Source organism: Gordonia gummivorans, assembly GCF_022513585.1.
Taxonomy (GTDB): Bacteria; Actinomycetota; Actinomycetes; order Mycobacteriales; family Mycobacteriaceae; genus Gordonia.
Window position 1 is genome coordinate 114,667 of sequence record NZ_JAKWBF010000003.1, and the last position, 57,048, is coordinate 171,714.

Below are 57,048 nucleotides of genomic sequence, written 5' to 3' on the forward strand. Positions count from 1 at the left end.
CTGCCGCCGATCCCCCACCGCCGGCGGATGTTCGCGGGCTCGCGCATGTCCGTGACCACGCCGTTGCGTCTCGACGTGCCGACGGAGAAGCACTCGAGTCTCGCGTCGGTCAAGGAGAAGCACGGCCGCTCGGGTGCAATGCTTTTCGTCACCGTGCGCAGCGAGTACCGGCAGGACGGGGCGACGGCGCTCATCGAGGAACAAGATCTCGTCTACCGCAGCGACAACTCCACGGCCCGCCCCGTGGAACGCCTCGTCGAAGATCTGACACCCAGCGGGACCGTGTGGAGCGCGGAGCCGACTCCGACTGCACCGCTGCTGTTCCGGTACTCCGCCCTGACCTCGAACGCCCATCGGATTCACTACGACCTCCCCTACACCACCGACGTCGAGGGCTACCCCGACCTCGTCGTCCACGGTCCGCTCCTTGCCAACTACATGGCCGATCTCGCTCGCCTATACGCCGATGGAAAGACGATGAGCTCCTTCGACTTCCGTCTGAAGCGACCTCTGTTTCTTGGTGATCGTTTCCGCGTCGAGGGCAATCCGTCCGACGGCAATACCGTTGCCGTGCGGGTTGTCTCGGGAGCCGAAACAGTCCATGCCGAGGGCACGGTGACGCTGTCATGACCTTGGCCATCGCCGACGCACGCAGCTTCCTGTTCGTGCCCGGTAACCGACCCGAACGCTTCGACAAGGCGGCCGCTGCCGGAGCCGACGTCGTCGTCATCGACCTCGAGGACGCGGTGTCGCCGGCCGACAAGGAAGCCGCCCGCGAGCATGCTGCAGCGTGGCTGGCCGCCGGGAACGAGGCAGTGGTGCGCATCAATGCTTCCGATACCGACTGGCACACAGACGATGTGGCCATGATCATCGAGCGGGGCGCTGCCGTCATGCCCGCCAAGGCGTCCGATCCCGCCCGGCTCGCCTCGATCGCCACGCAATCGAAGGCGCCGGTCATCCCGTTGATCGAAACGGCGCGCGGAGTCCTTGCGGCGCAGGAGATCAGCGCGGTGGACAGAGTGGTCCGGGTCGCCGTCGGGGCGATCGACCTCGCCGCCGAGTTGTCGGTATCGCCCGACGACCGCGCGGCCCTGCTCGCCGCCCGTTCTGCGCTCGTCCTCGCAGCGGCCGCCGCCGGGATCGCCGCGCCGATCGACGGCGTCACCACCGCACTGCGTGATCCGTCGGTCCTCATCGACGACGTGACCTACGCCCGCCGCATCGGTCTCACCGGCAAGCTGTGCATTCATCCGGCGCAGATCAATGACGTACATCGGGCGTGTGCGCCGCCCGAGGCCGACGTGGCCTGGGCCCGTGCGGTTCTCGACGCCGACGACGGTTCGGGCTCGGCTGTTGCCCTGGACGGTCACATGATCGATGCACCCGTGCTGACGCGGGCCCGACGTATACTGGCCCTCGCGGACCGGGGCTGAACCGATGGGATTGCTCGCCGGCATGTGTGCCATGGAGTACCACCAGATCACGCGGACCGCCGACCGCACGCGGCTCGCGGTTCAGGTCCGGGGCACCGGGCCCGCTCTGTTGATACTCCCCGGGCAGGCGAACAATCACCACTGGTGGGATCGCATTCGTGCCGACTTCGCCGAGCATCACACCACCATCACCTTCGACTACCGTGGAACGGGCGGAAGCGATCTCGGCGCCGCGCCGTACACCACCCAACTCTTCGCCGACGACGCTCTCGCCGTACTCGACTCACTCGACATCGACCGATTCGACGCCTACGGCACATCGATGGGTGGCCGCACCGCGCAGTGGGTCGCCGCCCGCGCCCAGCGCCGCGTCGGACGTCTCGTCCTCGGCTGCACGACACCGGGTGGAACCCATGCGGTGGAACGCGATCAGGCAGTGCGCCGAGCCCTCGCGTCGGCCAATGCGACCGCGTTCATGACCGACCTCATGTACACGCCGGAATGGCAGGAACTCAACCCCGGACCGTATGCCACACTGGGAGATCCACGCATCACGCCCGAGGCGCGGCGTCGGCATCTGGCGGCCAGCAACGGGCACGACGCCTGGGCCGTCCTCCCCGACATCGCTGCGCCGACGTTCATCCTGCACGGCTCGGACGATCGCTTCGCGCCCGTGGTCAATGCCGAGATTCTCGCCGGCCGCATCCCGAAGGCGAACACGCGGATCTTCGACGGCGCGCGACACGCATACTTCGACGAATGCCATCCCGAAGCAGGACCGGCCGTTCTCGACTTCCTGGCCCGCTGAGCCCGAGGCCGCTACTCCTCCACCGCCGCACGAGAATCGGCGAGCAGATCACCCGCGTTGCGAATGTGGCGGGCCATCGCTGCCCGAGCTCCGTCCGCATCTCCCGCGCGCAGGCTGTCGAGTATCGCCCGGTGATCGTGCGCCGACGCCTGCGGCCAGCCCTCCACCGATGCGAAGAACTTGCGCGGCGCATAGCCCAGCGATCCCTTGATCATCCACGACAGCTTCGGTGATCCAGCCGCGGCATAGATTCGTCGGTGGAAATCGTGGTTCAGCCGTTCCACACCGTCGAAATCCTCTGCATCCGCCGCAGATTCGATGTCTCGCTGAATATCTGCCAGCTCGTCCACCGCGGCCGACGACATCGAGCGCGCAGCACGCGCGGCGAGTTCACCGGCCAGCAACGATTGCGCCACAAAGACATCCCGAATGTCGTCGCTGCTCAGCGGCGTGACCACAAATCCGCGGCGGGGTTCCGTACGCAGAAATCCCTCGGACAACAGCGTCAGCATGCCCTCGCGGGCCGGTGTCGCCGAGATCCCCAGGTCCTCGGCGACCACCTCGGGCCGGACGAAGTCACCGGAACGCAGTCCACCCGACACGATGAGTTCGCGGACATGTTCTGCCGCCTCGTCACTCAGTCGCGGACGGCGTCGAACAGACCGACGGGGTTCGGGTGCTGCCATACAAACAATATAGTCTATTTTTCTTCTGGATCGATAACAGTTCCCGAGAGCTCGCTCTGCAGCGACTTCAGCAGGGCGGCACCTTGAGTGACGACGCCGGTCATGACCTCGTTGTAACCCTCCGCGCCGTTGTACACGGTGAGATTCGAACTGGACAGTCCCTTCGCCACTTCACCGACCAGTGCGGGTAACTGCTCGATGAGTTGCTGGTCGAGGGCGATGCGGTTGTTCTTGGCCGCCGCCGCCGACGAGATCTCCACAGCCTTCGCGTCGGCCTCGGCGATGATCTGGGTGCGCTTGGCCTCCGCTTCGGCCGGCTTCACGACCTCCGAGATCAGCTGCTGCTCACGCAGATCCGCCTGCGCCTGGGCGAGCAGGGACTGCTCGCGGACGATCTCCTGGTTCACCCGCGCCTCGGCGAGCGGACCCGCCTGCGACGCCTCGGCATTGGCCTTGTCGGTCTCACCCTTGATCGACGCGCGTTTGATCGCCGTCTCGCGCTCGTAGTCGGCCTGGTTGCGCAGGGATTCCTGCTGCGCCTTCGACGCCTCCTGATCGGCGCGAGCACGCTCGACGGCCGCCTCACGCTGCACCTTGGCGATGTTCGGCGCCGCGAGCGCGCTGATGTAGCCGGAGTCCATGTCGTCGATGGACTGGATCTGGAACGAGTCCACCACGAGCCCGATCGAACCCATCTCCCGCTTCGACGCCTCGAGCACCTGACGGGCCAGGGTGTCACGTTCGCGGATGATCTGCTCGACGGTCATCGACCCGACGATCGACCGGAGATGGCCCGAAAAGATCTGTCCGGTGAGCTGATTCATCTCGTTCTCCTGCTCGGAGATGAAACGCTGGCCGGCGTTGACGATGGACGCCACGTCGCTGCCCACCTTGTGCGCGATCACGGCACGCACGTCGAGTTGGATGCCCTGGGTGGTCACGCACACCTCGCGGATCTGCGCCTCGTGCATCGCCATCGACAGATACCGCACCTTGCGGAAGAACGGCATCACCCACTTGCCATGGCCCACAACGACATCGAATGGAATGCCGCCGTCCTTGGACTTCTTGCCCGAGATCACCATCGCCTCGTCGGGCTCGGGAACGTTATAACCCAGCATGTACTTCTCCCCACGTCCAACAGCCCACTGCGGCCAATCGGGATCACTCTATTCCACGGTGAACGCTGCAGCGTCGCGGTGTCATTCGGTCAGTGGGGCAGGCTCACCCACGGCTCGACCACGACGATCCGTCCGGCCTCCACGTCCACCACGAGCACCGGGACGTCCTCGGTGATGGATTCCGATGCGCGAGCGAGGAATCGCTCGGTGCCGGCTGCCATCGTGAGTTCGACCTCGCCGAGCACGTCCGGACCCCCGATGGCCAGCGTGACGACACCGGTTCGGCCGATCAGCTCGGATGCCACCTGCCCAGACCCCCATCCATCGGTCGGCTCACTCGTGGGATGAGACGACCTTAACCCGAGCACCCGCCGCATCCACGACGACGTAGATCGCAGTCACCACCGCGATCACACCCGCGCCCAACACGAGCGTGGGGTAACCGAACGCGCCGACCACGACACCCGCCAGCGCGCCGGCCACCGCACCGCCCAGACTCATGGTGGTGTCGGCAACGCCTTGTGCCGGCGGACGAACCGCGACGTCGACGCTGTCGGTCAGCAGCGTCGAGGCGGCGACGGTCGACGCCGACCATCCCAGGCCCAGAATGACCAGCGCCACAACCAGACCGGTCTGCGAATGCGCGAACACGAACCCGAGGACACAACTGGCGACCAGCAGTCCTTGCCCCAGCAGGATGATCGGCACCCGCCCCACCCGGTCGGCGAGCATTCCCATCACCGGCGCCAGCACGTACATACCTGCGACGTGGGCGCTGATCGAGAATCCGACGATGGTCAGGCTTGCTCCGCCGTGGTGCATGTGCACCGGCGTCAGCGCCATCACCGCCACCATCACCGCGTGGGCCGACACCACCGCCCCGACCGCGGCCCGGGCCGCGGGCGTACGGCGGATCACCGCGAATCCCTCGCCCAGCGACGGGCGCACCGGCATCGCCGACGACCCTCCGAGCACGTGCAGGGGGTCGGGCCGCAGACCCGCCCACAGCACGGTCGCCGCTGCTGCGCTGCCGATCGCACCGAGGACGAACGGGCCGGCGAGATCGGCCAGACCCAACCAGCCCGCCAGCCGCTCACCCGCGGGAACCAACGCAGGACCGGCCACCGCACCGACCATCGTCATCCACACCACCAGCGAGAGGTCACGACCACGGGTCTGCGGCGACGACAGATCGGTCGCCGCGAACCGCGCCTGCAAGCCCACCGCGGTACCTGCTCCGACGCCGACCATGCCGACCAGCATCAACGCAAACCATCCGAGGTCCACCGCGGTGGCCACCACCGCCGCACCGAGAGCCGCAATCAGGAGTCCGGTGCTCAGGGCAGGCCGCCGGCCACGACGCGAGGCGAAGGCCGCCAGCGGCAATCCGGCCGCCGCCGCGCCGAGCGTGAGCACGGTCGTCGGCAGGCCGGCCAGCGATTCCGACCCCGACAACTCCTCGCCCAGGATCGCGCCGAGCGCCAGCGACGCACCCATCGACAGGCCACCCAGGATCTGTGCGGCACAGAGGAGTACGACGGTTCGTCGGGCGATGGCCCGAATGTCGTCGTAAACGGCCGGCTGCTTCATGTGTGCATCAACAATGGTCTCATCGGTCACCCACCCAGAATCGGATGTTGCACACGACGGGGCCAGTGGCATTCATGCCCATATACCCTTGATTCATGCCAGCGCCTGTACCGCACCGCGTCGTCGTCCTGATCACCGAGGGACTCGTCCTCATGGACATGGCCGCGCCCGTGCAGTTGTTCGGCCACGTCGGCCCGCCCCGCTACGAATTGAGCACCTGCACCGAGCATCCCGGCCTCGTGCCCACCTGCGCCGGCGTCTCCGTGCACACCGAACACGGACTCGAGGCCCTCGAGAACGCCGACACCATCGTCATCCCCGGCTACCACGACGCCGCGCGTCGAACACCGTCGCGCGCGGTGACCGACGCCTTGCGCTCGGCACATCGACGTGGGGTGCGGATCGCGTCGATCTGCGTCGGCGCCTTCACTCTCGCCGAAGCGGGACTGCTCGACGGCCGGCCCGCCACCACCCACTGGCTCGACGCCGCGGCACTGGCCGCCCGATACCCGACGATCAGCGTCGACCCCGCGGTTCTCTACGTCGACGACGGTGACATCCTCACCAGCGCGGGCCTCGCCGCCGGCATCGACCTGTGCCTGCACCTCGTGGAACTCGACCACGGCGCCGACGTCGCGCGCGACTTCGCCCGACGCACCGTCGTGGCCTTCCATCGCCCCGGCGGTCAGGCGCAGTTCATGCCGCCCGCGGACAGCATGCACGACGCCGCGGTCGCCGAAATCGAGCATCAGGCAACGTTTTCCACCGCAGATCCGCTCACCGAGACCACCCGCTGGGCGGTCGGCAACCTCGGACGTTCGCTCGGTAACGCCGAACTCGCGACCCACGCCGGAATGTCGTTGCGCACGTTCAACCGTCGCTTCACCGACACCTACGGCATGAGCCCCGGCCAGTGGCTCACCGGACAGCGAATCCGGGTTGCCGCACAGCTTCTCGAACGCACCGACCTGTCCGTCGACCAGGTCGCGAGCGCGGTCGGGCTGGGCACCGAGAGCCTGCGCGTCCAGTTCCGCAATCGAATGTCGTTGTCGCCCAGCGCTTATCGGAGCAACTTCCGGGTCACCACGCCGTGAGGGGTCCCAGGCGCGTTCCTCGGGAGCACCGCGCTCTCAGGCAACCTCGACGATCAGTTCCACCTCGACCGAGGCGCCGAGCGGCAGTTCCGTCACCCCGACCGCCGAGCGCGCGTGCACACCGGCCTCGCCGAAGATCTCGCCGAGCACGTCCGACGCGCCGTTGATCACCTGCGGCTGATCGCAGAACCCGGGCGAGGAGGCCACGAAGCCGACGACCTTGACGACGCGCACCACCGAGTCGATGCCGACCAGGGCGTTGACCGCGGCCAGCGCGTTGATCGCACAGATCCGGGCGGCGGCGCGCGCCTGCTCGGGCTTCACGACACCTTCAGCGCCGTGCGACACCTTGCCGCGCACACTCAGCTCACCGTCGACCATCGGCAGCTGTCCCGAGGTATAGACGAGATTGCCGGTGCGAACGGCCGGCGTGTAGCTCGCCAGCGGGGCCACAGCCGCAGGCAGGGTGAGGCCGAGTTCGGCGAGTCGTTCGGTCCAGGTCGCCACGGATCAGCCCTTCGGGCGCTTCAGATATGCGACGTGCTGCTCGCCGGTCGGGCCGGGCAGCACCGACACCAATTCCCAACCGTCGGAGCCCCACTGGTCGAGGATTTGCTTGGTGGCGTGGGTCAGCAGCGGCACGGTCACGTACTCCCAGGCGGTCACTTCACTCATGGACCCACCCTAACCGGTCCACACGTGTGGTTAAGGTGTTGCCGTGGCCATTGGAAAAGGTGCAGCATCCGGGGCGGGCCAGGCGTCCGACTCCGTCGTGTCCCCTCCCCCGAAGAACGACGCTGAGCTCGACAGCCTCGCCGCCGACAGTTCCTTCGCCGGCAACGAGTGGCCGTCGGCCGCCAACCGCGCCCGGCTGCACTTCGTGTCGGGCAAGGGTGGCACCGGCAAGACGACCGTCGCGGCCGCACTTGCGCTGGCTCTCGCCGCCGACGGCAAGCGGGTTCTGCTGGTCGAATGCGAGGGGCGCCAGGGGATCGCGCAGCTCTTCGACCTCCCGCCGCTGCCTCCCACCGACACCCGGATCGCGACTGCCGAGGGTGGCGGCGAGGTGTCGGCACTGGCCATCGACATCGAGCACGCGCTGTTGGAATACCTCGACATGTTCTACAACCTCGGATTCGCCGGCCGCGCGATGAAGCGGATCGGCGCCATCGACTTCGTCACCACCGTTGCTCCGGGCCTACGAGACGTCCTGCTCACCGGCAAGATCAAGGAACGGATCATCCACACCGACAAGAAGGGCAATCGGGTGTACGACGCCGTGGTCGTCGACGCGCCGCCCACGGGTCGGATCGGGAACTTCCTCGACGTGACCAAGGCGATGGCCGATCTCGCCAAGACCGGACCGATCCGCAATCAGAGCGACGGTGTGGTGCGGCTCCTGCATTCGGAAGAGACCATCGTTCACCTCGTCACCCTGCTGGAGGCGATGCCGATCCAGGAGACCGTCGAGGCGGTCGAGGAGTTGCGCGGCAAGAACCTCAACATCGGCAGCCTGATCATCAACCGGGTGAGCCCGGCGCATCTGCCGATCTCCGAGGTCGACCAGATCGCCGAGGGCGAGGTGGACTCCGAACGCATCCGTCAGGGTCTCGCCGACGCCGGACTCCCGGTGTCCGACGCCGACTTCTCGGGTCTGCTCACCGAGACCATCGAGCACGCCATCCGGCTGCAGGCCCAGCAGGTGGCCAAGGCGCAGCTCGACGAGGTGGAGTTGCCGACCCTCGAATTGCCGAGTCTCGGGGACCGCGGCATCGACCTCGGTTCGATCTACGAGTTGGCCAACCTTCTGCAGAAAGCGGGTGCGTGATGCCACTCGACCTCAAGATGGGCGCGATCCTCACCGACCCGGAGACCCGGGTCGTGATCTGCTGCGGCGCCGGTGGTGTCGGCAAGACCACCACCGCCGCGGCCATGGCGATGTACGCGGCCGAGCAGGGCCGGACGGTCGCGGTGCTGACCATCGACCCGGCACGCAGGCTCGCCCAGTCGCTCGGGATGTCGGAGCTGACCAACGATCCGCAGCCCGTCGACATAGACGGCGCCAAGGGCACCCTCGACGCGATGATGCTCGACATGCGCCGCACCTTCGACGAGATGGTCCTCGAGTACTCCACGCCCGACCGCGCCGCGGCGATCATGGAGAACTCCTTCTATCAGACGATGGCGTCGTCGTTCTCCGGGACGCAGGAGTACATGGCGATGGAGAAGCTCGGCAAGTTGATCGAGCAGGATCACTGGGACCTCATCGTCGTCGACACCCCGCCGTCGCGAAACGCGCTGGACTTCCTCGACGCCCCGCAGCGGATGAGTTCGTTCCTCTCCGGGCGTCTGATGAAGGTGCTGGTCGGCGGCGGACGCGGAGTCGGACGCATGGTCACCGGCGCGATGAGCCTGGCGATGCGCGGCGTGTCCACGATCATCGGCGGCGACATGCTGCGCGACGTGGCCACGTTTGTTCAGTCACTCGACTCGATGTTCGGCGGCTTCCAGGACCGGGCCGCCAAGACCTATGCACTGCTCAAGCAGCCCGGCACCCAGTTCGCGGTGGTCGCGGCCGCCGAGGCCGACGCCCTGCGCGAGGCCGCCTTCTTCGTCGACCGGTTGTCTGAGGAGAAGATGCCGTTGGCCGGCCTGATCCTCAACCGCACGCATCCGAACCTGACGTCCATCTCGGAGGAGTCGGCCCACGTCGCGCTGGATTCCGTCACCGACGAACTGACTCGCGGAGTGCTGCAGATCCACGCCGATCGCGCCGCGACCGGCAAGCGCGAACTGCATCTGCTCCAACGCTTCACGGCGTCGCACCCGCGGGTGCCACTCGTCGGGGTGCCATCGCTGCCGTTCGAGGTCGCCGACGCCGTGGCCCTGCGCGCAGTCGCCGAGCAGATCACCGGACGCGGCTGAACCCGACAGCAGTTCAGACCGCGTCGGCGGTCTGGCGTCGTTTCTGTGCGGCGAAGAACGCCGACCACGAGGTCACCTCGGGATGCTGGCGCAGCAGCGCACGGCGCTGACGTTCGGTCATGCCACCCCAGACGCCGAATTCGACGCGATTGTCGAGGGCGTCGGCGCCGCATTCGAGCTGGACCGGACAGTGACGGCAGATCGTTGCGGCCTTGCGTTGCGCGGCTCCCCGAACGAAAAGTTCATCGGGGTCTCCCCCTCTGCAGCGGGCTTGCGCCACCCAGGTCAAGCGTTCTTCTCCGGTGGAAACTGCCGCTGTCGCCATCCGCCGACCCCTGTCTGTCGTTGTCCAGAACACTCAGAGAATGCAGACCGTCAATCGCGCTGCTCAGACCACTATTCGATGCGATTGTTAGGTGAGTCACATTCTGCACTCAATCTAGGGATCTGTGCATGGGTGCGCAACCCCTGGGCGAAAGAAAATGGCACATACGTGCAAGCCACGATTGTTTTCGCAGGTCGCGCCGTGAGCTCACCTCTCTAAGGCGATCGATGGGCGTGCTGCGGCAATGTCTCAGAAATCACACGTACTCTGTCGTGTGTGATCTCGAAGAAGCTGTGGTCGCTCGTATGGGCGTGCCTTCTCTCCGGCGTGCTCGTCGCCGGTCTTCTGTACCCCGTGGCGAGCAGTGTCGGCGTCATGTCCAACCGCGCCGCGGCCGCCGTGGAGAACGTCTCGTCGGAGTTGCTCAACGGGACGCTGCCCGAGGTGACCACCATGACCGACGTCACCGGCAAACCGATCGCGGTGCTCTACGACCAGTACCGCTACCAGGTCGGCTACAACGACATCTCGCCCGACATGATCCGCGCGATCATCTCCATCGAGGACCGACGCTTCCTCGAACACGACGGCGTCGACTGGAAGGGCACCATCCGCGCCGCGCTGAAGAACTCGTCGTCGGGTGAGGTGCAGCAGGGCGCGTCGACCCTCGACCAGCAGTACATCAAGAACTTCCAGCTACTCGTGCTCGCGCGCACCGAGGCCGAACGTCAGACGGCCATCGAGACCACACCGGCGCGCAAGCTGCGCGAGGTGCGCATGGCTCTCACGATGGAGCAGTCGCTGATCGATCAGGCCAAGCGCGACAAAGGACTCGACGACGCTGCGGCCAAGCAGGAGGCCAAGAAGCAGATCGTCACGCGTTACCTCAACGTCGTCCCGTTCGGCAACAACGCCTACGGCATCGAGGCCGCCGCGCAGACGTACTTCGGCATCCCCGCCAAGGACCTCAACCTGCAGCAGGCCGCGTTGCTCGCCGGCATGGTGCAGTCGAGTTCGGCACTGAACCCCTACACCAATCCCGACGCCGCAATGGAACGTCGAAACACCGTGCTGGACACCATGATCCAGAACTTCCCGGAACGCTCCGCGGAACTCGCCGCGGCCAAGGCGTCCCCGCTGGGAGTCCTGCGACGCCCCCGGACTCCGTCGCAAGGGTGCATCGCGGCGGGCAACAACGGCTTCTTCTGCGATTACGCCATGCAGTTCCTCGCCGAGAACGGGCTGTCCCGGGATTCGGTGATGCGCGGGGGTTACATCATCCGGACCACCCTCGATCCGGAGATCCAGCGATCCACCACCCGCGCGGTGAAGACGCAGGCCAGCCCCGACGCAGACGGCGTCGCCGACGTGATGAGCACGATACGGCCGGGTAAGCGTTCCCACGACGTGCTGTCGATGGCGTCGAGCCGCGACTACGGACTCAATCTCCGGGCCGGTCAGACAGTCCAGCCACAACCCTTCTCGATGGTCGGCGACGGCGCCGGCTCGGTCTTCAAGATCTTCACCGTCGCCGCGGCGATGGAGAAGGGGCTCGGTGCCGGCTCCAACATCCAGGTTCCGGGGTCGATCGCCGTCTACGGCATGGGCAACAGCGGCGGCAGCTATGGCTGCCCGGTCAACGCCTACTGCGTGAAGAACGACGGCAAGTACCCGGCGTCGATGTCGGTCACGCAGGCTCTCGCACAGTCGCCGAACACCGCGTTCGTGAAGCTGCTGCAGGAGGTCGGGGTCAAGCCCGCCGTCGACATGGCGGTGCGCCTGGGTCTGCGTTCGTACACCATTCCGGGGTCGTCGGGCTTCGGCGAGAAGAGCATGGCGCAGTACGTCAAGGATGGGAACTTCGGTTCCTTCACGCTCGGACCGCTGCCGCTGAACGCGCTCGAACTGTCCAACGTCGCCGCGACGCTGGCGTCGGGCGGCACCTGGTGCCCGCCTAATCCGATCAAGTCGATCAGCAAGATCAAACGCGACCAGTACGGCAACCCGGTGATGGGCCCCAACGGCCAGCCGGCGCTCACCGCGGTCCCGTTCACCACGCCTGCTTGCGAGCAGGTGGTGGAGCCGGGTCTGGCCAACACCCTCGCCAACGCGATGAGCCAGGACGACCGCGGCGGCACGTCGGCCGCGGCCGCCGGCACCATCGGCTGGACACTGCCGAGTTCCGGTAAGACCGGCACCACCGAAGCGCACCGCAGTTCGGCGTTCGTCGGGTTCACCAACCAGATCGCCGGTGCCGCCTACGTCTACAGCGACGGCCCCAACCCGCAGGGTGTGTGCACCAGCCCGCTGCGTTCCTGCTACGACGGCAACGTGTACGGCGGCTACGAACCCGCGCGCACCTGGTATCAGGCGATGCTCCCGGTCGCGACCAAGTTCGGTCCCGTCCGGCTGCCACCGAATGATCCCGCGTATCTGAACGGCACGAGTCGTGGTCGCATCCCGCAGGTCAGCGGGCTCACCGCGAGCGCGGCGACCTCGCGTCTGCAGGCTGCCGGGTTCAAGGTCAACCAGCTCGACGTCGACAGCTCCCGCCCGCAGGGCACGGTGGTGTTCACTGCCCCCTCGGACTCGGCGATGCCCGGGAGCGTGATCACGATCTACGTGAGCAACGGCCGACGCGGAGCCCGCGACAACAACGGCCCCACCGAGACCACCGTTCAGGTACCCGGCGTCGGACCGGTGGTGATCCAGCTCCCCGGCTGACCGCGTATCCGGGTGCCCCATCAACTCCCGGCTGCGTATCCTGAGCAGATGGTCCAACTCGACAGCCGCGTGGACGCGCTCCGGTCCGCGCTCACACCGAAAGCCTCCGGCCGCGTCCTTGCCGCGGGTGCGGGTCTCGCGGCGGCGGGCCTGTTCTACTCGACGGTGATCGAGCGCAACGCATTCACGCTGCGTCACACCACGCTCTCCGTCCTGGAACCGGGCGCCACGCCGCTGCGGGTGCTGCACATCAGCGACCTGCACATGATGCCCAACCAGCGCCTCAAGCAGGCGTGGGTGTCGGAGCTGGAGTCTCTCGAACCCGACTTGGTGGTCAACACCGGCGACAACCTCGCCCACCCGCAGGCCGTGCCCGCGGTGATCCAGTCGCTCGGCGGTCTGCTGTCGCGCCCGGGCCTGTTCGTCTTCGGCTCCAACGACTACTTCGGTCCGCGCGCGAAGAACCCGCTCAAGTACTTCAAGAAGGATCACCAGCGCACCCACGGCGATCCGTTGCCCTGGCAAGACCTACGCGCCGCGTTCACCGAGCGCGGATGGCTCGATGCCACCCACACCGTGCGCGAACTCGAAGTCGGTGGCGTGCGCGTCGTGGCGGCCGGTGTCGACGACCCGCACATCGAACGCGACCGCTACGAGACCATCGAAGGTCGGCCCAACCCTCTCGCCCACCTGCGGCTCGGCCTCACCCACTCGCCCGAACCCCGCGTGCTCGACCGGTTTGCCGCCGACGGATACGACCTGATCATGGCGGGCCACACCCATGGTGGACAGTTGTGCCTGCCGTTCTTCGGTGCGCTGGTCACCAACTGCAACCTCGACCGATCGCGGGTGAAGGGGCCGTCGAATTGGGGTGCGACCACGAAGCTGCACGTCAGCGCGGGCCTGGGCACCTCACCGTATGCACCGGCACGATTCTGCTGCCGCCCCGAGGCGAGCCTGCTCACGCTGACCCCGGTGTCCCACGGCGACGCCGAGTACGACGCCGACCATTCCCTTCCGCAGCTGGCCACCGAGACCACCTGATCCCGGCATGTCTCCCAAGTGAGCGCCGCCGACGTCCGCGTCCTGGCCTTCGACACCTTCGGCACCGTCACCGACTGGTTCAGCGGTATCTCCGACGCGGTCCGCAACGCCGTGCCTGACGTCGACGCCGCCGAGTTCGCCCGCGAATGGCGTCGGCGCTACGCCCCGATCCTGGCTCGCGTCGAATCCGGCGAGCTACCGTGGCGCGGCCTCGACGACCTGCAGCGGGAGACCCTCGCCGACGTCACGCGCGCCTTCGGCATCAGCCTCGACGACACAGGGGCCGAGTACCTCCTCGGCGCCTGGCGCACCATTCCCGGCTGGCCCGACTCCGCCCCCGGACTCCAGCGGCTCAAGAGTGGATACACCGTGTGCGCACTCAGCAACGGCAGTGTCGCGCTGTTGACGGCCATGGCCAAACACAACGGCTTCGGATGGGACTTCATCGGCGGCTCCGACCTCTGGCATCACTACAAACCGGCCCGCGAAGTCTATTGCGGGCTGGTCGAACTCATGGAGTGCTCGCCGGCCGAAGTGATGATGGTGGCCACCCATCAGCACGACCTCGACGCCGCCCGCTCCCACGGCCTCCGCTCCGCATTCATCGAACGACCCGACGAATGGGGTGGCGCACCCAAGGACGATTCCGGCTCACCGCACAACGACTTTCACGCCTCGAGCCTGCTCGATCTCGCCGATCAGCTCGGTGTGTGAAGCTCTCTACACTCATCTATCGAAAAAATCCGCGGATCATTCACCGTGGCGGCCGGCCCCGTCCGCAAAGCGTGTCGCACCCGATACCGCCCCGGCGGCAAGGGATTCCAGGCCGTGGGCGAATTCGTTGCGCATGGCGTCGGCCGTGTCGAAGCCACCCTGCTCCAGCATCGACATCCGGTCGTGCCGGAGGCAGGTCTGCGGCAGGGTGGCCAGCTCATGCGCCAATTGCACCGCCCGATCCAGCGATTCTCCGTGTGGAACAACACGATTCACCAGACCAAAGCTCAACGCCTCGCCGGCCGACACCGCACGCCCGGTGAGGACCAGATCCATGGCGCGGCTGTGACCGATGAGTCGCGGCAACCGCACCGTCCCACCGTCGATCAGTGGCACGCCCCAGCGTCGACAGAAGACGCCCAGTACGGCGTCGTCGTCGGCGACGCGCAAGTCGGCCCAGCAGGCGAGTTCCAGTCCACCGGCCACGGCATGGCCGGAGATCGCGGCAATCACCGGCTTGGACAATCGCATTCGCGAGACCCCCATCGGCGCGTCGCCTTCCGGGTCGACGCGGTTCGGATCACCCGCCGCGATCGCTTTCAGATCGGCTCCCGCGCAGAACGTCCCGCCCTCGCCGTAGAGCACCGCGACAGATTGGCCGGGGTCAGCGTCGAACGCACGGAACGCGTCGGCGAGATCGTGCGCGGTCCGACGATCGACGGCGTTGCGGACCTCTGGGCGATTGATCCCGACGATGGTCACCTCGCCGTCGGTGCGGACGACGACCGGCGAACGCCCGCTACTCGCCGCCACAGCCGGCCGCCTTCACCTCGGCCATCGTCAGGAGCACCGTGACCCGACTCTGGTCGAGCTCGTCGGTGTCGGCGTCGTGATCGTCGAGCGCGAACTGCCTGAGATTTGCCAGGTTGACCACGTAGGCCTTGCTGTCTCCGCCGGTCAGCAGCGTGAGCGGACTGCGGTCAGAGATCACCTCCCGAACGAACGCCACCACCTCCGGCAGCGATTCGGTGAACAGAATCTGGATCTCGAGCTCGTCTGATGTGAGTAGAGTTGCCATGTGGCCATCGTCACACACCCGCGCGCGGGCAATACGCAAGATGATGGGACCCGACGCACCGCTACGTTTCCGGGTATCGCGACGTCGCGGCTCTGCCCGGCATATCCACACCCACATCCGAACGCCAACGGTCCTGATCACCGCCGCGGAGAGGCCAAATTCCCGTGACATCCAGCAGTTCTGTCGACCCACTCGATTCGCCGTTGGTCGGAGACCACCATCTCTACGTCGGCGACCACCATCTCTATATCGACGGCCGCTGGCGCGCAGCCGGAGATGGCGGCACCCGGGACATCATCAACCCCGCGACCGGATCGGTGTTCGCCGTCGTCGACGAAGCCACACCCGCCGACGCCACGGACGCAATCGCCGCCGCCCGCGCGGCCTTCGACGCCGGCGAATGGCCGGCCACCCCGATCGCCGAACGCGCCGATCTCCTCCGCCGGATCGCCGACCTGCTCGTCCGGGACAAGGCCGAGCTCGCACGCATCGAAACCCTCGACACAGGAAAGACCCTGGCGGAGAGCGAGATCGACATCGACGACGTGATCTCCGTGTTCCGCTACTACGCGAGTCTGGCCGAAACGGAATCCGATCGGCTCGTCGACGTCGGGGTCGCGGGCGTCATCAGCCGGGTGGTCCACGAGCCGATCGGCGTCTGCGTCCTGATCGCCCCCTGGAACTACCCGCTGCTTCAGATCTCCTGGAAGATCGCGCCGGCACTGGTCGCCGGATGCACCATGATCGCGAAGCCCAGCGAGGTCACGCCGCTGAGCACCATCGCCTTCGTCAGGTTGTGCGAGGAGGCGGGCGTGCCACCCGGCGTACTCAATCTCGTCCAGGGAGCCGGCTCGCGTCTCGGCACCGCACTGACCGACACCGACGACGTCGACTTCATCTCGTTCACCGGCGGATTGTCGACCGGCCGGATCATCTCGGAGACCGCGGCCAAGCATGTCACCAAGGTCGCGGTGGAACTCGGCGGCAAGAATCCGCACATCGTGTTCGCCGACGCCGACTGGGACTCCTCCGTCGAACAGGTCCTGGCCGGCGTCTTCCTGCACTCCGGCCAGGTCTGCTCGTCGGGCACACGGCTGATCGTGGACAGTGCGATCGCCGACCGCTTCGTCGACGCCCTGGTGGAGCGGGCCGGGCAGATCCGCATGGGCGACGGCCTGGACCCCGCATCGAAGACCGGTCCGCTCGTGTCGCAGGCGCAACTGGACAAGATGAACAGCTACGTCGCAACCGCAACCGAGGAGGGCGCTGTCTTACGTTGTGGCGGTGGACCTCCCGAGCGCGATGACCTCGACCCCGGCGGATACTGGTTCGCGCCCACCATCTTCGACCGCTGCGACCGGTCGATGGCGATCGTGCGCGACGAGACCTTCGGTCCCATCCTCACCGTCGAGCGCTTCGACACCGCAGCGGAGGCCCTCGCGCTCGGCAACGACACCGACTACGGTCTCGCCGCGGGAGTTCGGACATCCGACGACGCGGTCGGCGAACACATGGTCCGCGGCCTTCGACACGGCACCGTGTGGCTCAACGACTTCGGCTATTACACCCCTGCCGCCGAATGGGGAGGATTCGGCAAGTCCGGCAACGGACGGGAGCTCGGACCCACCGGGCTGGCCGAATATCAAGAAACCAAACATATCTGGCACAACACCGCGCCGTCGGCGTCGCAGTGGTTCACCCACGAGAAGGACGACTGATAAGCACAGATCCCGCACCACTGTCCGCCGGCGACGCGGACGAATCCCACGGCCTCTCCGACTTCGGCTACAAGGAGTCCCTCGACCGGAGCATCGGGAAGTTCGCCAGCTTCGCCGCCGGAGTCAGCTACATCTCTATTCTGACCGGGACGTTCCAGCTCTTCTGGTTCGGTTTCGGGACTGCCGGGCCCGCGTATCTGTGGTCGTGGCCGATGGTGTTCGTCGGACAGCTCTGTGTCGCACTGTGTTTCATGGAACTCGCCGCCAAGTACCCGGTGGCCGGGTCGGTGTACAACTGGGCCAAACGCCTCGGCAGCCAGATCGTGGGCTGGTCGGCCGGTTGGCTGATGTTCACCGCGTCGGTCGTCACGCTCTCCGCCGTCGTCCTTGCCCTGCAACTCAACCTGCCCCGACTCTGGAGCGGCTTCCAGTTCTACGGGAGTGCGGACAACACCACCGACGCCGCGGTCAACGCGGTGATCCTCGGCGCCATCATGATCGCCTTCACCACCACCATCAATGCGTGGAGTGTCAAACTGATGGCCCTGATCAACTCGGTGGGAGTGTTCGTCGAACTCATCGCCGCCGTCCTCATCGCCATCATCTTGGCCTGCAACATCACCCGCGGTCCGCAGGTCTTCCTCTCCACCAACGGTTACGGCGCGGGCGAGAGCGGCGGCTACCTGGGCGCCTTCCTCGTTGCCTCCCTTGCGTCGGGCTATGTCATGTACGGATTCGACACGGCCAGTTCGCTGGGCGAGGAGACCGTGGAACCGCGACGCACCGCACCCAAGGCCATCCTGCGGGCCATTCTTGCGTCCTTCGTGATCGGCGGTGCGATCCTGGTGTTCGCGATCATGGCCGCCCCCAACCTCGACGATCCGCAACTCGGCGAATCCTCCGGTAGCTTGCAGTACATCGTGGAGTCCGTGATGTGGGGCCCGATGGGCGACATCTTCCTGGTGGCGATCGTCGTCGCGGTGACCGTGTGTTCGCTCGCCGTGCACACCGCCGCCATCCGGCTGATGTTCGCCATGGCCCGCGACAACGCCCTGCCCTTCGGCGAGAAACTCGCCAGGGTGCATCCCATTCGTCAGACCCCGGTCATCCCGTCGCTCGTCATCGGGATCGTCGCCGTGCTCATCCTGGTCATCAACATCAACCAGCCCAACATCTTCACGGTGCTCACCTCGATCGCCATCATCATGATCTATCTGGCCTACCTGCTGGTGACGGGTCCGATGCTGGTGAAGCGTTTCCGTGGTGAGTGGCCACCGAAGGATCTGGCCCCGGGCGGGTATTTCACGATGGGCCGCTGGGGCATCGTGATCAACATCGCCGCCGTGGTGTGGGGCGTCGGGATGTCCCTCAACCTCGCCTGGCCGCGCGAGGCGGTGTACGGCACCCCCTGGTACAACACGTGGGGCGCCTTCGTCTACATCGGCATCATCTTCGGTGCCGGGTTCATCTGGTACCTCGTCAAGGGCCGTCGCCACATCGGCGTTCTCGCCTCACATTCCAGCGCGTCGGTGGCCGATCGGATCGGCGGCGGACTGTGAATCCGTCGATGATCTGCACCAGCGTCGAGAAAGGGTGAATTGTCCATGACCACCTACGACTACGTGATCGCCGGCGGCGGAACGGCGGGTTGCCTTCTCGCCGCCCGACTTTCGGAAGATCCGGACACGACGGTGTGTCTGATCGAAGCCGGCCCCAGCGACGTCGACGACCCGAACATCCTGGTGCTCAAGGAGTGGATGCACCTGCTCGACTCCGGATATGACTGGGACTATCCCGTCGAGCCACAGGAGAAGGGCAACAGCTTCATGCGGCACGCACGGGCAAAGGTGCTCGGCGGCTGCTCATCGCACAACTCGTGTATCGCCTTCTGGCCGTTGGCTCAAGGCCTGCGTGACTGGGAGGCGGCAGGTGCCACCGGTTGGGGTCCCGACGGGGTGCTCCCGTTTGTGTCCCGAGTGGAGAACAACGTCGCAGACGGTGACTACCAAGGCTTTCCGCACGGCCACGACGGTCCGGTGCGGCTGCGCGACGTGCCACCGAATGACCCGTGCGGTCAGGCCGTCCTCGACGCCGCAGCACTGGTCGACCTGCCGACCGTGCAGTTCAATCGCGACGACTGGCATCTCAACGGCGCGGGCTGGTTGCAGATCAATGCGAATGAGGCGGGCGAACGGATGTCCTCGTCGCACGCCTACCTGCACCCGATCCTCGGGAAGCGGCCCAACCTGACCGTCCTCACGGACAGTTGGATCAGCACCATCCTGATCGACGACGCGTTGCGTGCCACCGGTGTTCGATTCCAGCGGCCAGACCTCACCGGTTACGACGAGGTGACCGCACGCCGCGAGATCATCGTCACCGCCGGGGCCATCGACACACCGAAGCTGCTGATGCTCAGCGGGATCGGACCGGCAGATCATCTGCGCGACATGGGTATCGATGTCCGCGTCGACGCGCCCGGAGTCGGCGAGAACCTCGACGACCACGTCGAGGGTCTGGTGTTCTGGGAAGCCGCCCAACCCATGGTCACCGATTCGACCCAGTGGTGGGAGATCGGCCTGTTCGCGACCACCGAGGAGGGTCTCGACCACTCGGACCTGATGATGCACTACGGCAGCGTCCCGTTCGACATGAACACGCTGCGGTGGGGATACCCGACCACCGACAACGGTTTCTGCCTGACCCCCAACGTAACTCAGGGCCGCTCACGCGGCACCGTGCGGCTGCGCTCCCGCGACTTCCGGGATCGCCCGAAGGTCGATCCGCGCTACTTCACCGACCCCGACGGCCACGACGAGAAGGTGATGCTGGCCGGCGTCCGGATGGCCCGGACCATCGCCGAGCAGAGCCCCCTGCGGGAGTGGATCGGCCGCGAACTCGCACCCGGACCCGACGCGGTCACCGACGCGGACCTGATCGACTACATCCACAAGACCCACAACACCGTCTACCACCCGGCCGGTACCGCCAGAATGGGTTCGGCCGACGACCCCCTCGCGGTCCTCGACCCTACCCTGAAAGTCAAGGGAGTCCGCGGTTTACGGGTTGTCGATGCGTCGGCGATGCCCAAACTCCCGGTGGTGAACCCCAACATCACCGTCATGACCATGGCCGAGAAGTGTGCCGACCTGATCGGATCGGCGCACCGCAGCGGTGAGTGAACCCGGCGTCGCTCTTGCCGAGTTCCTCGGCGCCCGGATGCCGTTCCAAGAACTCGGCGACGACGAACTGGCAAGCGTCGCAGACCAATCTGAGGTACGGCGAATACCGGCAGGCGGGGTTGTCGCCGAGTACGGTGACGGCGCACCGGATGCCGTGTCCATGCTGTACAGCGGCCGGGTTGCCCTGACCGCACCCGGCGACGACATCACGGATGCGTTCGAGATGATCGGTCCCGGTGAGCTCTTCGGATACCTGCCGTTGATCATCGGTGCGGCCGCGCGATTCTCGGCCTGGGCGATCGAACCCTCCGTCGTGATCGCACTGCCGGCCGACACGATGCGCGAACTCTTCGGCCGTCGCTGCGGCCTGACCTTCGTCGCCAGCAACGCCTGGCGCTCGATCGAGGCACGCCAGCCCGCGTCGAACAGCTGGACGTCGTCGACCCGCGTCGCGGAATTGGTCAAGCGCCCACCGATCGTGGTGGACGCGGACACGCCGGTTGCCGACGCCGTGCGCGCCATGGGTTCGGCGGGCGAATCCGCTGTGCTGATCCCACACCCGGACGGCAGTCTCGGCATCGTCACCGAGAGCGATGTCACCCACCGAGTTGGCGGGGCCGGATTGCCCTCGTCGGTTCCGGTGTCGCAGATCATGACTCATCCGGCGCGCACCGTCGACGCCGACCGCTACGCCATCACCACCTGGCTGGAGATGCTCGAAGCGCAGGTTCGGCACATGCCGGTCTGCGACCCGCGTGGCAAGGCGGTGGGGGTGCTCGACGAGACCGACCTGCTGGTCGCCGCCAGCCGTGGCGGGTCCTTGCAGCGAACGATCGCCGAGGCCCGCGACGCGAAGGGTCTCGCCCGGCAAACCCAGTCCATCCGCCGACTTGCCGACGAACTGTTCGGCTCCGGACTGGATGCCGAATCCACCAGCGGTGTCTTGTCTTTGGTCATCGACACCGCAGCACGACGCGCCGTTGAGTTGTCGCTCGCCGATCGTCCCGAAGTGAACGGCTTCGCCTGGATCACGCTCGGGAGCATCGCCCGTCGCGAGGCGATGCCGTCCTCGGACATCGACTCCGCGCTGAGCTGGTCGGACGAGAACGACGGTCGTGCACACCAATTCCGCGACATGGCGCGTCGCACACACGAGATCCTGGCCGTCGGCGATCTGCCCGAGGACTCCAACGGCGCCGTGGCCTACCTTCCGCGGTTCTCGAGATCTGCCACCGCCTGGACCGAGGCCGCACGAGGGTGGCTCGACGAGCCGTTGTCCGATCGCGGACTCATCATGTCGTCACTGCTGATCGACGGGCGGGTCATCGTCGGCCCGGCCGCCCTGCACACCGCACCGTCGGCCTACGCGTCGATGCCGACCGACCACCCGGAAGCCCTGCGCCTACAGCTTCTCGACGCGTTGTCCCTCAAGCCGAGAGTCCGCGCCGGCCGGCCCTCGCTGTTGCGTCGCAGCGACACCGTGGACCTCAAGACCCACGTGGTCTCCCCCGTCGTGAACCCGGCACGCTGGGCCGGTCTCACCGCCGGCGTCACGTGCGCTCCCACACCCGCACGGCTCCACAGCGCCGTCGATGCCGGGTCACTCGCCGGCGCCGACGCGTCGGTCCTGCACGAGGTGTTTTCCCTGACTCAGCGCATCCGCATGCGACGCCAGATCGAACAGATCCGGGCGGGCCACACCCCAGGCGACCTGGTCGTGATGAGTGAACTCACGCCGCTGGAACGCAGCATGCTCGCCGAGGGCGTCCGCGAGATCGCCGACATCCAGCGCCGGGTGCGCAACCGGGCTGCGCTCACGGGATCGTGACGGCGCGTCGCCGCCGACACTCTGTGTCCTCTGTGACAACCTGTGTGCTGCAGCACCCGGCTTGTCCGACTCGACACAGTGTGTGGTGCGGAAACGAGGAAGCCCTGACCGGATTTCTCCAGGCCAGGGCCTCTTCTGCAATCTCAACCTTGCGTCGGGGTGGCGGGATTCGAACCCACGACCTCTTCGTCCCGAACGAAGCGCGCTACCAAGCTGCGCCACACCCCGTGTGTAGCCTGCGATAGCTTACCCCGACCCGTCGCGACAACTAAATCCGCAGTTCAGAGCGTCAATTTCGCAGGTCGACGCCCGGGCATTGAGTTCAGCCGGGTTGGAATCATCCATTTTGGGCGATACAGACCCGTCGAACATGCAGGATCATCTCGACCGAACCTTCCGTGTTCGCACCCTTCGGGAAAGGACCCATCACCATGAGCAACGTGGATCAGCAGGCGCAAGGCGGTGCCAAGCAAGGCTTTGCATTCGGCATCTCCATCGTGGCCGCCGCTCTGCTGTTCGTCGCCGGGCTTGTTGCCGTATTCCAGGGCATCTCGGCCCTCGCCAACGACGACATCTTCGTCCGGACACCCAACTACGTCTTCCAGTTCGACCTCACCTCGTGGGGCTGGATCCACCTGATCCTCGGCATCCTCGCCGTCCTCATCGCGGGTGGTCTCGCGGTGGGCGCGGACTGGGCCCGAGTCTCGGCGATCATCATCGCGTCGCTGTCGATCATCGCCCAGTTCCTGTGGCTGCCCTACTACCCGGCCTGGGCGATCCTGATCATCGTCCTCGACATCATCGTCATCTGGGCGGTCTCCACCTGGAAGCCGAACGACGTCTACAACGGCTGAACGCAGCTGAACACCGCCGACGGCGGGCGAGGCACATGCCTCGCCCGCCGTTTGCATCTGAGCACCACCCATCCACACCCCGGCCCGCACCGAATCGCTCGCACATCAACCACGAGAAGGGAACTTCACCGATGCGAGCAATGCGCAACACGAGTCGAGCAGTCACCGCGCTCGTCACCTGTGTCCTTGTTTCGGCCGGGCTGTTGCTGACGTCGGCCACCGCCTCGGCGGCCCCGCTGAAGCCGATCGCCAAACTCGACACGACGCGCTACCTCGGGTCCTGGTGGCAGCTGGCCGCGATCCCGGCTTTCTTCAACCTCGTTTGCGCGCGAGACACCAAGGCGACCTACACCCCCATCAACGCGACGACCATCGGCGTGAAGAACACCTGTACGACCTTCACCGGTCAGACCAATGGCGTCCAAGGACGGGCAACAGTGGTCGATCCGGTGACCAAAGCGCAGCTGTCGGTCAAGTTCCCCCAGGTCCCGGTCAGCGTCGATCCCGGCAACGCGCCCAACTACATCGTCGCCTGGATTTCCGACGGCGCAAAGGCGACCGACCCCTATCGCTTTGCCTTGGTCGGCGATCCGACGCGCCTGTCCGGATTTGTCCTCTCGCGTGACAAGGTGGTCTCCACGTCGACCCTGCGGATGCTCCGGGGGCGGGTGGAGAATGCCGGCTTCAACTCGTGCACGTTCCTCATCTCCCCGACGACCGGTGGGCGCAGCGACTATTCGCCGCTTTGCACCGTCTGATCGTCGGGTTCGGAAGCAGACGAATCCGTGTCGAATACATCTCCGAAAACCGCGCGACCCGTAGGTGACTCGCGATCCGGCCGTCGCGACCGGAACTCGGCCGGTGTCATCCCGAAGGCGAGCCGGAACCGATTGCGCATCGCCGACGTCGAGGCGAAGCCGGCGGCCCGCGCTACCTCGTCGAGCCGCTTCCGCGGCTGCGCGAGGAGCACCGAACGGACCTCTTGGAGCCGACGATTCGCGATCAGATCCGCGAGCGATTCGCCGGCAGCCGAGAAATGTCGGTACATCTGACGACGACTGACGTGCAGCTCACGGGATAGCTGTGGCGCCGCGAACTCGGGGTCGCGGAAACGCTGCTCGATCAGCGCCTGGGCGCGGGCACGAACGGTACGGTTCGTGTCGTCCAAGCGGTGGGTTTGGTAGAGCTCTTGTGCGAGAACGGCCTTCACCAGATTGACGGCGGCACCCTGGGCGGCCGACGTGGCCGCGGCGCCGGCGTTGCCGGTCGAATCCGCCTGCGCGAGCCGGCGCAAGAAGGTTGTGACCGCACGCACCAATGCCGTGTCGGGCGAGACATGCTGGAAGCGTGAGAGATTGGCAGCCACCTCCTCTCCGAGCTCCACCATCGGTATGCGGAGCTGGATCGTCTCACACACGTCATCGAGGGTGACGGTGCCGAGCATGAGACTGCTCAGAACCACCAATTGGCCTGCCCGGAAATCCATCCGGTCACGTCCCGACGGGGAGGTGACACTGCCCGACGCCGAATTGATGAGCAGAACCAGTGCCGCCTCGTCCGCCGGGGCCGGCGCGATGCGACGCACCGAACATGCTGTCGACAGTCCGTTGATCACTTCGATCGCGCCGATCCGCTCCGCGTACATCAGTGCTTCAAAGCCATCCGGATCGGTTGAACTGATGCGAAGCGGTCCGTGTAGCTCGTTCATACCGCGCCGCCCGCGATACCGTTGCACGGCATCCGAATCGCCGGCGAATCGGGCGATCCATCGATCCACGCGATCGCGGTCGAGCACGGACGGGGAAACCTGCGGCCGGTTCGAGAGGTACGGCGGAACAACGTGGGATGCGACCGTTTGCGCGCGCGGACCACCATAGACCTCGGTCATGCCTCACTCCCCACATGTCGGTCCTCCGGCACGTCGTCCTCTTCGGCGACGCGCCGATAGTCGTCGGGCGTGACTCCGTACCGCGCCCGGAATCGGTTGCGCAGGGTGGCCACGGACGGGAACCCGGCCGATCGCGCAATACCTTCGAGGCGCACCCGCTCCGGTCCGGCCAGCAGTGTCCGCGCCAGTTCCAGTCGCCGCTCGTTGAGCATCTCCGACAAGGACATGTCCAATTCCTCGAGGTTCCGGTAGAGCTGCCGCTTGCTGACGTGAAGGTGCCGGGCGAGTGTTGTCGCACCGAAAGCCGGGTCGCGGAAGTTGCGGTCGACGAGGTCGACGATGACTGCGCGCAAGACGTCCGGATCATCTCCCGGGCGGCGATCGGGCTCCTCACTCTGGTCCAGTACTGCACGAACCACCTCGATCGCGGCGAGTTCGGTGTCGAGATCGACGTCGGCGCCTCCGACCGCGACGTCACGGGCCAGGCACGACACGAGACTGGCGCACGACCGTGTCAGCGGGGTGTCGGGCACCGTCGGGGGAACCGTCGCGCCGGCAGCGATGTCTCCACCCAGCACCTCGGTGGGCACCCAGATACCTGCGGAGTCGGACACTCCGTGGGTCGTCAGGTCGTAGGGCAGTCGGCTGTCGGTGATCGTGAGCCGGCCCGGACCCGATCGGAACTCATGCCCATTGGCTCGTCCCGTCGTTCCGCCGAGCGTCTGCACGGCGACGATGAGGAAATCGGAGGGATGGTCGCGGATTTGATCACTCGTGCGGCGCGTCCGTACTGCTGTCTGCAACAAGCTGTAAGCGACGATCTTCGAAAGTGGCCGCCAATACAGGAGCTGTTCGAAATCATCTGGATTCTCGGCTTCGAGTATCACGAACTCCGCATAAGGGGCGGTGCCTCCGCGACCACCGGAACGCGCAAGACGAGAACGATTCGGGCCCAAGCCACCGTCGGGTCCGTTCACTCGGTGCCAATGCTCGATGACAGCGGGGTCAAGCCCGTAACGCGGCGCGTTCACGTCCATCCCTTCGTGTGGCTAAGCGGCCCCCATAGGCCCATCATTTCATTGTTGCGCTCGATCCAGCACAGGGACTTTGGTCCCGAAAATTCGATTTCACCACCCGATGCCCGCAAGCGGTCACGACCAAAAGCGAAATCACACACTGAAGAAGCCACACCTGCGACACAAATCCAGATCGGCCCGAACTGTCACGTGCGTGGCGCGTGTTGTGACAATTCGAGTCGTCATTTGTGCCATGTACCGGGTATTCCGGTGCAGGCGGGACGCAGCGGTCGCTCGTGCCGTTTAGCTTGGCTGTGGAGGATCTCTTGACCTCGGTCGGGGCGTCGTCCCGGCCGTCGACCTCCGTTCGCCTCAAGGAAAGTGACGCTGAAAGAAATGTGCACCCGTGTCATGTGGCCCGACGCCAACGGTTCGGTGATCGTCGGCCGGAACATGGACTTCCATCAGGACCTCCACACCAACCTCTGGAAGCTTCCGCGCGGGATCAAGCGCGACGACCGGGTCTCGGGCAAGCTCAAATGGACCGCGAAGTACGGAAGCGTCATCGCAGGCGTCTACGACGTCCTGTCCACGGATGGTCTCAACGAACGGGGTCTGGCGGGGCACATTCTGTGGCTGGCCGAGTCGGAGTACGGCACCCCCGACGACTCGAAGCCACAACTGGCCATGTCGGTCTGGCTGCAGTTCTACCTGGACAACTTCGAGACCGTCGCCGAGGCCGTGGCGTGGACCGAGAAGAACCAGCCGCAGATCGTTCCCATGGCCGATCCAACCGGGCACAGCAAGCCCGCACTACATCTGGCGCTCGATGATGCCAGTGGCGATTCCGCGATCCTGGAATACATCGACGGCAAGATCGAGATCCACCACAGCCAAGACTACCTCGTGATGACCAATTCGCCGACCTACGATCAGCAGCTCGAACTGGTCAAGAAATACGAAGGCCTCGGTGGCGACGACCCACTACCGGGAACGTGCCTGGCCTCCGACCGCTTCGCCCGCGCCCTCTACTACGTCGGCGTCCAGCCGAAGCCGGAGTCGCAACTACAGGCGATGGCGGCGATGCTGAGCATCATCCGCAACTGCGCTCAGCCATTCCGGAACCCCGAGCCTGGCAAGCCCGACGCATCGCAGACCCTGTGGCAGGTCGTCATCGACCTGACCAACCTGCGCTACGCATTCGAGTCGACGACACGGCCGAACACGGTGTGGGTGGATCTCGCGGACCTCGACTTCTCCGAGGGCTCCGGCGAGGCGAAGCTGGATCTGCTCAGCAAGCTTGCGCTCGAAGGCGGTATCGCCGGCGAGGTGCACAAGCACTTCAAGAAGCACCGCAAGTTCCACATCGTCTCCATCGAACAGGCCAAGCTCATCGGAGAGGTCGTGGAGAAGGCGACGTCGGAGCTCGCACACGTCAAGGGGTCCGTCGAGGAGCACCAGAATAAGATCCAGGACATCGTCCAGGAGAAGCTCGTGTCCTTCGTGGCGGCCGAATAGGGTCGGCCGAGCGCCGCACGGGGAGCCCGAGTCCCCACCGGGGATTCGGGACCGCGCTTTCGTGCATCATTGCCACCGCAACTAATGGTTCATCAGCGATAATGGCAGGGTGGACAACACATTCCGCAAGAGTATGGATGGCGATGACATGCTCGCCTTCGCGCTGCGATGGCTGCCCTTTGGTGGAGGCGATCCCGAAGACATCTGGATTGCTTTTGGGCTGTCGGAGCGAGTGTATTTCCACCGACTCCAAATGCTGCTGGATGGCGAGCCACCCCCCGGGATCGACGACTCGACGTGGTTGCGGATGAAACGTAGCTGCAGTGAACGGCTGATCGCGTCGACGAGACCTCCGGCGACCGACCTCCATCAACCCTGAGTTGTGCTGTTCACGAGTTCGTCGAGGGGGGCCTCATCGGTCTTCAGGTTCCGGCCGTTCCGCCGCGCCCGACGTCCGGCAGAGCGTGACGATACTCGTCCGGAGTCATCCCGTAGCGCGCCCGAAAGCGGTTGCGCAGGGTCGCCACCGAACGAAAACCTGCTGCGTGAGCAATGCCCTCCAGGCGGACTTGGCCCGGTTGAGTAAGCAGGCTGCGTGCCCACTCCAGGCGCCGGGTGACGATCATCTCGGCGGGCGAGAAATCTTCGCCCTGAAGACTTCGGTACAACTGCCGCCGACTCATGTGCAGAAGCGCGGCCACGGACGCCGCGTTGAAGGTGGGGTCGCGGAAGTTGCGTTCGATGAGATCGCTGACAGCCGCACGAACGAGAAGCGGGTCGCCGGACACAGCATCATCGGCCGACTTGGTTTGTTCGATCATTGCCCGGATCACCTCGATCGCAGCGAACTCGGTGTCGAGGTCCACATCAGCTCCTCCGATGACCGCGTCGCGAGCCAACCGGACGACGAGGCTCGCGCAGGCTCGGGTGAGGACGGTGTCGGGTGTGAGTGGTTCCGTTGTTGCGCCGGCAGCGATGTCACTCCCCAACAGTTCGGTGGGTACCCAGAGTCCGATCGCGTCGGTGGTGCCGCGTGTGGTCAGGTCGTACGGCAGACGGCTGTCGATGACGGTGATTTGCCCAGCGCCCGCGGCGAACTCGCGGCCGTTGGCAGTTCCGGTTGTCGACCCCAGGGTCTGTACGCCGCAGATGAAAAAGTCCGAGGGATAGTCGCGAATGCGGCTCGCGGTTCGACGAGTACGCACCGGCGTTTGCAACAGGCAGAACGCGAACAGCTTGGACAACGGCCGCCAGTACACCAACTGCTCGAAGTCGTCTGGTTCGGCTGCATCGAGTTCGACAAGAACCGCGTATTGCTCGATGCCGCTGCGACCTCGAGTGCGCACACGGCGCGAACAATGCTCACCGAGTTCCCCTTCACGCCCGTTGTCGCGCTGCCACCGGTCGAGAACTGTTGGGTCCAAACCCGACCCAGACTGGTCTCCCGGCGTCACGACGTCGGTGCACGCAAAGCCGGCAACACGATGAGAGACGCGACGAAGAAGCAGATCGCCCCGATGAAGGTGCCGAGGGTGGCCAGTACCGCATCGACGGTCACTCCGTCGGTGGTGATGTATGCGCCAACCGCCGACACACCGAAGGCGAGGCAGCCGATCATGTTGATCTGGCCCGACCACCAGTCCCGACTTCCCGGTGCCCACATGCGGTCGGTGCGCGCGTAGGCCACCAGCACGAAGAACCCGCTGAAGAGGAAGGCAACTGACCCTTCGGCGTTCGGTGTCCACACGAGGTGCTTCTGCGCGGCGATCGTGTGGGCCTGCAACGCCGCGCCGGTACTCACATTGAACAGCAGGGTGCCGAAGAATTGCGTTGCGGCCGCGAGCCATTCGGCCCGCACCATCGTTCCCGGCGCATAGGAGACCGGAACGGTCACCGGGCCGGCGGTGATCAACTGGATGAAGGCGGCGGTGGTGAAGAACCACGCACCGACGAAGAAGCACAGATTGGCGTTGGCCGCCCCCATCAGCGACCCTAGTCCGGGCGCCGAACCCACGGCAAACAACGCAGACCCGACCATGAAGCTGCTGCACTGCTTGGTGAGGGTCGGAGTGAGAATTCGCTGTGTCCACGACGGTGGTGGATCGAAGACCAGATCCGCGGTGGTATCCGTCATCGCGGCCCGCCGATCCGGTCACCGTCGTTGTGCGTACGCATTCGATCTCCTCGTCGGACACCGCTGTTCGCGCTCGAGCCCAACGGACTCGAGCGCGACCACGCGGTGCTCAGTGATGGAAGTGTGAACCGGCCTTCTCACGCGGCAGTGGCGCTTCGAGGTTGTCGAGGAAGACGACCTCACCCTCGATGTCGCGCAGCAGGGCGTCGGCCAGATCACGACTCAGTCCGGCGCGAACAACGATGCGCTGCAACGTCATATCGGCCAGGTCGTCGGCCATCGGGTATGCCGGGACCAGCCAGCCCTTCATGCGCAGCCGGTCGGACAGATCGAAGAGGGTCCACTTCTCGGTGTACCCCTTCTTCAGTTTCCACGCGAAGACCGGGATCGTGTCGCCCTTGCTGACGAGTTCGAACGGACCGATCTCGGCGATCGCCGACGAAAGGTATTGCGCGACATCGAGCGACCCCTGCTGAACCTGGCGATAGCCTTCCCGGCCCAAGCGCAGGAAGTTGTAGTACTGCAAAAGGACCTGCGCGCCAGGACGCGAGAAATTCAGTGCGAGCGTAGGCATGTCACCGCCGAGGTAGCTGCAGTGGAAGACCATGCTGTCGGGCAGCGCGGCGGTGTCGCGCCAGATGATCCACCCCAGACCCGGATACACCAGGCCGTACTTGTGGCCGGAGGTGTTGATGGACACCACCCGGTCCACCCGGAAGTCCCATTCCAGATCGGGCTGGCAGAACGGTGCGATCATCGCACCCGATGCGCCGTCGACATGGATCTTGATGTCGAGGCCGGTCGATGCCTGGATCTCATCGAGCTTCGCGGAGATCTCCTTCACCGGCTCATAGAGGCCGTTGTAGGTGACGCCGAGGATGGCGATCACGCCGATGGTGTTCTCGTCGACGTACTTCTCCAGCTCATGGCCGTCGAAGACGAAGTGCTCTTCGCTCACCGGCACCCAGCGGGGCTCGACCTCGAAGTAGTTGAGGAACTTCTCCCAGCAGACCTGAACCGCGGTGGACAACACCAGGTTCGGCTTCTCGATCGACTTGCCCTCGGCCTTGCGGCGGGCCTGCCAATGCCGTTTCAGTGCAAGACCACCCAGCATCGCGGCCTCCGACGAACCGATCGTCGACGTCCCGATCGCGTTGTCGACATCGGGGTTGTTCCACAGGTCGGCGATGATGCGCCAGCACCGGTCCTCGATGGCCGCGGTCTGTGGGTACTCGTCCTTGTCGATCATGTTCTTGTCGTAGGTTTCCGCGTACAGCTTGCGCGCCTCGTCGTCCATCCAGGTCGACACGAAGGTTGCCAGGTTCAGGCGTGCGTTGCCGTCGAGCATCGCCTCGTCGTGCACGATCTGATACGCCGTCTCGGGCAGGCTCATTCCGTCAGGAATGGTGAACTTCGGCAGTTCGGTTGCCTCGCCTGGGCGCACGAACACCGGGTTGAGCGTCAGCGTGTCACCGATGTTGGTGGTCGTGCGGGCGTTGGTGTGGGACAGATCGGTCATGGGTTCCTCCTCGGGACATACGGGTGGGTTCGGTGCGATCGAAAGTGCAGTGCTGATGGATGTATTCGGAATTCGGTTACATGTCGGCTAGACCTCGACCGGCGGGTAGAGGCGGTCCATGTTGTATTGGCGGTTTCGACGAGCGGCCCACGTCGAGATGGCCAGGAACACCACGGTGAGGCACGACAGCACACCGATCGCGATCCACAGGCGATGGTCGACGCCGCCGACCGTCAGCTGGCGTAAACCGTTGACCGTATATGTCATCGGGTCTACCCAGTGGATGTACTGGAAGGGTTTGGTGGTCGTCGGCACTGGATAGATCCCGCCCGCCGAGGTGAGCATCACCATGAGGAACGCCAGCGTCACCACGCGCCCGACGGCCGGCCCGAAGACGGCATTGAGCATCTGGATCATCGCCAAGAACACCGCGACCATCAGCAGCATGAAGCCAAAGGTCGCCACGGGATACACCGGTCGCAGGCCCACCGCGAACACGACTACGAGATAGAGGATCGCGGCCTGCAGGAATCCGACGAAGAAGGTGGGTGCGAACGACGCCAGCACCGCTCGCAGTGACGCCAGACCCTGCGCTATCGGACGAGATTGCAACGGGGTGAACAGCATCCAGGCGATGATGCTGCCGACGAACAACGCCAGACCGAGGAAGAAGGGGGCGAATCCGGTTCCGAATGTCTTGGCCTCGTTGAGAGTGTTCTCCTCGAGCGTCACCGGTTGCGACAGGGTGTTTGCCAGCGCGTTCTTCTGCTCCTGCGACCACTGCGGGACCGCCTTGACTCCTGCGTCCACTTGTCCGGCGAGCTCGTTGGTTCCCGCGGCGAGTTGCACGGTCCCGGCCCGCAACTGGTTGGCACCATTGCTCAGCTCGACGAGACCGGTACTGAGTTGTCCTGCTCCCGAGCTGAGTTCGTTCGCCGCGCTCCGCGCCGCGACCACATCGTTGCGAAGGGTCCCGTTCTGCAGCAGCCCCATGGCAATTCGTACCGGACTCTGCGGGCTCCCCAGTTGCTGCGAGAGGGTCGCGGCGTCGGTGCGCACCGCGGTGAGCTGATTGTTGGCATTGGGTCCAAGGCCCTGGGTCCTCAGCACACTCTGCGCGGGCGCGAGCAGATCGGCGAGTCGCTGTACTGAAGGGTCGGGGTTGGCCCGCAGTTGCGCCATGACACCCGTCACCGCCCGCGATGCCTGCGACTGTGCGGTCGCAGCCGTACCCAACTGATTCGCCACTGCCGTTGTCCCCGTACTCAATCGTGTGACGAGCGCGTTCAGTTCGGCGGGAGTCAGACCACCGTTGCCGGAGTTGTTGAGCGCCGCGAGGACGGGGTCGGTGGCGCGCTGCACAGCACCGTCGAGCGTGTTGAGGCCCCCGGCGAGCTCGGCCGCACCGTTCTTGGCGGTGACCAGATTGGTCGCCAGCTCACCGGCACCGGTATTGGCCTGCTGCATACCGTTGTTCAGCTTGTTGACTCCCTGCTGAGCCTGCGTCAGCTTGGGCATGAGTCCGGTGACATCATTGATGACGATGTCGAAGGTGGTCGCGCCGACCTGCGCGCCGACCTTGTTCACCACCTGTTCGGCTGCGTCCTGCCCCATCACCGTCGAGAGGTAGTTGTTGGCGTCGTTGTAGGTGAAGATCAGTTGCGCCGATCGTGCGTCACCGCTCGCAGGCGACGCGATGTCAGCACTGAAATCCTCGGGCAGCGTGATGGAGAAGTAGTACTTCCCATGTTCCACACCGTCTTTGGCCTCTTGCGCGGACACCACGTGCAGATCGAGCTGGTCGGAGGCGATGAGTCCGTCGGTGACCTGTTTGCCCGCGTTGAGTGGCTTTCCTTGCACTGTTGCACCCTGGTCAGCGTTGACGATCGCCACCGGGATCTTGTTGACCGCGTCGAACGGATTCCAGAACGCCCACAGATAGAGCGCGCCATACATCAACGGCATCAACACGATGACGATGAGTGCCAGTCGTGGCATCTGCCCTCGGTAATAGCGTTTGAAGTCGCTGCCGGGCGAGAACGCAGCAAGCATGTCAGAGGGTCCGTTCCTGTTGTTCGAGCTTCACGAATTCTTGGTCGGTCAGGTTGTCGACGAGAATCGCTTCGCGCACACCGATTCCGGCGTGCACACCGTTGACGTCGGCGGTGACGACGGTCTGATTCCGTCCCAGGTCGACGAGCCGCTCGGTGAGTATCCGGGTGCTCTCGATCCGAGCGAGGCGATCCACTCCACCGACCACGAGCAGGGGTGGACGCGCCACATTCGCGACCGCGATGCGAAACAGGCTCGCCGTGAGTTCCGGCAGTTCCTCGATGAAGGCGTCCATCGAGGGAAGCGACAGATCTCCGAAGACCGGCGCGCAGATGCGTTCGAGGTCTTCCTGACGGGCTTGCCGAACCCACTTGTACCACTTAGCATGCCACCGGATCTGCTCGGTCACGACATCGCGCACCCGGATGGCCTGCTCGATTCCGTCCACTTCGTCGATGTCGGCGATCGCGGCACGCGCGAACAGATGACGCGCATCGTTTCGCCGCCCGAATGCGGTGAGGCTTCCCGAGGTCGGCTTCATCCGACCGGCGAGGGTGAGCAGCAACGCCGTCCGACCCCGTCCGCCGGACCCGACCAGCACCGTCACGCCGCCCTCGGCGACACGCAAACTGGTTGGACCGTAGATGTGGCCCCACGATGCCCGCACCCCGATGTCCTCAGCGACGAGGAGTGCTTCCCCGTCGTCGAGTACGCGCGGCACCGGTGCGGTGACCTCGTTGCTCGACCAGTCGTCGGTCATAGTCATTGTCGCTTTCTGAGAAACGCAGTACGCGCCGAGCATCATCGGCGCGATCCAGCACGGCGGGATGCGGTTGTGGCCTAGTGCAGAGTGTTCTTGAAAACCCTGCCGCCCTTGATGATCAGCTTCAGGTTCTGGTCCGGATCCGACAGCACCGAGATGTCGGCCAGCGGGTCGCCGTCGACCAAGAGGAGATCGGCCCACGCATCGGGCGCGACGACGCCGAGTCGCGCCGATCCGTACGGATTGCGGTCACCGGCCATTTCGAAGAGCTCCGCGTTGCCCGAGGTGAGCATCTTCAACGACTCTGCATTGGAATAGAATTCGCCCATTCGAGCCGCCATGACGCTTTGGCGCGCCGCGGACTGTGGTTCCAGCAGGAGGTCCGTGCCGAAGGCCACCTTGACGCCATACTTCTTGGCCCAGGTGTACACATTCTCGGTCCCATGACAGATCTGCCGGTTCTTCTCGGCGCGATCGGGGTCGGGATAGTGGTGATCGTCTTCGGCGAAGGGTTGCATCGACAGCCAGATCCCCTTCTCACCGATCAGCGCGACGGTTGATTCGTCGGCAAGGTGACCGTGCTCGATGGACCGCACTCCCGCCTCGATGGCTCGCTTGATCCCCGGCACGGTGTAGACGTGGGTCGCCACGTACGTGCCGTAGTCCTCGGCCGCGTTGACGGCCGCGCGCATCTCGTCGGGTGTGAACTGCAGCGTGTACAGCGGGTCGTACATCGAGGCCGCGCCACCACCGATGGTGAGCTTGATCTGCGATGCCCCTTTGCGCAGTTGCTCGCGCACCGCTGTGAGGACACGCTCGACGCCGTCGACGGTCCTCGTGAACCCGATCGAGTCGGTACGACTCGGACCGCCGCCGAAGGCATACGGCGTCTCGTACACGAAGGCGAAGTCGCCATGGCCCGAGGTCTGGGAGATCATCGCCTGGCTGGGAAAGATCCGTGGTCCCTCGAAGTCGCCGCGATCGATCACCACCTTCAGTGGTGCGGTGTCGCCACCCATGTCGCGCACGGAGGTGAAGCCTCGGTGCAGCATGCGCTTGGCCTCCGACAGCGTGTTGGCAACCAGCAGACCGGTCGCGCCCATCACGAAGTCGAGGTAGCTGTTCGCGTTCCCCATCAGATGGACGTGGGCGTCACTGAGTCCCGGCATGAGGAACCGGCCGCCGCCGTCGATCTCTGTCGTCTCGATTCCGGGGGCGTCGCCGATCGGCGAGTCGGCCACTGCGGCAATCCGTTCGCCTTCGATGAGAACGTCATGTGCGTCCACAACGTTGTCGGTCAGCCCGTCGAAGACCCGCACATTGCGAATCACCAGACGTCGACTTGTACTGTCTCCCTGCGACATGGCTTGAAAGCTAGGACATCCGAACTCCGGCGCTCAACCGCAGATTCACGACGTCGCATATCGTCGGCCCGGGCGACCGTCATGGCCCGCGAATAATCGGCGAAGCCGCCGTGAATCGGACACCATACGCAGGTCAGCAGCACTATTACGCGCCCGGGGGCGAGATGCCCGCCGGCACAGCCTCATGCGGCTTCGCTCGACCCTCAACCCTTTTTCCTAGCAGGAGAACGTGGTCCGAGCCACCGCCTTGACGCCGCCATCACCGATCTGCGGTCAACACGGCACAGATCGCTTCGGCGACACCGAAAGTACCTCTCGACGATCGCCCGATCTTGGCACAGGATTGCACTTCGCTCGGCACTACGCTGACTGCATGCCGCCTGTCACCTCCAACGCCGCCTCGGCCGACGATCGCCGCTCCACGCTCAAGGCCGCCGCCTACCGCGTCGCCGACGATGTCCTGTACCCGGCCGCCGCCGACGTCGACCGTACGGGGCACGTCCCGGATTCTCATTGGGCCGCTCTCGCGGAGGCCGGGCTGTACGGCATCGCCGCACCGGTCGACGCAGGCGGACCGGGCCTGGAATTCGGTGAGGTCACCGAGATCCTCGAGGTACTGGCGAGCGGCTGTCTGTCGACTGCCTTCACGTGGATTCAGCACCACGGCGTGGTGATCTCGCTGGCGGGCAGCCCCAACACCGCGTTGCGCGACACGCTCCTCGGCGACACCGTGAACGGTCATCTACGTGCGGGCGTCGCCTACGCAGGCGCCGTCCCGACCCCACCCCGGATGACCGCGACGCGTAACGGCACCGGTTGGCGCTTCGACGGGTACGCGCCGTTCGTGAGCGGATGGGGCGTCATCGACCTGCTGCAGATCTCCGCACGCGACGTCGAGACCGACGATGTGATCGCGGCGATCATTCGCACCGACGACCTCCCGTCGTCGATCGACTTCCACCCCCTGCGGCTCGCCGCGGTCGACGCTGCCGCCACCGTGGCCCTGAAGGTGACCTCGCTGTCGATCGCCGACGAACAGGTGGTCAGTCGGGTCACACTCGAGGACTTCTTCGCGAACCAGAACATCGGCGTGCGGCTCAACGGGACACTGCCATTCGGCACGTTACGCCGCGCGACCGCACTGCTCGACATCGCCGGGCACTCGCCGCAGGCGCGTCGGCTACGTGAACGCGGCGACGGGATCCGCACCGCGCTCGACGCCGCACTCGGTGACGCCGACGGCCTTCTCGTCGCTCGCGCCGACGCCGCGCAACTCGCGCTCGACGCGGCGGCCGCACTCGTCGCCGCCGAGGGCGGTAAGGCGCTGATCGGGGGCAGCGACGCCGAGCGGATCTTCCGCGAGACAGCTTTCATTCTGGTGGCCGCGAGCCGACCACAGCTGAAAGATGCGCTGCTGCAGCGCTTCAGCGGTCTCTGAACCGCTTCGCGTAGTCCCGGAGGAACAGCGCCTCGACCAGCGCCATGTGCTCGATCTCGGACGGATCGACACTCTCGTTGGGCGCGTGGATGAGGCACTGCGGTTCTTCCACCCCCATCAGCATGATCTCCGCGTCGGGGTAGGTCTGTTGGAGGACGTTGCACAACGGGATGGCTCCGCCCTGCCCCTGCACCAGGACATCGGTGCCGTACGCGGTACGCATGGAGTCGACGAGGGTGTCGAAACCGACACCGTCCGTCGAACCGACGAAGGGGGATCCGATGGCGTCGCGTTCGATCGACACCCGAGCGTTCCACGGCGTCACCGCGGTCAGGTGATCGACCAGCGCATCCTGCGCCACCTGTGCGTCCATGCCCGGCGGCACCCGCAGGTTGAGCCGGGCACGCGCCCTGGCCTGGACGGCAGCCGACGACCCCGCCACCGAGGGGCAGTCGATGCCCAGTACCGTCAATGCCGGTCGGGCCCAGATCATTTCCGACACGGTGCCCGATCCCACCAGGCTCACACCATCGAGAACCGTTGCATCGGAGCGGAACTGATCGCCCGGGTACTGCACACCATCCCACACCTGCGTGTTGTCCAGTCCGTTGACCGTGGTGTTGCCATCCGCGTCCCGCAGCGTCGCAAGCATCGCGATCAGCGCCGCCAGAGCATCCGGTGCGGCACCACCGAAAACACCGGAATGCATTGCCGATCCCAATGTTTCGACGGTGACGGTCACATTCGCAATACCGCGCAGCGTCGTGGTGAGACTGGGCTTGCCGACCGCGAAGTTGCCCGAATCGACCACCAGGATCGTGTCCGCGCGCAACAACTCCGGGTTCTTGGGAACAAAGTCCTCGATACCGCCGGTCCCCTGCTCCTCGGACCCTTCCCCGATGATCTTGATGTTCACCGGGACGTCCTTACCCAACGCCCGCAGGGCGGTCAGGTGAACCGCGATGTTGCCCTTGCAATCCGCGGCACCGCGCCCGTACCACCGGCCGTTGCGCTCGGTCAGTTCCCACACCGGGGAGTCCCACTCGTCGGCGCCGAGCGGCGGCTGGACGTCGTGATGGAAGTACAGCAGCACGGTCGGGGCGTCGTCGGGTCCGTCGAGATGCCCGGTGACGGCTTTGCTGCCGTCCGCCGTTTCGTGGGCGGCCACGTCGGCAAATCCGGCCTCGACGAAGGTCTCCTCGAGCCAGTCGACCATCTTCTGGCATTCCTCGGGCGGCGCCTGCTCGACGTTGTACACCGACTGGAATCCGACCATCGCGGTCAGATCCTCCTTGGCCTGTGGCATCAGATCCCGAACACGTTCGGCCAGCACGTCATCGCTCATTCTCGACCCTCGATCCCTGTTGCACGTCGGTGTGATCGTCGCATCGCGTCAACGACTGAGCGTCGGCGCGGGTACCGCTTCGAGGTCGCGCACCTCGATCGTTCCCGCCTCGATTCCCCGCAGCATCGCAGCATGATCGCCGTCGTTGAGGTCGGCGTAGGCGACCGAGAAGTCGGCGATCGCGTCGCCGAAATTGGGATCGCCGGCCAGATACTTCGCGATCTCGGGACGGCTCGCGGTACGCGCGTGGGCTTGCGCAAGGGTGCGGCCGCACAGCTGTGCATAGAGTTTCATCGCCTCGGGTTCGAGCGCCTCGACGACCACCGATCCCTTGCCGTCACGCAGTTGCCGGAGATAGAAGTCGCGTCGCTCACCGTTCTCGTCGGCGCCGCTGCTCCACCCGAGGAAGATGTCGCTCGACGCCTGCAGGAGCCGCTGACCTTCCACCACGCGCTGACCTTCGTTGTCGAAGCCGGAGGCCGGAACGTAATCGGCGAGAACGGACCGCTGCGCCTCCTTCATCTGCAGGAACAACGGGTCCTCGAGGTTCTGGCCGATCATCAGCGCGATCCACGCCCGAGTGCCCACGCTGCCGACACCGACCACCTTGCGCGCCGCATCCACCATGGTGAACTGGTCGAACAATGCGCGGACATGACCCGGCAGGGCATCTCGATAGTTGTTGAACCGAACCTTGATGGCATCGGAGACGAAGTCGGCGAGGTTGTCCGGGAACAGTTCGTGGACCGGCACCAGCAGCGGTGGCTCACTGCGAATGTGCGCCTTGCCCTCGGCGTCGATGACGCACAGCTTGGCGACCGCCTGCTCGCTGTTGCGGTGCTTCGCCTTCTTCAGGGCCTTCTGGGTGCGCTCGTTGATGGAGGTGTCGAGGCGGTTGCCGATCACCGCCTGGATTTCCTCGACATCCATTCGCGCATACCAGCAGTCGAGCGTCGACTTCTTGACGGAGTGTTCGATCGACTTGCGATAGGCCTTGGCCACCGAGCGAGCGAATCGGCGATTGGCCTTGTCGTCAAAGCCATTGTTGCGCCCGGCGACCACAAAGCTGGCGGCCAGACGCTTGACGTCCCATTCGAAGGGACCGGTGAAGGTCTCGTCGAAGTCGTTGAGGTCGAAGGTCATTCGACGCTCAGGTGTGTAGAACAGACCCAGGTTGCTGAGGTGGGCGTCGCCGCAGAGTTGCGTCATCACACCCGAACTCGGTGTGCGCGACAGGTCCGACGCCATCACCGCCGCCGCGCCACGATAGAACGTGAACGGTGTCGCAGCCATCCGGGCATGGCGGACGGGGATCAGTTCCTGAACCCGGGAGGTTGCCTGTGCCGCCAGGATCTCCAACGAATCGGGCCGCTCCTGCGGCGTCGGGCAGGCGGACAGATCGACTGCTGCGGTTGTCGTCACGATGTCTCCTCAACACGGCCCGGGCGGCCGACTGGCGATCACTGGTAGGAGACGAACCACGGTGCCGGGCGAACCGCCATGGTCTGCGCAGGCGTGAACGTGGGTTTGTCCTCTGTGTAGAAATTCTTCCAGCCCATCCACACTCCCGCAGGGAGATCGGTGATCAGTCGACGCCACGTGTCCATCTTGACGGGCGGAACTCCATGCCCGTCCGCATGGATCAGCACCTGCAGTTCCGGATGGTTGGTGGCAATCTGCCGACGGTTGGCGAGCATGTCGGAATCGAATTGGTGCAGCACCAACAGCTTCTGCGGCAGGTTGTTGTCCCGGACCAGCGAGGCCAGCCACGCCGACGTCCGATTCACCTCGGCCGCCGCGACGGAGCCGATCTGGGTGAGGTGCACCTGGTTCGGCTTCAACCGCCATTCGGGATCGAGGGCGAGGCCCACATGAGGCTGCCGCAGCAGACCCGCATACCGCTTCGCCTGGGTCAGGAAATCCATCCGACCCGGCTGCAGATCCAGCGTCACGTACACACCGGCGGCGCGTGCGGCGTCGACCCAGGGCCGGATCACCGCGGGGTCGATCATGTTGGTGTAGGCGCCACCGTCGCCGGGAGCGGCCGACGCGACAGTCACGATGATCTCGAACGCCGGGATCACCGGCACGCGACTCACCCGCTGGTAATCGGCGGCGAGACGTTTGGCGCGAGCGATCGACGCGGGAATGTTCTGCCGACCCAGCGGTCCGAGTGCCGGCGCATCGGGCGATCCGTACAGCGCGACCATGCGTCGGGACGGGAAGATGATCTGACCGCCGCCGGGCAGTTCGGGCACAGTGCGCGCCGCGGCGACCCGCTGCCCAAAGACGTCGTCGTCGCCGAAACCGCGCCCCACAGCCAGGATGGGTGCCGACCCCGCGGCCTTCACTGCCGCGACCGCCGCCCCGCTCGACCGCGGATCGGCGACCGGCAGTTCGACGACCTGACCGTGTCCCGCGCGCGCCGTCAGGACGGCGTCGCGCGCCATCGGCCTCGTGACGAACACGAGCGGAGCGGGTCCGGCGGCAGGGTTGTTGCCGCTCAGCGAGTCGAGGTCACGGTTGGGTGCCACTGCGCGGATGGTTTCGGGGACGGTTCCGACGGTGTGGATCGACCCGACACCGAGGCGTCGCAACTCGGACGCGACGGCGTCGCCGCTCTCCGGGGTGATGCCGAAGATCGGAACGTGTGCGCCGATCGCCGCATCGCCTGCCCGCTGCCAGGCGCTCTCGTCGGCGTCGGAACCCACGACCACGGCGCTCGGCGACGAACCGAACAGTGCGCGACTGAGCAAGACGGCCGGCGGTGCGTCGCCGTCGAGAACCGACACCCCTGATGCCAGCCCGGTCAGCCGAACCGCGGGCCCGGTCCGCACCATCGACGCCGACGCGGCGGCCAACAGAGCGACGACGAGCCCCAGAACGACAACCGTGGCCATTCGCGCGCGTGTCATCAGACCCCTAGTTCACCCCTCGTGCCCGACCTTCGTGTGCGGCACCTGGCGAGCCGCTGTCGGGGGCAAACCTACCAGCGGCGGCGTCGGCGCACCTCGCACCACGCACGCATGTGTGTGACCTGCTTCACCGACCACGACGAGCGGCCGGTAGCGTTGCGGCCATGACTGTGTGGGGTGTGGGGTTGGGACTCCTCGCGGCAGCGATCGCAGTGGTCGCCTTTGTCCGCTACCGAGAACGTGAGAATGCGTCGTTGACGCGCAGCGCCGGGCTGGCGCGTGAGTTGCGCGTGCTGGCGGCCGACGACGAGGTGCGGCTGGCCGCGGTCGACGAGTTCGAGCAGACGATCTATCAGCGACTCTTCTACGCCTCGGTGGTGGGGCCGTGGGTGCGTAGCGCGGCGTGGGCGCTGCTGGGCACCGTCCTGGCCGGGGCCGCCGCGCTCACCATCGGCCCGCTCGACGGCGCGGTCGCCACGGCGCTCTACATCGCGGCGATCGGCCTGGTGCTCGTCTTCGGCGTCGCAACTCTCGCGTTCGTCGGGATCGCACTGTTCCACACCGCGACGACTCCGCGCGTGTCGTTCCGGGACTCCTACGCCGACGACGAGCCGGTCGAGAATCCTCCCGTCGCGAAGCCGGCGGTCGAGTCCGAGCCGGAACCGGAACCGGGCGACACCGACTCCGACGACAACGACACCTCCGAGCCCGAGTCCGAGTCGAAGCCCGACACCACAGCTCCCTGAGGTGCGAGCGAAGCGAGCCTCGAAGGGCGCCGGTGAGACAACAACATCATCTCACCAGCGGCTTCGAGGCTCGCAGGCTCGCACCTCAGCCATCGGAAGGTCAGCCGCTCTGAGCGGACGAGAACCAGAACGCGACGAACCCCGCCGGATTCCGGCGGGGTTCGTCATCTGGTCAGGCGCTCCGGTGACCGGGGCTGTCGGTCAGACCGCCTGCGCCTGCCACATCCAGTGGAGCTGCTCGAGCCTCGATGCGAAGCCGATCAGCAGATCCTGGGTGACCGGGTCGGTGTCCTCGGTGGTGGCGATGCGCTCGCGGAGACCCGCGATGACCGCCTTGAGGTTGGACACGACTGCAGTCACCACGTCGGAGTCCTTCGTCCAGCCCTCGCCGAAGCCCGTGGTGTGAGCTGTCTTCGCGACGGTCTCGGCCCGGCCGTCGGGGCTCACCCCGATGGCGGTGGCACGCTCGGCCGCGGCGTCGGTGAACTCGCGGGCGACGGTGACCAGTTCGTCCAATTCGAGGTGAACCGAACGGAACTGCGGGCCGACCACGTTCCAGTGGGCCTGCTTGGCGATGAGGCTCAGATCGATCAGGTCGACCAGCGTCTCCTGCAGAGCGTTACCGGTGACCGTCTTCTGTTCATCGGTCAGGGTGCTGGTGATGGGTGTTGCGGTGGTCATGTGTGATACCACTCCTTTCTCTTGAGTTCGTATGTGCGGCAACGACTCATACGCGGACGGTGACCGTCTGCTCGATGTTGCCGCGGGTGGCCTTCGAGTACGGGCAGAAGGCGTGCGCGCCGTCGGCGAGCTCCTGTGCCTTCGCTTCCTCGACGCCGGGGATGTAGACCTCGATGGCTGCGGTGAGCCCGAACCCGCCGTCGGCCGAGTCCTTGCCGAGGCCGATGGTGACCTTGACCGTGGACTCGTCGGGTACGGGCGAGCCGGCCTGCTTCGACGTCGCGCGCAGCGCACCCATGAAGCAGGCGGCGTATCCGGCCGAGAAGAGTTCCTCGGGGTTGCTGCCCTCACCACTGCCGCCGAGTTCCTTCGGCGGGCGCAAATCGAGGTCGATGCGCCCGGAGTCCGAGACGACTTCGCCGTCACGCCCCCCGCCTGCCGACGTGGACGAGACGTGGTAGATCGCTTCTACTGTCATGAAGTTCCTCCTCGATGAAGTGGCCCGGTCGGGCGCAAACACTGACGTGCCTCATTGAAGTCCAACGGCCGGACCGTCGGGTCGATTCCGTGATCGGACATCAAATGTCCTCGATCACCCGTTACGGACGCCTTCTTCCACCTTCTTGCCGAGATCCTCGTCGACGTTGCGCCAGTACTCGAATACTCGCGACAACACGGGCTCTTCGACGCCGTCGAGGACGTGTCCGACGATGTTGGACACCAACCGTTCCCGAGCGGCATCGTCGAGCACCTCGCGAACCATGGTGCCCGCCTGCGCCCAGTCGCTGTCCTCCGGATGTTCGACGTAGCCGGCGCGGATGGCCTCGCCGTCGAAGTTCCACAGTCCCTCGTCACCGGCAGCCTCGGCGTCGGCGTGCGGCCCGCCGTAGGAGTTGGGCGCGTACACCGGCACCTGTGGTCCGGAGAAGTCGTAGGCCATCGCACCCTCCTTGGAGTACGTGTTGACCTCTGCATTCTTCGCCGAATTCACCGGCAGCTGAGCGTAATTGGTGCCTACCCGGTAGCGGTGCGCGTCGGCGTAGGAGAACACCCGGCCGAGCAGCATCTTGTCGGGGGAGAACCCGATGCCGGGCACCAGGTTCGACGGTTCGAACGTCGCTAATTCGATCTCGGAGAAGAAGTTCTGCGGATTGCGATTGAGCGTCCACTTACCGACCTCGATCAGCGGATAGTCTTGCTGCGACCAGACTTTGGTGAGATCGAACGGGTTGAAGCGGTAGCTCTCGGCCTCGCCGACGGGCATGATCTGGACCTTCATCGTCCAACTCGGGAACTCGCCGCCCTCGATGGCGTCGTAGAGATCCTTGCGGTGCAGGTCGGGGTCGCTGCCGGCGAGTTTATCGGCTTCCTCCTGGGTGAGGTACTCGATGCCCTGGTCGGTCTTGAAGTGATACTTGACCCAGAATCGCTCGCCCTCGGCGTTGACCCACTGGTAAGTGTGCGAACCGAATCCGTCCATGTTCCGCCAGGACTTCGGGATACCGCGGTCTCCCATCAGCCAGGTGACCTGGTGTGCCGACTCGGGGCGCAGCGTCCAGAAATCCCACTGCATGTTGTGGTCGCGCAGTCCGGAACCGGGCAGTCGCTTCTGTGAGCGGATGAAGTCGGGGAACTTGATCGGATCCTTGATGAAGAAGATCGGCGTGTTGTTGCCGACGAGGTCGTAGTTGCCATCCTCGGTGTAGAACTTCATCGCGAAACCCCTTGGGTCACGCCAGGTATCCGGGCTGCCCTGCTCGCCCGCAACGGTGGAGAACCGGACCAGCGACTCGGTGCGCTTGCCCGGTTGCAAGAACGACGCCTTGGTGTAGCGCGACACGTCACCGGTGATGACGAGTTCGCCGAATGCGCCGCCGCCCTTCGCGTGCACGACGCGCTCCGGGACGCGTTCACGGTTGAACTGCGCGAGCTTCTCGATCAGGTAGTGGTCGTGCAGCAGGATCGGTCCCTGGGTGCCGGCGGTGAGCGATTCGTTGTCGCTCGCCACGGGAATCCCGGCATTGGTGGTGGTGCGAGGAGTCATCGCCATCTCCCTCTCATTGGTGTCTTACGTTTCTTCTGCCGCGGCGCCACTGGGCTGGACGACGCTGACAAGTCTCTTGTTGTGCCTCACGAACGGCAGGATTTGCACAGTCCCCAGAACGTGACCTCGGCTTCGTCGACGAGGAAGCCATGATCGTCGTCGGGTGACAGACATGGCGCAGTTCCGATCGCGCAGTCCACGTCGACGATCGTTCCGCATGACCGGCACACCAGGTGGTGGTGGTTGTCGCCGGTCCGCGTTTCGTAGCGCACCGGCGACTGCGCCGGCTCGATCTTGCGAAGCAGACCCCGCTCGGCACAGACCCGCAAGACGTCGTAGACGGTTTGCGTCGAAACGCCACCGAGCTTCTCGCGGACGGCCGAGGCAACGAAGTCTGCCGTCGAATGTGGATGCTCCGCAATGATTTCCAGTGCGGAGAGCCGGGGCGCAGTGACGCGCAGACCGGCAGCTCGAAGCTGCCGCGCCGGTGTCATCTGCTCACTCATGGTTGCCACCGTACAGCAATAAATGGAATGAATCCAGAAAGTGGATTACATCCAGAAAATGAGTGTTGGCTAACCTTGCCCCCGTTCGACTCGCGCCCGTCCCGGACGGCTAAGTGGTGCTGGTCGTAAATCCGTCCGGGTCGTCGACCGCGGTATCGACATGGACGCGGTCAACCATGCGTTCGCCATGTCTGCGACGTTCTTCGAACTGCCCCGCGAGGTCAAGGAACAGTTCCCCCTCAAGAAGGGCCGCAATGCCGGGTTTGAGTACTACCAGAGCACCCTTCGACTCCTGCACTACTACGCCTTCCCTGACGCCCTCATCGACGAAGCCGAGATCACCAAGGAACTCCTGGCGCTGTCCGACCGCTGATCGTCAGGTCCGACCCCCGACGATCGTCAGGCCAGGCCCGACCCCCCCGCTGGTCGAGCCGGTACCGAGCGCAGCGAGGCACCGTGTCGAGACCACTGGCGAGACAACATGTCCTCTCGCCGTGGGTTTCGAGGCTCGCAGGCTCGCCCCTCAGCCATCGGAGGGGTTTCTCGCACCTACTGCCCCCGAAGCATCTTCGACGGTCGCATCCGGCTCGACTCGGGCAGCCATCGATCCACAACGCGCCGCAGCGAGATCACCCCGGCCAGCCCCAACAGTGCGAACTGCAGCCACGACACGACAACCATCGTCGAGGAGATCTCGTCGTACCGGAACAGCAGGTCGGAACCGATGGGAATGCACAGCATGTTGACGATCACCGCGGCGAGGAAGAAGTTGCGGCAGTTGCGGCTGTGATGGTTCGCGGCGGCGACCAGGAGCGGGTACTCGATCGCGAGGAGCACCAGGATCATCAGCAGCATGAACGGTGGGAAGAATCCCGCCAGGGAATCCACCCGCTCCTCGGGTGCCGCGTTGTTCGGGTCGGACGCAACGCCGTCGAGGAGTCGCTGCCGGAGCAGGTCGGTGATCAGGCCGAGGTTGAGGAATCCGTACACCACGGCGATCACCCCGCAGGCCGCCGCACCCCACCAGGCGACGCGCGCATGCACGAGGAGTGCCCGCGGGGCCACGCCGGGATCCGACTGCCGGGTCGGGTACAGATTCGCCTGGTCACGGTCCTTCGACGACCGTTGGAGCTCGGCGAGATCCTCCGCGTCGAGTTCGGCCTGCGTGGGCGTGCGGTCGACGTCGTCGTCGGGGTCGCGTGCTTCTGCCATGCAGTTGATCCTGCCACTGCGTCCGACGAGGGTCACACCTACCGCTGGCTGAGCGCGAGGAACCCTCTGCTGGTTGACGTCCCCCTCTGCTGGTTGAACCAGGTGCGAGCCTCGAAGCCCCCCTCGGTGAGAAGGACATCGTCGCCGCGCCGACGGCGTCGGCGATCGTGGAAGCGGGAAGAGAGTTGAGCTGTCCGGCGTCCCGCAAAAAGTAGGGGAAGAAACTCTTCCCCTACCCTTGGAGTCCTCCCCCAGAAAACTCTCGCGGACGACTATGAACCCCGGGGAAGAAGTTCTTCCCCTAGATTTTGCGGGCACGACGCGGGCTCATTTCCGCAGGTCAGCGGGGTTCTTTACCGACTCTTCGGATCAGGGAGCGGACGGGACCATTCGCGGGTGATGACTCAGCCGAGGGAGCGCGATGGGATTCACCGCGCGATCTTGAGCATCCGTCCGATCGTGGCCTGCCACAGCGCGCCGTCGCGGCTGATGGTGCCGGTCAGTTCCAGCGGCTCGTCGATCGGCCCGTCGCCGACCTTGCGCGTCACCACTCGCCGCCCCGTCGCGAAGTCGGTCGCGACGAGGTAGATCGGTCCCACTTGCTGGATACCCGGCCGATAGGGCCCGTAGCCGAGCGCGTAGATCAGCCCGTCGGCGCGGGAGAGCCGCGGCAATGTCGCAATGCGGTCGCGGTTCTCCCACACCCGATGACACCCGCCTGCAGTGACGTCGACCCTGGTGGCGCCCCCGACAAAGTCGGCCGATCCGGGCCTGCTGGGACCGTCGACCGCCATCGGCGGGTATTGGTAGCCGTAGGTACTCGGGATCACCAGCGAGTCACCCCAGGCGATGATCGAGTTCTCGGTGCCCTGCCCCGACGACCCGAACGCCGGCATCCGGCACACCAGATTCCCGGTATCGCTCTGATACACAAGGAGATTCGGTCTTCCGTCGGCGTTGTCGACGATCGCCACCCAGCGGTCACCGTCGGGACCGAAATAGGTGGGGGTGGTTCCCGAACCCCAGGTCAGCTGGCCGGGCTTGCGCGCGGTTCCGCGGTCGTAGGCGCGACGCCACACCACACGTGGTCGCCCGTCGGCGCCGGCGGTCATCTCGTAGAGGGCATGGGTGGTGAGGATCGAGGCACCACCGGCCCGGATCGAAAGCCCGTTGCCCAGTTGCTCACCGCGCGGCAGGGCGGTGGCCGCGACGCGTCCCGACCGACCGACCGTGCCGACCACGCCACGCGTCGTCGCAAACCAGATGCGCCCCTGCAGGTCTGGCGCCAGTCCGGTGATCGCGTCACCCGCGGGGATAGTCGACGACACGTCGATCCGATCATCGACATAGACCTGCCACCCCTGCGCGGTCCGTCGATGGGCCACGCGCAGAATCGAATTGGAGCCGTCGGCGACGACCACGCGATTCCGGTCGTCGAGATATCCGTACACACCCCCGAGAAGTCCACCCTTGGCGAGTTCGAGGTGCGCGAGCGGTGCGGCGGTGTGCGGATCGAACAGCGTGACCGACGGGACGGCGAATCCGACCGGCTTCGTCCCGACGAACCGGGTGCACAGCGACACCGGCAGGCCGTCAGAGCCGATGAACGTCGCCGCACAGGCACCGGCCGGCACCGACGACCCCACCACATGCCCGGTCCGACCCGGACCGCGCCACGGCGTCGAATCCGTGGACCACAGATCGCCGTGCATCAACGAGGTACCAGTGGGACCGAGACCGGTCAGCGGTACTGGCGCGACCGGAACCGCGTGTGCGGGCGATCCTCCGGAAAGCCAGAGCGCCAGAATTCCGATGACCACGACGACTGTCCGACCCGCGCCCCTCACCATGCGCATCTTTCTACACCGTGCGGCGTCGACTCAGTCGGTGAGGTAGGCGACCATCGCGTCGATGAGGCCCCGCTTCGCGTCGTCGAGGTCGCCATATGTACCCAGAAATCGCTCCGACGAGATTCCGCGCATGGCGGCCGGAATGAGCGCAGCCATCCGGCGGATCCGGACCCTTTCGATGTTGAGGTCGGCGAACGCGCGGTGGCACGCCTGTTCCCAATCCGGCTTCCACGAGGCCAGTTCCGTAGCGGTCAAGGGGAATTCGCGTTCCAGCTCGGCGTGGTCACGAGGTAGCGCCGCACGCAGGGTCTCGATTGCCAGGGCCTCTCGAGTCGTCAGACCCACGTACATGCCGTCGATCAGGGCTTCCACCCGCTCGGCGAGCGTGCCGCCGGGCGCAAGATTGGCGGGCAGGTCACCACGCTGCTCGGCCGTGTGTCGCAACACCGCGGCCCACAGACCATCGATGTCGCCGAACTGATACTTGACGACGCCCCAGGTGGCGCCGATGTCGCGAGCAATGCGATTCCCCGACACCGCCGCCGGGTCACCCGTCGCCAACGAGGCGATCGCCGCCTTGATCATGCTCTCGCGCGTCGCGAGCCCACGTTTGTTGGCCCGACGCGTGTTGGTGGTGGCCTGGCTCATGGCCTCGATGCTAGCCCGACAACCAGGCGGGACGCCAGTTTCACAGAGGGATCTTGCACTATTTCACAGAGGGTTCTATGGTTCGTGTAGAACAGCCCTCAACTGCCCCTTCACTGACAGAGGACCGATGGCACAGACCCCACTGTCGATGCACCCGACCGGATGGTTCCAGGTCGCCTGGTCATCCGAGATCACCTCGCGCGATGTCCACAAGATGAAGTACTTCGGACGGGAAATGGTTGCCTGGCGGTCGGCGTCGGGGAACCTGTCGGTGTTCGACGCCTACTGCGAACACCTCGGCGCACACCTCGGCTACGGCGGCCATGTCGACGGCGAGAACCTGGTCTGCCCGTTTCATGGCTGGGAGTGGAATGCCCAGGGACGCAATGTGTGTGTCCCGTACGAGAACCATCCGAACAAAGTGCGACGCATCCGCAGTTATCCGGTCGTCGAACGCAATGAGGCCGTGTGGATCTGGTACGACGTCAACCAGCGCGAACCGTACTTCGAGGTGCCGGACATGTTCACCGGTTTCGGCGACGACCCAGCCGACGCCGACAACTACTACCCTCCTGTACCGGCGGCCACCTTGTTCCGGCAGGGACTCGAGTTGCATCCCCAGTACGTCATGGAGAACGGCGTCGACTTCGCGCACTTCAAGTTCGTGCACGAGACACCGTTCATGCCCGAGTTCACCCGCCATGACTTCGAGGGCCCCGTCTCCTACGTGGACTTCACGATCGCATTCGAGGAGGGTGTCACGCTCGAAACCGCAACCAGCGGAGTCTATTCGATCAATGCAGGTCTGGGCTGCTCGATCACCAAGTCCTGGGGGATGATCGAGAATCGCACCATGCCCGCGGTCACCCCGGTCGACGACGCCACCTGCGACGTCCGATTCACGGTGTGGATCGGACGCAAGCCGGGCGACGACAGTCCCGAGATGAGCCGCTACGGAAAGACCATGGCCGACCTCGTCATCGAGCAGTTCGACCGGGACGTCGAGATCTGGTCGCATCAGCGCTACTCCGACCCGCCCGCACTGTCTCGCCGAGAGCTCAAAGGGTTCAAGGCATTACGAGAATGGGCGGTTCAGTTCTATCCCGACGGCGGACCCGCCGGCGTCGACCCGACTCGGCCGGAGAGTGGCGCCATCATCCCCCGGCACCCGTCCGCTGTCGCCAGAACCGCCTGACACCAGACATTTTCACAACTCAGAAGGGCAGCACACACATGAGTTCCGACAAGATCCGCGTCTTTCAGGTCGCCACCGGCAATCTCGGCACCGAGATGATCGGGCGCATCCAGAATCACCCCGACCTCGAACTGGTCGGCCTGCACTGCTACACCGCGGACAAGATCGGGCGCGATGCAGGCGAGATCGTCGGCATCCATCCGGTCGGGGTCACGGCCACCGGGACCGTCGAGGAGATCCTCGCCGCGCAGCCCGATGTCCTGACCTTCCACGGCGTCTTCCCCGACGAGAACCTGTACGAGAAGGTGCTGGAAGCCGGCATCAACGTCGTCACCACCGCAGACTGGATCACTGGATTCCATCGGGACAACAACTGGCAGCATCCGTCCGGCCGCAAGGTCAGCGAAGTTCTCGAATCGGCTTGTCAGCGCGGCAAGTCCACGTTCTACGGGACCGGCATGAATCCCGGTCTCAATCAGATCCTGGGCATCGTGCACACCGCCGACGTCGCCGACATCCAGAACGTCACCGTGACCGAGTCGGTGGACGTCTCCTGCCACCACTCGGTGGACACCTGGAAGGCCGTCGGATACGGACGCCCCGTCGACGATCCGACCATTCCCGACTCGCTCTACAAGTACACCGCCGTGTTCGCCGACTCGGTCTACCTGATGGCTGACGCATTCGGACTGGAACTCGACGAGGTGAAATTCAGCTACGAACTCGGCGCCTGCACAAAGGATGTCGACCTCGGCTGGTACTTCATGCCGAAGGGTTCACTCGGCGCCAACTACATCAAGTATCAGGGCATGGTCGACGGCGTGCCGCGCATCGAGAACCATCTCGAATGGCAGATGACGCCGCACACCGATCCGTCCTGGGATATCAAGGCGTGCTACATCACCCAGGTCACCGGCGACCCGAGCGTCTACAGCAAGCACATGATCTTTCCCAAGCCCGGGTTCGATCTGTCCAAGCCGGAGAACTTCGCGTCGATCGGCATGACGGTGACGGGATTGCCTGCGCTGAACTCGATTCGCTCGGTGGTCGACGCACGACCGGGCATCATCACCAGCGCCGATCTTCCCTTGCGCGCCTTCGCCGGACGATTCTCGATCTGACGACTCTCAAGCGCCGAAGATCAGCCGCGCCGCAGTCCGGATCGTCTCGCTGATGTCGGCCACGTCTCCCGACCCGGCCGTGAGATCGATCAGGCACGTTGTGAGCACGTAGCCGAGGACGGTTGCCCGATGGTCGGTGTCCTGCCAGTCCTGGTTGGACAACGCTGCGCGGACCAAACTGATGAACAGCGATTTCCACAATCCGATACCACCACCGCCCGTGGCGTTGGTGTGGATCGAGTTCAAGCCTGCCCCAAGTAGATTCAAGTCCTCGGCGGCCCAGCCGATGATCTCTCCGAACGCCGACGCGATCCTTTCACCTTCTGGAATGTCGTCGGCAAACTGCAGCTCCTCCAAGCGGGTCAGCGTCTGTAACGCCCACTCGGCCATGAGTTGTTGCGCCAGGCCGTCTTTGGAGCCGAAGTACCGGTAGATCGTGACCGGTGTGGTGTTCGCTGCCGCTGCGACCGCCCGGATCGTGAGCCCTTGATAGCCCTGGGCAGACGCCAACCGACGCGCTTCGTCGATGATCTCGTCGCGCCGTGCGCGCTCGTCGGCAGTGAAGGACCGGACGACGGTGATCGAGTCGCGTGAGGACTCGAGGCGGGAGCGTATGTCGTCAGCAGCCATGCGCACCATCGTAGCCCGTCGTCGCACATGTGGTATAACATGTTACATCACACGTTACCACAGTTCGAGGAGTGCCGATGATCCAGGCAAGCGAACTCTTCTCCGACGAGGTTCTGCAAGACCCGTACCCGACCTTCGACCGGCTGCTCGCCGACGGAAACGTCCACTACCTCGCCGATCAGCAGCTCTACGTCGTCCTCGGCTTCGACGCCATTCGCGAGGTCCTTGCCGACCCCGCCACATACTCCAGCAATCTCGTGGCCCTGCTGACCACGGGCGCCGAGTCCGCCGAACTGCAGGTCGCCGATACCGGCGGGGTGGATGTCTTGGCCACCTCCGACCCACCCACGCACACGACGCACCGGGCGCTGGTGCAGCCTCGCTTCTCTCAACGCGCGGTGCGCGACTTGCAGAGCGACATCGACGCCCTGCTCGAGCCACGCATCAAGCAGCTGGTCGCCGACGGTGGTGGCGACTGGATGCGTTCGATCGCCACGACGGTGCCCGTGCGCGTCATCGGCTACATCCTGGGCCTGCCGGAGGACGACTTCGACCAGCTCGCCGCATGGTCCGACGACGCCATCGCCCTGGTCTCGGGAGTCGCCACGCCGGAGCGGATCGGCGAGGCCATGATGAGGGTGATCGAGTTCAGTGCGTACCTCGGCAAACACCTCGATGCAGCCGTCGAGATCAGGACCGGTGCGATGCTCGACATCATCGCCGACGCCGTCGCCGACGGAACCCTCAAGCGCGATCAAGGCACGATGTTCCTGGTCCAGTTGGTCACGGCGGGAGCCGAATCCACCACCAGCCTGCTCGGCACGTGCGCGCGGCTGGTCGCGTCGGACGCCTCGGTCCAAGCAGAGCTGCGCGCCGACCCCTGGCGCATCCCGGCGCTCGTCGAAGAGGCGGTTCGTCTAGAGAGCCCCTTCCGCGGACACTTCCGAACCACCACGTGCGCAACCACACTCGACGGAGTCGACATCGAGGAGGGCGCGCGGCTGATGCTCCTGTGGGGCGCCTCCAACCGCGACTCCTCCACCTTCGATCATCCCGCAGAGATCAACTTCGACCGCCCGCAACCACGTTCGCATCACAGCTTCGGTCGCGGCATCCACTTCTGCATAGGCGCGCATCTGGCGCGGCTCGAGGCCTGTCGCGCAATCGAATTGCTCCTGGCGGCCACCAGCGACGTGCGCATGTCGACCGGTGTGGTCCGCTACGTACCCAGTCTGGTGGTCCGGCGGCTGGCCGAGCTCGAACTCTCCGTGTCGTGATCCGAGGAGCGCGATAGCACCCCGCTGGTCGAGCCGACACCGAGCCCCAGGCGAGGTGTCGTGTCGAGACGGTGAGACAACGATGTTCTCTCACCGGGGCTTCGCGGCTCGCAAGCTCGCACCTAGCCAGCGGTAGGCCTCAACCGGCGCGTGATGCTCGGCCAGTTCTTTCGCGACTAACCGGCGCGCCCAGCGCCGGACCCAACCAGCGTTTGACATAGGCGCGCAACTCATCCGAGGTCCGTGGCGGATCCGAAGGGTACTGCACGAAGGACATGAACGAGCGCAACATGAACTCCGCCAGTCCTTCCAGTTCGTCGTCGAGCCCGATCTCGACCCAGTCGATCGGAAAGCGTTGCAACACAGACTTTCCGAAGGACATGGCCCGCGACGACGTCGCACCGCGACTGAAGACCTCGGTCTCTCCGGCCTGCAGCAGCAGACCGATATAGCGCTCGGTGGGCAGCGCTTCCAGGGTGTAGACAACCGCCTCGGCCACCGCGTCGCTCGGATCGGTGATTCCGGAGACATGGTCGGCCAGCCGATCGAGGAACTGGTCGGTTCCCGCCTCGCCGACCGCCGACAGCAGGTCCGCAGTGGTCGGGAACAGCCGATACACCGTCTGCCTGGTGACCCCGAGTTCGTTCGCGACGTCGGCGAGTGTCGTCTTGGTGGGGCCGTAACGATCGACGCATCGCATGGCGGCTTCGACGGTCCGTGTCCTCGCCTCGTCCTCGTCACGGGGCAGCTTGCCGCCCCACCCGCGCGTTCTCACCCCTTCATCCTGTCAGAAGACCGCGCTGGGAAGCCGCGGCGTCGGTCCGCCGGCTGGCGACCACGGCCGGGAACACCAAGGTCACCCCGATCATCACCAGGCCGATCACCTGGACGACCGCATAGAAGGGCACGCGACCCTCGTGCACGACATTGCCGATCACCATCGCCACGAAGGCCACAACGTAGATCCCGGCGCAGACGGCCGTCACCGTCTCAACTCTCAGCGGCCTCGCCGAGCGCAAGGCTCGCACCGCCACCGCGAGATAGACCACGTACAGCACCACGACGACGGGCCACTGTCGTCCGCCGACGTAGGTGGCGATGACGATCGGCAGATGCAGGAATGGCCCGATCAGGTTGACGACGACGGCAATACCCACCGGTGCGACGATCAGCACCGAGGCATGGGCCTGCGCGCCGCCCACCGATGCACGACGGGTCAACCGTGGCAGGAGACGCAGAAGAAGGTAGAAGATCAGCGCATCCCACGTCATCTGCCACCACATGTCGACCAGCGGCCAGCCAAGCCACAGTTGGTAGAGGTCCCACTGGTGCCACGTCCACCACACAACATGCCGCAGATTGCCCTCGATGATGTAGGGCGCATCGAGGAAACTCATGATCAAACCACCGACAATGGCTCTCTGCCAGAGTGATTCGATGCCAAGTGCCTCCACCAGCTTGTACCCGAGGAACAGCATGACCGGGTAGAAGAACGGCACATACAGCGGCATCAGCGTGGCGTCGGAGAAGCCGGGCACCCAGCGCCAGTCGAGCATCACCGCGAACGTGCCCTGGGTGTAGCTGTGGTGAACCACCATGCCCCACAGTTCCAGCAGAAGGCCATACACGAAGGCAGCCACCATCAACACCGCATATTCCGGCCGTCCATCGCGATATCGGCGCCGGCTGTAGACCGCCGCGATCACCGCGATCGTCAGGTAGACGACGTCGAGCAGATTCTGATACCAGAGGATGTCGGAAGGATTGTGGATCACGAACATCGCCGATCACTTCCCGACCAGTTGTGACAGGTCCGCGCCCGGCGGGTCCTGCAGTGGGTCAAGAGGTTCGGGTAGTCGAGTCCGACGCAGCGCAAGCCGAACTCCGAAGATCGCCAGTCGCGCCAGTACTTTCGGATTGCGCATCATGTCCGCCAAGGACTCTTCGATGTTGAACACACGAGCGAAGTGTTCTTCGACGACGGAGTCCTCCGCTGCCGCACGCATGATGAAACTGAATGCCGGCCAACTCATTCGGCCGGTCAGTGCGCGACGACGCGATGACTCGATCGCCAGCGTCCCCTCTGCGTGATCGTAACCACGATCGCGCGCGGTCGCCAGACTCCACGGAATCTTGAGGTAGTCTCGCTGCCTGGTCAGGAACTCCGCACTCACCTCATCGAGTTCCGTTGTGCTGCGAATGCACTCGTCCAGAATGGTGGCCGTTACCGCGGCCGCGCTCATCCCCTGGCCGTAGAGGGGGTTGAACGCGCAGATCGAGTCACCGACCGAGACAAGGCTGCGGGGCGGATCGGCCATGAGATCGTAACGCCGCCATTTGTTCCCGGTCGACTTCGTCACGTAGACCTCGGACGTAGGCTCGGCCTGCTTGATCGCATTCGGAAAAGCCGGCGCGCGAACGCGTTCCGCACGGGATTCGAAATCCTCGACGGTTCGGGGCATGTCGAGTCCCCACGATCCCATGAACACGATCCAGCGATCGTCCTCGATCGGGAAGATCGTCGACAGGTAATCGTGCTCGAGCGGGTGCGATCCGCGGTCCGCGGTTGGCATCACGGCAAGGTGATCCCACCACCACTCACTCGGTCGGTCGTCACCGGTCGGCGCCTGGTACCAGCGCGAGGAGTAGGTCGCCTTGGCATCAAGGGTGTCCACCGGTGGTTGCTCCCAACCTGCGCCGCCAAGCCAGTCGGACACCTTGGACCCCCGACCCAGGGCATCGATGACGAGGTCGGCATCAATGGTGGTGTCGCCGCCGGTGTCGGGTCCGACCCAGCGCACGCCACACACCCGATTCGCAGCACGATCGGTGATCAACCCCTTGGCGATCGCCTGCTCGACAACGATCACATTGGGCAACTCACGCGCCTTGTCGCGCAGAGCGCGCTCCAGCGTGATCCGCGAGGTGTAGAGCATCGTCATCTCGCCGCGCGCCCGGGCCGACCACCCATACGGACCACACGATGCGGTACACAGTGCGGGGTTACGAACCTGTGCGCCAAGGGAACACGCATACTCTTCGACGCCGGGGAAGATCTGCTCGATGGCGCGACGTCCGGCATTGAGCAGGAAATGTGGATGCCGACTCTGCGGAGCACCCCTGCGATGTTCGGCGCCCTCGGGGAGTTCGTCGCGTTCGAGGACGACCACCTCGTCGAAGTGCCTGGCAAGAACACCCGCCGCGCACAATCCGGCCACACTGCCGCCGAGCACCACAGCCCTCGTCGTTTCGCTCATCGCGCCTCCGCAACCGACGGTCATACATTGTATGCTTGACCGTATGATCGATGCGTGTCAGTGTCAAGACACCACAACGAGAGCGCCGTACCCGTGACCACGCACAGCGGGCGTTGGATCCACAAAGGCGCCGGTGCCGCTCATTGTGAGCGGCACCGACGCCTTGCTAGGTCGTCAGCGATTCAGTTGGGCCATCAGAAATTCCAGGCCCGGGAGCAGCGTCTCCAGCATGGGAACGACGTGGTTGACGATCGTCTTGGTCAGGATCGGCGGTGTCGGGTTTGCCACGAAGTGCACATTGGCGCCCTGGGCACGCCAGTCGCGGGCGAGTTGCGCGACCTGTCCGTACGGGATCACGTCGTCGGCAACCCCGCCTTCGAGGAAGACCGGCGCGTTCGGCTTGTAGCGCCCGATGCGCTGTTCGCCGACCACCTTCTGCACGTCCGGATAGCGGTTGATGAGCGCCGACAAGGTCTCGCCCGAGCGCGTCCAATTCTGGGTGCGCTGGAAGGCGAAGCTCAGGATGATGTCGCCGATGCACTGCTGCGAGATCTTGTGCAGCGCACCCTTACCCGCGGCATTGGTCTCGCGCTGCACCACACGATCCACGTTCGGATAGCGCGCCATCAACCCGTTGATGGCAAAGCCGATCGCGCCGGCGATCGTGGAGCCGTCGATAGCCGGGATCACCTTGGCCAGGTCGGCCGGCGGAGCACCGGCATAGGTGCCACGAACATTGAGCTCCGGGGCGTAGGTCGACGCCAGTTCAGCGGCAGACGCGGCTGCGCCGCCACCCTGCGAG

General features: G+C 65.3%; 54 protein-coding genes, 1 tRNA gene and 1 pseudogene (2 of these 56 cut by a window edge). 23 read left to right on the top strand and 33 right to left on the bottom strand.

All coding sequences use genetic code 11. The annotated features are described in order from the left end of the window. The 3 genes in view from MKW15_RS03550 to MKW15_RS03560 are tightly spaced (at most 4 nt apart) and all read left to right on the top strand, a layout consistent with a single transcriptional unit that may run on beyond the window. Window positions 1-630, top strand: the 3' portion of a protein-coding gene (locus MKW15_RS03550) for an HTD2 family dehydratase (protein WP_240856195.1). The gene continues 249 nt to the left of window position 1, outside the view; only the last 630 of its 879 coding nucleotides appear in the window; the start codon falls outside the window, past its left edge; its stop codon occupies window positions 628-630. Next, a complete protein-coding gene (locus MKW15_RS03555) occupies window positions 627-1,436 on the top strand; it encodes an HpcH/HpaI aldolase/citrate lyase family protein (protein WP_240856196.1) in 810 nt (269 codons plus the stop codon). Before MKW15_RS03550 ends, MKW15_RS03555 begins: the two co-directional genes overlap by 4 nt. Before the next feature lie 4 nt (window positions 1,437-1,440). Continuing rightward, a complete protein-coding gene (locus MKW15_RS03560; protein ID WP_240856197.1) occupies window positions 1,441-2,244 on the top strand; it encodes an alpha/beta fold hydrolase in 804 nt (267 codons plus the stop codon). A gap of 11 nt (window positions 2,245-2,255) precedes the next feature. Here MKW15_RS03560 and MKW15_RS03565 read toward each other — a convergent pair whose 3' ends face one another. The 4 genes from MKW15_RS03565 to MKW15_RS03580 form a co-directional block, all read right to left on the bottom strand. Beyond that, a complete protein-coding gene (locus MKW15_RS03565; RefSeq protein WP_240856198.1) occupies window positions 2,256-2,930 on the bottom strand; it encodes a GntR family transcriptional regulator in 675 nt (224 codons plus the stop codon). Window positions 2,931-2,944: 14 nt separating this feature from the next. Next, complete coding sequence (locus MKW15_RS03570) at window positions 2,945-4,051, bottom strand: flotillin family protein (RefSeq protein ID WP_240856199.1); 1,107 nt, start codon at window positions 4,049-4,051, stop codon at window positions 2,945-2,947. Between the two features lie 89 nt (window positions 4,052-4,140). Beyond that, window positions 4,141-4,356, bottom strand: a complete 216-nt coding sequence (locus MKW15_RS03575) for a hypothetical protein (protein ID WP_240856200.1) — start codon at window positions 4,354-4,356, stop codon at window positions 4,141-4,143. A gap of 28 nt (window positions 4,357-4,384) precedes the next feature. Then, window positions 4,385-5,641: an MFS transporter gene (locus MKW15_RS03580; RefSeq protein WP_240856316.1), complete on the bottom strand. Its 1,257-nt coding sequence runs from the start codon at window positions 5,639-5,641 to the stop codon at window positions 4,385-4,387. 95 nt (window positions 5,642-5,736) lie between these two features. Here MKW15_RS03580 and MKW15_RS03585 point away from each other — a divergent pair, with 95 nt between their 5' ends. Continuing rightward, window positions 5,737-6,735: a GlxA family transcriptional regulator gene (locus tag MKW15_RS03585; RefSeq protein ID WP_240856201.1), complete on the top strand. Its 999-nt coding sequence runs from the start codon at window positions 5,737-5,739 to the stop codon at window positions 6,733-6,735. A 36-nt stretch (window positions 6,736-6,771) separates the two neighbouring features. On the opposite strand, the gene MKW15_RS03590 is transcribed toward MKW15_RS03585, so the two are convergent. Then, the gene (locus tag MKW15_RS03590; protein WP_240856202.1) at window positions 6,772-7,242 is read right to left on the bottom strand and encodes a RidA family protein; all 471 of its coding nucleotides are present in this window, start codon (window positions 7,240-7,242) and stop codon (window positions 6,772-6,774) included. 3 nt (window positions 7,243-7,245) lie between these two features. Then, window positions 7,246-7,410, bottom strand: coding sequence for a DUF4177 domain-containing protein (locus tag MKW15_RS03595; protein WP_007619014.1), 165 nt, complete (start codon window positions 7,408-7,410; stop codon window positions 7,246-7,248). A gap of 43 nt (window positions 7,411-7,453) precedes the next feature. Between MKW15_RS03595 and MKW15_RS03600 the strand changes: the two genes are divergently transcribed. Next, window positions 7,454-8,563: an ArsA family ATPase gene (locus tag MKW15_RS03600; protein WP_240856203.1), complete on the top strand. Its 1,110-nt coding sequence runs from the start codon at window positions 7,454-7,456 to the stop codon at window positions 8,561-8,563. Next, window positions 8,563-9,660: an ArsA family ATPase gene (locus tag MKW15_RS03605; protein ID WP_240856204.1), complete on the top strand. Its 1,098-nt coding sequence runs from the start codon at window positions 8,563-8,565 to the stop codon at window positions 9,658-9,660. Before MKW15_RS03600 ends, MKW15_RS03605 begins: the two co-directional genes overlap by 1 nt. A gap of 13 nt (window positions 9,661-9,673) precedes the next feature. Here MKW15_RS03605 and MKW15_RS03610 read toward each other — a convergent pair whose 3' ends face one another. Then, on the bottom strand, window positions 9,674-9,985 hold the full coding sequence (locus tag MKW15_RS03610; RefSeq protein WP_240856205.1) for a WhiB family transcriptional regulator: 312 nt from the start codon (window positions 9,983-9,985) through the stop codon (window positions 9,674-9,676). A gap of 279 nt (window positions 9,986-10,264) precedes the next feature. On the opposite strand from MKW15_RS03610, the gene MKW15_RS03615 reads away from it, so the two are divergent. Genes MKW15_RS03615 through MKW15_RS03625 form a run of 3 tightly spaced genes read left to right on the top strand, consistent with a single transcriptional unit; the run spans window position 10,265 to window position 14,467 of the window. Continuing rightward, window positions 10,265-12,709 carry a penicillin-binding protein gene (locus tag MKW15_RS03615; RefSeq protein ID WP_240856317.1) on the top strand — a complete coding sequence of 815 codons (2,445 nt, stop codon included), beginning with the start codon at window positions 10,265-10,267 and terminating at the stop codon, window positions 12,707-12,709. A gap of 48 nt (window positions 12,710-12,757) precedes the next feature. After that, window positions 12,758-13,753 carry a metallophosphoesterase gene (locus MKW15_RS03620; protein ID WP_240856206.1) on the top strand — a complete coding sequence of 332 codons (996 nt, stop codon included), beginning with the start codon at window positions 12,758-12,760 and terminating at the stop codon, window positions 13,751-13,753. Window positions 13,754-13,771: 18 nt separating this feature from the next. Then, window positions 13,772-14,467: a haloacid dehalogenase type II gene (locus MKW15_RS03625; protein WP_240856207.1), complete on the top strand. Its 696-nt coding sequence runs from the start codon at window positions 13,772-13,774 to the stop codon at window positions 14,465-14,467. 36 nt (window positions 14,468-14,503) lie between these two features. Here MKW15_RS03625 and MKW15_RS03630 read toward each other — a convergent pair whose 3' ends face one another. Both MKW15_RS03630 and MKW15_RS03635 read right to left on the bottom strand, forming a co-directional pair. After that, window positions 14,504-15,280, bottom strand: coding sequence for a crotonase/enoyl-CoA hydratase family protein (locus MKW15_RS03630; RefSeq protein ID WP_240856208.1), 777 nt, complete (start codon window positions 15,278-15,280; stop codon window positions 14,504-14,506). Beyond that, on the bottom strand, window positions 15,267-15,545 hold the full coding sequence (locus tag MKW15_RS03635; RefSeq protein ID WP_240856209.1) for a hypothetical protein: 279 nt from the start codon (window positions 15,543-15,545) through the stop codon (window positions 15,267-15,269). Before MKW15_RS03635 ends, MKW15_RS03630 begins: the two co-directional genes overlap by 14 nt. A 203-nt stretch (window positions 15,546-15,748) precedes the next feature. Here MKW15_RS03635 and MKW15_RS03640 point away from each other — a divergent pair, with 203 nt between their 5' ends. The 4 genes from MKW15_RS03640 to MKW15_RS03655 are packed head-to-tail and all read left to right on the top strand — an operon-like array spanning window position 15,749 to window position 22,273. After that, window positions 15,749-17,263 carry an aldehyde dehydrogenase family protein gene (locus MKW15_RS03640; RefSeq protein ID WP_240856318.1) on the top strand — a complete coding sequence of 505 codons (1,515 nt, stop codon included), beginning with the start codon at window positions 15,749-15,751 and terminating at the stop codon, window positions 17,261-17,263. A 20-nt stretch (window positions 17,264-17,283) separates the two neighbouring features. After that, window positions 17,284-18,822: an APC family permease gene (locus tag MKW15_RS03645; RefSeq protein ID WP_276614586.1), complete on the top strand. Its 1,539-nt coding sequence runs from the start codon at window positions 17,284-17,286 to the stop codon at window positions 18,820-18,822. Between the two features lie 45 nt (window positions 18,823-18,867). Continuing rightward, window positions 18,868-20,445: a GMC family oxidoreductase gene (locus MKW15_RS03650; protein ID WP_240856210.1), complete on the top strand. Its 1,578-nt coding sequence runs from the start codon at window positions 18,868-18,870 to the stop codon at window positions 20,443-20,445. Continuing rightward, window positions 20,438-22,273 carry a putative nucleotidyltransferase substrate binding domain-containing protein gene (locus tag MKW15_RS03655; RefSeq protein WP_240856211.1) on the top strand — a complete coding sequence of 612 codons (1,836 nt, stop codon included), beginning with the start codon at window positions 20,438-20,440 and terminating at the stop codon, window positions 22,271-22,273. The genes MKW15_RS03650 and MKW15_RS03655 overlap by 8 nt, the downstream gene beginning before the upstream one ends. A gap of 154 nt (window positions 22,274-22,427) precedes the next feature. Here the strand turns inward: MKW15_RS03655 and MKW15_RS03660 are convergent. Next, window positions 22,428-22,501 (bottom strand) — tRNA-Pro (locus MKW15_RS03660). Between the two features lie 203 nt (window positions 22,502-22,704). Here MKW15_RS03660 and MKW15_RS03665 point away from each other — a divergent pair. Together MKW15_RS03665 and MKW15_RS03670 are read left to right on the top strand one after the other, a co-directional pair. Further along, the gene (locus tag MKW15_RS03665) at window positions 22,705-23,127 is read left to right on the top strand and encodes a DUF7144 family membrane protein (protein ID WP_240856212.1); all 423 of its coding nucleotides are present in this window, start codon (window positions 22,705-22,707) and stop codon (window positions 23,125-23,127) included. Between the two features lie 131 nt (window positions 23,128-23,258). Then, window positions 23,259-23,885, top strand: a complete 627-nt coding sequence (locus MKW15_RS03670; RefSeq protein ID WP_374246084.1) for a lipocalin family protein — start codon at window positions 23,259-23,261, stop codon at window positions 23,883-23,885. On the opposite strand, the gene MKW15_RS03675 is transcribed toward MKW15_RS03670, so the two are convergent. Then, on the bottom strand, window positions 23,861-25,015 hold the full coding sequence (locus MKW15_RS03675; RefSeq protein WP_240856214.1) for a helix-turn-helix domain-containing protein: 1,155 nt from the start codon (window positions 25,013-25,015) through the stop codon (window positions 23,861-23,863). The two genes, MKW15_RS03670 and MKW15_RS03675, sit on opposite strands and share 25 nt — an antisense overlap. After that, complete coding sequence (locus MKW15_RS03680; RefSeq protein WP_240856215.1) at window positions 25,012-26,046, bottom strand: AraC family transcriptional regulator; 1,035 nt, start codon at window positions 26,044-26,046, stop codon at window positions 25,012-25,014. The genes MKW15_RS03675 and MKW15_RS03680 overlap by 4 nt, the downstream gene beginning before the upstream one ends. Before the next feature lie 381 nt (window positions 26,047-26,427). Between MKW15_RS03680 and MKW15_RS03685 the strand changes: the two genes are divergently transcribed. Together MKW15_RS03685 and MKW15_RS03690 are read left to right on the top strand one after the other, a co-directional pair. Beyond that, window positions 26,428-27,549, top strand: coding sequence for a linear amide C-N hydrolase (locus MKW15_RS03685; protein WP_240856216.1), 1,122 nt, complete (start codon window positions 26,428-26,430; stop codon window positions 27,547-27,549). Between the two features lie 109 nt (window positions 27,550-27,658). Next, window positions 27,659-27,928: a hypothetical protein gene (locus tag MKW15_RS03690; RefSeq protein ID WP_240856217.1), complete on the top strand. Its 270-nt coding sequence runs from the start codon at window positions 27,659-27,661 to the stop codon at window positions 27,926-27,928. A gap of 43 nt (window positions 27,929-27,971) precedes the next feature. Here MKW15_RS03690 and MKW15_RS03695 read toward each other — a convergent pair whose 3' ends face one another. From MKW15_RS03695 to MKW15_RS03720, 6 genes are all read right to left on the bottom strand, one after another. After that, on the bottom strand, window positions 27,972-28,973 hold the full coding sequence (locus tag MKW15_RS03695) for a helix-turn-helix domain-containing protein (protein WP_240856218.1): 1,002 nt from the start codon (window positions 28,971-28,973) through the stop codon (window positions 27,972-27,974). Window positions 28,974-28,999: 26 nt separating this feature from the next. Beyond that, window positions 29,000-29,683: a hypothetical protein gene (locus MKW15_RS03700; RefSeq protein ID WP_240856219.1), complete on the bottom strand. Its 684-nt coding sequence runs from the start codon at window positions 29,681-29,683 to the stop codon at window positions 29,000-29,002. 109 nt (window positions 29,684-29,792) lie between these two features. Continuing rightward, window positions 29,793-31,202 (bottom strand): glutamate decarboxylase, encoded by a 1,410-nt coding sequence (locus tag MKW15_RS03705; RefSeq protein WP_240856220.1) that lies wholly within the window; start codon window positions 31,200-31,202, stop codon window positions 29,793-29,795. Between the two features lie 87 nt (window positions 31,203-31,289). Next, a complete protein-coding gene (locus MKW15_RS03710) occupies window positions 31,290-33,254 on the bottom strand; it encodes a YhgE/Pip domain-containing protein (RefSeq protein ID WP_240856221.1) in 1,965 nt (654 codons plus the stop codon). A gap of 1 nt (window position 33,255) precedes the next feature. Next, the gene (locus tag MKW15_RS03715; protein ID WP_374246129.1) at window positions 33,256-34,014 is read right to left on the bottom strand and encodes an ATP-binding cassette domain-containing protein; all 759 of its coding nucleotides are present in this window, start codon (window positions 34,012-34,014) and stop codon (window positions 33,256-33,258) included. Between the two features lie 80 nt (window positions 34,015-34,094). Further along, on the bottom strand, window positions 34,095-35,381 hold the full coding sequence (locus tag MKW15_RS03720; RefSeq protein ID WP_240856223.1) for a metal-dependent hydrolase family protein: 1,287 nt from the start codon (window positions 35,379-35,381) through the stop codon (window positions 34,095-34,097). A gap of 373 nt (window positions 35,382-35,754) precedes the next feature. On the opposite strand from MKW15_RS03720, the gene MKW15_RS03725 reads away from it, so the two are divergent. Beyond that, the gene (locus tag MKW15_RS03725; RefSeq protein ID WP_240856224.1) at window positions 35,755-36,819 is read left to right on the top strand and encodes an acyl-CoA dehydrogenase family protein; all 1,065 of its coding nucleotides are present in this window, start codon (window positions 35,755-35,757) and stop codon (window positions 36,817-36,819) included. Here MKW15_RS03725 and MKW15_RS03730 read toward each other — a convergent pair. Genes MKW15_RS03730 through MKW15_RS03740 form a run of 3 tightly spaced genes read right to left on the bottom strand, consistent with a single transcriptional unit; the run spans window position 36,806 to window position 41,064 of the window. Further along, complete coding sequence (locus MKW15_RS03730) at window positions 36,806-38,164, bottom strand: dipeptidase (protein ID WP_240856225.1); 1,359 nt, start codon at window positions 38,162-38,164, stop codon at window positions 36,806-36,808. The genes MKW15_RS03725 and MKW15_RS03730 overlap by 14 nt on opposite strands. Window positions 38,165-38,212: 48 nt before the next feature. Further along, window positions 38,213-39,586, bottom strand: a complete 1,374-nt coding sequence (locus tag MKW15_RS03735) for a DUF2252 domain-containing protein (protein WP_374246089.1) — start codon at window positions 39,584-39,586, stop codon at window positions 38,213-38,215. A 38-nt stretch (window positions 39,587-39,624) separates the two neighbouring features. Next, complete coding sequence (locus tag MKW15_RS03740) at window positions 39,625-41,064, bottom strand: hypothetical protein (protein WP_240856226.1); 1,440 nt, start codon at window positions 41,062-41,064, stop codon at window positions 39,625-39,627. 179 nt (window positions 41,065-41,243) lie between these two features. Here MKW15_RS03740 and MKW15_RS03745 point away from each other — a divergent pair, with 179 nt between their 5' ends. Continuing rightward, complete coding sequence (locus MKW15_RS03745) at window positions 41,244-41,825, top strand: hypothetical protein (RefSeq protein ID WP_240856227.1); 582 nt, start codon at window positions 41,244-41,246, stop codon at window positions 41,823-41,825. A 201-nt stretch (window positions 41,826-42,026) separates the two neighbouring features. Here the strand turns inward: MKW15_RS03745 and MKW15_RS03750 are convergent, their stop codons facing one another. The 4 genes from MKW15_RS03750 to MKW15_RS03765 all read right to left on the bottom strand — a co-directional run bounded on the left by MKW15_RS03750 (window position 42,027) and on the right by MKW15_RS03765 (window position 45,056). Continuing rightward, window positions 42,027-42,506 carry a Dps family protein gene (locus tag MKW15_RS03750; protein WP_240856228.1) on the bottom strand — a complete coding sequence of 160 codons (480 nt, stop codon included), beginning with the start codon at window positions 42,504-42,506 and terminating at the stop codon, window positions 42,027-42,029. Window positions 42,507-42,552: 46 nt separating this feature from the next. Beyond that, window positions 42,553-42,984 (bottom strand): organic hydroperoxide resistance protein, encoded by a 432-nt coding sequence (locus MKW15_RS03755; protein WP_240856229.1) that lies wholly within the window; start codon window positions 42,982-42,984, stop codon window positions 42,553-42,555. A 114-nt stretch (window positions 42,985-43,098) separates the two neighbouring features. Further along, window positions 43,099-44,550 carry a catalase gene (locus tag MKW15_RS03760; RefSeq protein ID WP_240856230.1) on the bottom strand — a complete coding sequence of 484 codons (1,452 nt, stop codon included), beginning with the start codon at window positions 44,548-44,550 and terminating at the stop codon, window positions 43,099-43,101. 86 nt (window positions 44,551-44,636) lie between these two features. Further along, window positions 44,637-45,056, bottom strand: a complete 420-nt coding sequence (locus MKW15_RS03765; RefSeq protein ID WP_240856231.1) for a Fur family transcriptional regulator — start codon at window positions 45,054-45,056, stop codon at window positions 44,637-44,639. Between the two features lie 136 nt (window positions 45,057-45,192). Here MKW15_RS03765 and MKW15_RS03770 point away from each other — a divergent pair. Beyond that, window positions 45,193-45,396: pseudogene (locus MKW15_RS03770) on the top strand (hypothetical protein); the annotation flags it as partial. 209 nt (window positions 45,397-45,605) lie between these two features. Here MKW15_RS03770 and MKW15_RS03775 read toward each other — a convergent pair. From MKW15_RS03775 to MKW15_RS03785, 3 genes are all read right to left on the bottom strand, one after another. Further along, on the bottom strand, window positions 45,606-46,268 hold the full coding sequence (locus tag MKW15_RS03775; protein ID WP_240856232.1) for a hypothetical protein: 663 nt from the start codon (window positions 46,266-46,268) through the stop codon (window positions 45,606-45,608). A gap of 428 nt (window positions 46,269-46,696) precedes the next feature. Then, a complete protein-coding gene (locus MKW15_RS03780; protein WP_240856233.1) occupies window positions 46,697-48,124 on the bottom strand; it encodes a hypothetical protein in 1,428 nt (475 codons plus the stop codon). 24 nt (window positions 48,125-48,148) lie between these two features. Continuing rightward, a complete protein-coding gene (locus tag MKW15_RS03785; RefSeq protein ID WP_240856234.1) occupies window positions 48,149-48,766 on the bottom strand; it encodes a TetR/AcrR family transcriptional regulator in 618 nt (205 codons plus the stop codon). A 127-nt stretch (window positions 48,767-48,893) separates the two neighbouring features. Here MKW15_RS03785 and MKW15_RS03790 point away from each other — a divergent pair, with 127 nt between their 5' ends. Continuing rightward, window positions 48,894-49,961: a Rieske 2Fe-2S domain-containing protein gene (locus MKW15_RS03790; RefSeq protein ID WP_240856235.1), complete on the top strand. Its 1,068-nt coding sequence runs from the start codon at window positions 48,894-48,896 to the stop codon at window positions 49,959-49,961. Between the two features lie 38 nt (window positions 49,962-49,999). Further along, window positions 50,000-51,082, top strand: a complete 1,083-nt coding sequence (locus tag MKW15_RS03795; protein WP_240856236.1) for an NAD(P)H-dependent amine dehydrogenase family protein — start codon at window positions 50,000-50,002, stop codon at window positions 51,080-51,082. Window positions 51,083-51,088: 6 nt separating this feature from the next. On the opposite strand, the gene MKW15_RS03800 is transcribed toward MKW15_RS03795, so the two are convergent. Next, a complete protein-coding gene (locus tag MKW15_RS03800) occupies window positions 51,089-51,712 on the bottom strand; it encodes a TetR/AcrR family transcriptional regulator (RefSeq protein ID WP_240856237.1) in 624 nt (207 codons plus the stop codon). Between the two features lie 77 nt (window positions 51,713-51,789). Here MKW15_RS03800 and MKW15_RS03805 point away from each other — a divergent pair, with 77 nt between their 5' ends. Beyond that, window positions 51,790-52,989 carry a cytochrome P450 gene (locus tag MKW15_RS03805; protein ID WP_240856238.1) on the top strand — a complete coding sequence of 400 codons (1,200 nt, stop codon included), beginning with the start codon at window positions 51,790-51,792 and terminating at the stop codon, window positions 52,987-52,989. Window positions 52,990-53,128: 139 nt separating this feature from the next. Here MKW15_RS03805 and MKW15_RS03810 read toward each other — a convergent pair whose 3' ends face one another. From MKW15_RS03810 to MKW15_RS03825, 4 genes are all read right to left on the bottom strand, one after another. Then, window positions 53,129-53,764, bottom strand: coding sequence for a TetR/AcrR family transcriptional regulator (locus MKW15_RS03810; RefSeq protein ID WP_240856239.1), 636 nt, complete (start codon window positions 53,762-53,764; stop codon window positions 53,129-53,131). Window positions 53,765-53,768: 4 nt separating this feature from the next. Then, window positions 53,769-54,770, bottom strand: coding sequence for a hypothetical protein (locus MKW15_RS03815; RefSeq protein ID WP_240856240.1), 1,002 nt, complete (start codon window positions 54,768-54,770; stop codon window positions 53,769-53,771). Window positions 54,771-54,776: 6 nt separating this feature from the next. Further along, complete coding sequence (locus MKW15_RS03820; RefSeq protein WP_240856241.1) at window positions 54,777-56,246, bottom strand: NAD(P)/FAD-dependent oxidoreductase; 1,470 nt, start codon at window positions 56,244-56,246, stop codon at window positions 54,777-54,779. Between the two features lie 174 nt (window positions 56,247-56,420). Further along, window positions 56,421-57,048 carry the 3' end of a lipase family protein gene (locus MKW15_RS03825; RefSeq protein WP_240856242.1) on the bottom strand. The gene runs 653 nt beyond the window's last position, so the window shows 628 of its 1,281 coding nt (coding positions 654-1,281); its start codon lies beyond the right edge, outside the window; its stop codon occupies window positions 56,421-56,423.

Bases quoted from the DNA above. Each gene is read 5' to 3' on its own strand.
- MKW15_RS03785 (WP_240856234.1), bottom strand. From the start codon at position 48,766: ATGAGCCAGGCCACCACCAACACGCGTCGGGCCAACAAACGTGGGCTC.
- MKW15_RS03790 (WP_240856235.1), top strand. From the start codon at position 48,894: ATGGCACAGACCCCACTGTCGATGCACCCGACCGGATGGTTCCAGGTC.
- MKW15_RS03760 (WP_240856230.1), bottom strand. From the start codon at position 44,550: ATGACTCCTCGCACCACCACCAATGCCGGGATTCCCGTGGCGAGCGAC.
- MKW15_RS03725 (WP_240856224.1), top strand. From the start codon at position 35,755: ATGCCGCCTGTCACCTCCAACGCCGCCTCGGCCGACGATCGCCGCTCC.
- MKW15_RS03705 (WP_240856220.1), bottom strand. From the start codon at position 31,202: ATGACCGATCTGTCCCACACCAACGCCCGCACGACCACCAACATCGGT.
- MKW15_RS03800 (WP_240856237.1), bottom strand. From the start codon at position 51,712: ATGGCTGCTGACGACATACGCTCCCGCCTCGAGTCCTCACGCGACTCG.
- MKW15_RS03720 (WP_240856223.1), bottom strand. From the start codon at position 35,381: ATGTCGCAGGGAGACAGTACAAGTCGACGTCTGGTGATTCGCAATGTG.
- MKW15_RS03605 (WP_240856204.1), top strand. From the start codon at position 8,563: ATGCCACTCGACCTCAAGATGGGCGCGATCCTCACCGACCCGGAGACC.
- MKW15_RS03765 (WP_240856231.1), bottom strand. From the start codon at position 45,056: ATGAGTGAGCAGATGACACCGGCGCGGCAGCTTCGAGCTGCCGGTCTG.
- MKW15_RS03700 (WP_240856219.1), bottom strand. From the start codon at position 29,683: ATGACGGATACCACCGCGGATCTGGTCTTCGATCCACCACCGTCGTGG.
- MKW15_RS03775 (WP_240856232.1), bottom strand. From the start codon at position 46,268: ATGGCAGAAGCACGCGACCCCGACGACGACGTCGACCGCACGCCCACG.
- MKW15_RS03570 (WP_240856199.1), bottom strand. From the start codon at position 4,051: ATGCTGGGTTATAACGTTCCCGAGCCCGACGAGGCGATGGTGATCTCG.
- MKW15_RS03820 (WP_240856241.1), bottom strand. From the start codon at position 56,246: ATGAGCGAAACGACGAGGGCTGTGGTGCTCGGCGGCAGTGTGGCCGGA.
- MKW15_RS03795 (WP_240856236.1), top strand. From the start codon at position 50,000: ATGAGTTCCGACAAGATCCGCGTCTTTCAGGTCGCCACCGGCAATCTC.
- MKW15_RS03685 (WP_240856216.1), top strand. From the start codon at position 26,428: ATGTGCACCCGTGTCATGTGGCCCGACGCCAACGGTTCGGTGATCGTC.
- MKW15_RS03745 (WP_240856227.1), top strand. From the start codon at position 41,244: ATGACTGTGTGGGGTGTGGGGTTGGGACTCCTCGCGGCAGCGATCGCA.
- MKW15_RS03675 (WP_240856214.1), bottom strand. From the start codon at position 25,015: ATGACCGAGGTCTATGGTGGTCCGCGCGCGCAAACGGTCGCATCCCAC.
- MKW15_RS03740 (WP_240856226.1), bottom strand. From the start codon at position 41,064: ATGGCCACGGTTGTCGTTCTGGGGCTCGTCGTCGCTCTGTTGGCCGCC.
- MKW15_RS03565 (WP_240856198.1), bottom strand. From the start codon at position 2,930: ATGGCAGCACCCGAACCCCGTCGGTCTGTTCGACGCCGTCCGCGACTG.
- MKW15_RS03730 (WP_240856225.1), bottom strand. From the start codon at position 38,164: ATGAGCGATGACGTGCTGGCCGAACGTGTTCGGGATCTGATGCCACAG.
- MKW15_RS03710 (WP_240856221.1), bottom strand. From the start codon at position 33,254: ATGCTTGCTGCGTTCTCGCCCGGCAGCGACTTCAAACGCTATTACCGA.
- MKW15_RS03555 (WP_240856196.1), top strand. From the start codon at position 627: ATGACCTTGGCCATCGCCGACGCACGCAGCTTCCTGTTCGTGCCCGGT.
- MKW15_RS03595 (WP_007619014.1), bottom strand. From the start codon at position 7,410: ATGAGTGAAGTGACCGCCTGGGAGTACGTGACCGTGCCGCTGCTGACC.
- MKW15_RS03780 (WP_240856233.1), bottom strand. From the start codon at position 48,124: ATGCGCATGGTGAGGGGCGCGGGTCGGACAGTCGTCGTGGTCATCGGA.
- MKW15_RS03580 (WP_240856316.1), bottom strand. From the start codon at position 5,641: ATGAAGCAGCCGGCCGTTTACGACGACATTCGGGCCATCGCCCGACGA.
- MKW15_RS03560 (WP_240856197.1), top strand. From the start codon at position 1,441: ATGGGATTGCTCGCCGGCATGTGTGCCATGGAGTACCACCAGATCACG.
- MKW15_RS03620 (WP_240856206.1), top strand. From the start codon at position 12,758: ATGGTCCAACTCGACAGCCGCGTGGACGCGCTCCGGTCCGCGCTCACA.
- MKW15_RS03755 (WP_240856229.1), bottom strand. From the start codon at position 42,984: ATGACAGTAGAAGCGATCTACCACGTCTCGTCCACGTCGGCAGGCGGG.
- MKW15_RS03650 (WP_240856210.1), top strand. From the start codon at position 18,868: ATGACCACCTACGACTACGTGATCGCCGGCGGCGGAACGGCGGGTTGC.
- MKW15_RS03610 (WP_240856205.1), bottom strand. From the start codon at position 9,985: ATGGCGACAGCGGCAGTTTCCACCGGAGAAGAACGCTTGACCTGGGTG.
- MKW15_RS03635 (WP_240856209.1), bottom strand. From the start codon at position 15,545: ATGGCAACTCTACTCACATCAGACGAGCTCGAGATCCAGATTCTGTTC.
- MKW15_RS03805 (WP_240856238.1), top strand. From the start codon at position 51,790: ATGATCCAGGCAAGCGAACTCTTCTCCGACGAGGTTCTGCAAGACCCG.
- MKW15_RS03815 (WP_240856240.1), bottom strand. From the start codon at position 54,770: ATGTTCGTGATCCACAATCCTTCCGACATCCTCTGGTATCAGAATCTG.
- MKW15_RS03665 (WP_240856212.1), top strand. From the start codon at position 22,705: ATGAGCAACGTGGATCAGCAGGCGCAAGGCGGTGCCAAGCAAGGCTTT.
- MKW15_RS03750 (WP_240856228.1), bottom strand. From the start codon at position 42,506: ATGACCACCGCAACACCCATCACCAGCACCCTGACCGATGAACAGAAG.
- MKW15_RS03670 (WP_374246084.1), top strand. From the start codon at position 23,259: ATGCGAGCAATGCGCAACACGAGTCGAGCAGTCACCGCGCTCGTCACC.
- MKW15_RS03715 (WP_374246129.1), bottom strand. From the start codon at position 34,014: ATGACCGACGACTGGTCGAGCAACGAGGTCACCGCACCGGTGCCGCGC.
- MKW15_RS03585 (WP_240856201.1), top strand. From the start codon at position 5,737: ATGCCAGCGCCTGTACCGCACCGCGTCGTCGTCCTGATCACCGAGGGA.